Annotated in this window: 48 protein-coding genes and 1 riboswitch; of the genes, 42 read left to right on the top strand and 6 right to left on the bottom strand. The window is 51.2% G+C overall.

The annotated features are described in order from the left end of the window. Positions 1-249 precede the first annotated feature (249 nt). Positions 250-335: riboswitch (cyclic di-GMP riboswitch) on the top strand. A 340-nt stretch (positions 336-675) separates the two neighbouring features. The 3 genes from DCCM_RS14320 to DCCM_RS14310 form a co-directional block, all read right to left on the bottom strand. Continuing rightward, positions 676-918, bottom strand: a complete 243-nt coding sequence (locus tag DCCM_RS14320) for a hypothetical protein (protein ID WP_104373071.1) — start codon at positions 916-918, stop codon at positions 676-678. 165 nt (positions 919-1083) lie between these two features. Next, positions 1084-1341, bottom strand: a complete 258-nt coding sequence (locus DCCM_RS14315) for a DUF3243 domain-containing protein (protein ID WP_104373075.1) — start codon at positions 1339-1341, stop codon at positions 1084-1086. Between the two features lie 245 nt (positions 1342-1586). After that, on the bottom strand, positions 1587-1802 hold the full coding sequence (locus tag DCCM_RS14310) for a biotin/lipoyl-containing protein (protein ID WP_104373070.1): 216 nt from the start codon (positions 1800-1802) through the stop codon (positions 1587-1589). A 709-nt stretch (positions 1803-2511) separates the two neighbouring features. On the opposite strand from DCCM_RS14310, the gene tig reads away from it, so the two are divergent. The 9 genes from tig to yihA all read left to right on the top strand — a co-directional run bounded on the left by tig (position 2512) and on the right by yihA (position 13762). Beyond that, entirely contained in the window at positions 2512-3828 is a 1317-nt protein-coding gene (gene tig, locus DCCM_RS14305; RefSeq protein WP_104373069.1) for a trigger factor, read from the top strand. A 60-nt stretch (positions 3829-3888) separates the two neighbouring features. Continuing rightward, positions 3889-4482 (top strand): ATP-dependent Clp endopeptidase proteolytic subunit ClpP, encoded by a 594-nt coding sequence (gene clpP, locus DCCM_RS14300; RefSeq protein ID WP_104373068.1) that lies wholly within the window; start codon positions 3889-3891, stop codon positions 4480-4482. 14 nt (positions 4483-4496) lie between these two features. Beyond that, the gene (gene clpX / locus DCCM_RS14295; RefSeq protein WP_104373067.1) at positions 4497-5747 is read left to right on the top strand and encodes an ATP-dependent Clp protease ATP-binding subunit ClpX; all 1251 of its coding nucleotides are present in this window, start codon (positions 4497-4499) and stop codon (positions 5745-5747) included. A gap of 303 nt (positions 5748-6050) precedes the next feature. After that, on the top strand, positions 6051-6494 hold the full coding sequence (locus tag DCCM_RS14290) for an RrF2 family transcriptional regulator (RefSeq protein ID WP_104373066.1): 444 nt from the start codon (positions 6051-6053) through the stop codon (positions 6492-6494). 62 nt (positions 6495-6556) lie between these two features. Beyond that, the gene (locus DCCM_RS14285; RefSeq protein WP_104373065.1) at positions 6557-6739 is read left to right on the top strand and encodes a ferredoxin family protein; all 183 of its coding nucleotides are present in this window, start codon (positions 6557-6559) and stop codon (positions 6737-6739) included. 119 nt (positions 6740-6858) lie between these two features. Further along, the gene (hcp, locus tag DCCM_RS14280) at positions 6859-8487 is read left to right on the top strand and encodes a hydroxylamine reductase (RefSeq protein ID WP_104373064.1); all 1629 of its coding nucleotides are present in this window, start codon (positions 6859-6861) and stop codon (positions 8485-8487) included. A gap of 260 nt (positions 8488-8747) precedes the next feature. Further along, positions 8748-10388, top strand: coding sequence for an ATP-dependent protease LonB (gene lonB / locus DCCM_RS14275; protein WP_373855481.1), 1641 nt, complete (start codon positions 8748-8750; stop codon positions 10386-10388). Positions 10389-10733: 345 nt separating this feature from the next. After that, positions 10734-13094: an endopeptidase La gene (gene lon / locus DCCM_RS14270; RefSeq protein ID WP_373855480.1), complete on the top strand. Its 2361-nt coding sequence runs from the start codon at positions 10734-10736 to the stop codon at positions 13092-13094. A 65-nt stretch (positions 13095-13159) separates the two neighbouring features. Next, positions 13160-13762, top strand: a complete 603-nt coding sequence (gene yihA, locus DCCM_RS14265; protein ID WP_104373062.1) for a ribosome biogenesis GTP-binding protein YihA/YsxC — start codon at positions 13160-13162, stop codon at positions 13760-13762. Between the two features lie 118 nt (positions 13763-13880). On the opposite strand, the gene DCCM_RS14260 is transcribed toward yihA, so the two are convergent. After that, the gene (locus DCCM_RS14260; protein ID WP_104373061.1) at positions 13881-14981 is read right to left on the bottom strand and encodes an ABC transporter substrate-binding protein; all 1101 of its coding nucleotides are present in this window, start codon (positions 14979-14981) and stop codon (positions 13881-13883) included. A 195-nt stretch (positions 14982-15176) separates the two neighbouring features. Between DCCM_RS14260 and DCCM_RS14255 the strand changes: the two genes are divergently transcribed. From DCCM_RS14255 to DCCM_RS14165, 19 genes are all read left to right on the top strand, one after another. After that, positions 15177-16700 (top strand): Ppx/GppA phosphatase family protein, encoded by a 1524-nt coding sequence (locus DCCM_RS14255; RefSeq protein WP_104373060.1) that lies wholly within the window; start codon positions 15177-15179, stop codon positions 16698-16700. After that, positions 16697-17416, top strand: coding sequence for a dTMP kinase (locus DCCM_RS14250; protein ID WP_104373059.1), 720 nt, complete (start codon positions 16697-16699; stop codon positions 17414-17416). The genes DCCM_RS14255 and DCCM_RS14250 overlap by 4 nt, the downstream gene beginning before the upstream one ends. A 6-nt stretch (positions 17417-17422) precedes the next feature. Next, complete coding sequence (locus DCCM_RS14245; RefSeq protein WP_104373058.1) at positions 17423-18157, top strand: dTMP kinase; 735 nt, start codon at positions 17423-17425, stop codon at positions 18155-18157. Beyond that, positions 18144-18905 carry an HD domain-containing protein gene (locus DCCM_RS14240; RefSeq protein ID WP_104373057.1) on the top strand — a complete coding sequence of 254 codons (762 nt, stop codon included), beginning with the start codon at positions 18144-18146 and terminating at the stop codon, positions 18903-18905. The genes DCCM_RS14245 and DCCM_RS14240 overlap by 14 nt, the downstream gene beginning before the upstream one ends. A gap of 340 nt (positions 18906-19245) precedes the next feature. Then, complete coding sequence (locus tag DCCM_RS14235) at positions 19246-21906, top strand: valine--tRNA ligase (RefSeq protein WP_104373056.1); 2661 nt, start codon at positions 19246-19248, stop codon at positions 21904-21906. A gap of 5 nt (positions 21907-21911) precedes the next feature. Further along, positions 21912-23198, top strand: coding sequence for a bifunctional folylpolyglutamate synthase/dihydrofolate synthase (locus DCCM_RS14230; protein WP_104373055.1), 1287 nt, complete (start codon positions 21912-21914; stop codon positions 23196-23198). 216 nt (positions 23199-23414) lie between these two features. Then, positions 23415-23672 carry a DUF4321 domain-containing protein gene (locus tag DCCM_RS14225; protein ID WP_104373054.1) on the top strand — a complete coding sequence of 86 codons (258 nt, stop codon included), beginning with the start codon at positions 23415-23417 and terminating at the stop codon, positions 23670-23672. A gap of 20 nt (positions 23673-23692) precedes the next feature. Continuing rightward, the gene (locus DCCM_RS14220) at positions 23693-24283 is read left to right on the top strand and encodes a Maf family protein (protein WP_207655610.1); all 591 of its coding nucleotides are present in this window, start codon (positions 23693-23695) and stop codon (positions 24281-24283) included. A gap of 1 nt (position 24284) precedes the next feature. After that, complete coding sequence (radC, locus tag DCCM_RS14215) at positions 24285-24971, top strand: RadC family protein (RefSeq protein ID WP_174705167.1); 687 nt, start codon at positions 24285-24287, stop codon at positions 24969-24971. Positions 24972-24987: 16 nt separating this feature from the next. Continuing rightward, positions 24988-26019: a rod shape-determining protein gene (locus DCCM_RS14210; RefSeq protein ID WP_104373052.1), complete on the top strand. Its 1032-nt coding sequence runs from the start codon at positions 24988-24990 to the stop codon at positions 26017-26019. Between the two features lie 214 nt (positions 26020-26233). Next, positions 26234-27235 (top strand): rod shape-determining protein MreC, encoded by a 1002-nt coding sequence (mreC, locus tag DCCM_RS14205; RefSeq protein WP_165792175.1) that lies wholly within the window; start codon positions 26234-26236, stop codon positions 27233-27235. A 160-nt stretch (positions 27236-27395) separates the two neighbouring features. Continuing rightward, complete coding sequence (gene mreD, locus DCCM_RS14200) at positions 27396-27887, top strand: rod shape-determining protein MreD (RefSeq protein ID WP_231702781.1); 492 nt, start codon at positions 27396-27398, stop codon at positions 27885-27887. Positions 27888-28060: 173 nt separating this feature from the next. Further along, positions 28061-30382, top strand: a complete 2322-nt coding sequence (gene mrdA / locus DCCM_RS14195; protein WP_104373049.1) for a penicillin-binding protein 2 — start codon at positions 28061-28063, stop codon at positions 30380-30382. Positions 30383-30549: 167 nt separating this feature from the next. Then, positions 30550-30963, top strand: coding sequence for a septum site-determining protein MinC (gene minC / locus DCCM_RS14190; protein WP_104373048.1), 414 nt, complete (start codon positions 30550-30552; stop codon positions 30961-30963). Between the two features lie 38 nt (positions 30964-31001). Next, complete coding sequence (gene minD, locus DCCM_RS14185; RefSeq protein ID WP_104373047.1) at positions 31002-31793, top strand: septum site-determining protein MinD; 792 nt, start codon at positions 31002-31004, stop codon at positions 31791-31793. 19 nt (positions 31794-31812) lie between these two features. Further along, positions 31813-32100 carry a cell division topological specificity factor MinE gene (gene minE / locus DCCM_RS14180; protein WP_104373046.1) on the top strand — a complete coding sequence of 96 codons (288 nt, stop codon included), beginning with the start codon at positions 31813-31815 and terminating at the stop codon, positions 32098-32100. Positions 32101-32275: 175 nt separating this feature from the next. Then, on the top strand, positions 32276-33652 hold the full coding sequence (rodA, locus tag DCCM_RS14175) for a rod shape-determining protein RodA (RefSeq protein ID WP_104373045.1): 1377 nt from the start codon (positions 32276-32278) through the stop codon (positions 33650-33652). Positions 33653-33722: 70 nt separating this feature from the next. Then, positions 33723-34535: a murein hydrolase activator EnvC family protein gene (locus DCCM_RS14170; protein ID WP_165792174.1), complete on the top strand. Its 813-nt coding sequence runs from the start codon at positions 33723-33725 to the stop codon at positions 34533-34535. 13 nt (positions 34536-34548) lie between these two features. Continuing rightward, entirely contained in the window at positions 34549-35424 is an 876-nt protein-coding gene (locus DCCM_RS14165) for a M50 family metallopeptidase (protein ID WP_104373043.1), read from the top strand. A 98-nt stretch (positions 35425-35522) separates the two neighbouring features. On the opposite strand, the gene DCCM_RS14160 is transcribed toward DCCM_RS14165, so the two are convergent. Both DCCM_RS14160 and DCCM_RS14155 read right to left on the bottom strand, forming a co-directional pair. Further along, complete coding sequence (locus DCCM_RS14160; protein WP_104373042.1) at positions 35523-37484, bottom strand: sensor histidine kinase; 1962 nt, start codon at positions 37482-37484, stop codon at positions 35523-35525. Next, on the bottom strand, positions 37459-38145 hold the full coding sequence (locus DCCM_RS14155) for a response regulator transcription factor (RefSeq protein ID WP_507762473.1): 687 nt from the start codon (positions 38143-38145) through the stop codon (positions 37459-37461). Before DCCM_RS14155 ends, DCCM_RS14160 begins: the two co-directional genes overlap by 26 nt. 301 nt (positions 38146-38446) lie before the next feature. On the opposite strand from DCCM_RS14155, the gene DCCM_RS14150 reads away from it, so the two are divergent. The 14 genes from DCCM_RS14150 (at position 38447) to DCCM_RS14085 (ending at position 53109) form a co-directional block, all read left to right on the top strand. Continuing rightward, complete coding sequence (locus DCCM_RS14150) at positions 38447-39202, top strand: NYN domain-containing protein (RefSeq protein WP_104373040.1); 756 nt, start codon at positions 38447-38449, stop codon at positions 39200-39202. A 231-nt stretch (positions 39203-39433) separates the two neighbouring features. Next, positions 39434-41308: a TIGR03960 family B12-binding radical SAM protein gene (locus DCCM_RS14145; RefSeq protein WP_373855479.1), complete on the top strand. Its 1875-nt coding sequence runs from the start codon at positions 39434-39436 to the stop codon at positions 41306-41308. Continuing rightward, positions 41283-41993, top strand: coding sequence for a TIGR03936 family radical SAM-associated protein (locus tag DCCM_RS14140; RefSeq protein ID WP_165792173.1), 711 nt, complete (start codon positions 41283-41285; stop codon positions 41991-41993). Before DCCM_RS14145 ends, DCCM_RS14140 begins: the two co-directional genes overlap by 26 nt. A gap of 55 nt (positions 41994-42048) precedes the next feature. Beyond that, a complete protein-coding gene (locus DCCM_RS14135) occupies positions 42049-43734 on the top strand; it encodes an Rne/Rng family ribonuclease (protein WP_104373038.1) in 1686 nt (561 codons plus the stop codon). 164 nt (positions 43735-43898) lie between these two features. Further along, positions 43899-44210, top strand: coding sequence for a 50S ribosomal protein L21 (gene rplU, locus DCCM_RS14130; RefSeq protein ID WP_104373037.1), 312 nt, complete (start codon positions 43899-43901; stop codon positions 44208-44210). A gap of 20 nt (positions 44211-44230) precedes the next feature. Next, positions 44231-44503, top strand: a complete 273-nt coding sequence (rpmA, locus tag DCCM_RS14125) for a 50S ribosomal protein L27 (protein ID WP_104373036.1) — start codon at positions 44231-44233, stop codon at positions 44501-44503. A gap of 1164 nt (positions 44504-45667) precedes the next feature. Continuing rightward, the gene (locus DCCM_RS14120; protein WP_104373035.1) at positions 45668-46231 is read left to right on the top strand and encodes a Spo0B domain-containing protein; all 564 of its coding nucleotides are present in this window, start codon (positions 45668-45670) and stop codon (positions 46229-46231) included. A gap of 51 nt (positions 46232-46282) precedes the next feature. Further along, positions 46283-47551, top strand: coding sequence for a GTPase ObgE (obgE, locus tag DCCM_RS14115; RefSeq protein ID WP_104373034.1), 1269 nt, complete (start codon positions 46283-46285; stop codon positions 47549-47551). A gap of 237 nt (positions 47552-47788) precedes the next feature. Continuing rightward, a complete protein-coding gene (locus tag DCCM_RS14110) occupies positions 47789-47986 on the top strand; it encodes a type II toxin-antitoxin system HicA family toxin (RefSeq protein WP_104373033.1) in 198 nt (65 codons plus the stop codon). Positions 47987-48017: 31 nt separating this feature from the next. Next, positions 48018-48449, top strand: coding sequence for a type II toxin-antitoxin system HicB family antitoxin (locus DCCM_RS14105; protein ID WP_104373032.1), 432 nt, complete (start codon positions 48018-48020; stop codon positions 48447-48449). A gap of 506 nt (positions 48450-48955) precedes the next feature. Then, on the top strand, positions 48956-49405 hold the full coding sequence (locus DCCM_RS14100) for a DUF2975 domain-containing protein (protein WP_104373031.1): 450 nt from the start codon (positions 48956-48958) through the stop codon (positions 49403-49405). Between the two features lie 18 nt (positions 49406-49423). Next, positions 49424-49633, top strand: a complete 210-nt coding sequence (locus DCCM_RS14095; protein ID WP_104373030.1) for a helix-turn-helix domain-containing protein — start codon at positions 49424-49426, stop codon at positions 49631-49633. Between the two features lie 19 nt (positions 49634-49652). Beyond that, complete coding sequence (locus DCCM_RS14090) at positions 49653-51263, top strand: DUF4153 domain-containing protein (protein WP_104373029.1); 1611 nt, start codon at positions 49653-49655, stop codon at positions 51261-51263. A gap of 283 nt (positions 51264-51546) precedes the next feature. Then, positions 51547-53109: a methyl-accepting chemotaxis protein gene (locus tag DCCM_RS14085; RefSeq protein WP_104373028.1), complete on the top strand. Its 1563-nt coding sequence runs from the start codon at positions 51547-51549 to the stop codon at positions 53107-53109. Positions 53110-53225: the final 116 nt, after the last annotated feature.

Raw genomic sequence — 53225 nt, 5'->3', positions numbered from 1 at the left:
GCCTCTTTATTATTTTTGATAATTAAGCACAGGAGTTAAGGAATTTTGGTTGCCAAGACCTGCCGGGCATGTTGTTCGGCAGGTCTTTCCTTTATTTATCGCATATTGCTTTGACCGCGGCCCCGGAAGAAATTTTTCGACAATATAAGAGTGAATTTTTAAAAAAAATATTGTAATATATGTGAAGAATGATAAAATATGATAAAGAAGTCCTATTGCAATAGGACCAATGTCTTAAAATTTGAACAGGCACGATAAGGGCAAACCTATCGAAAGATAGGGACGCAAAGCTATGGGTCTAAGGCCGATAACGCCATGATTGCCAAGCTGCCGCTTTGAGGATTTTCCCCAAAAGACAGAGTGGCAATACACTGTCTTCTTTTTTTTGTATGATTTATGGATGCTTTACCTGGTTATTATCCCCGTTTATGCCAAGGATGGTTATAATAAAAACATTTCGAAGGGGGTCTGGATGATGCGTAATTTATTCATGTGGTTGGATAATATGGTTGCAATATTGGAAAGGGACGAGCCTGCAATAGTACTTCGAATGGTAAATTTATTCTTTATTACGTGTCTGAGCTACCTCTTTCTCATAACAATATCTTTTTACTGGTGAAAAAAATAAAAGGGCGGCCGCGAATTTCTCGGGCGCCCCTTTTTTTGTTGCGGAAGCTATTTTTTCCCCGCCGTCATGTCGATTGAGCCCACCAGCGAGCCGTCCGACTGCTTTTTAATCTCTATGGTCTCATCGGTCTCAATAAATAATAATCCCGCATACTGGGCGATATTGCCCGCTCCCAGGTCTTGATAAACGCTGTCGGCGTAATCCAGGCAATCATCAAAATCGTCTCTCCTGGGTTCCCCGTGATTAAATATCATTTCGGCTATCTTTTGAATGGCGTACTGGTAGTCCAATATATATCCCCCGCTCCATATAATGTTTTTACCATAGTAACAGATATTTATATTATAATAGTCATTTAAAAGCTTATCAACATTTTATAAGCTTTGCGTTTTCATACCGGCGCCCCTTTGGCCGCCGGAAAAGATGCGCAGATTCCTTAAGGAACCTGCGCATCTTTAGCGTGTTTCTCCGCTGTCAACCATTCTGGACAACATTCCCGCCAGAGTTCTTTTTTCATGATCATCGCCCTGCTCCCATAGTTCCTTTAGCAGCCTTTGCTCCCTGTTACCCGGGTCGAAGTGATTGGCAAAGAACTCGCCAAACCTGTATGCCGCATTGTTGATGGTGTCGTCCGAAAGGCCCACCGCCTTGCCCAGGTTGACCGCCCTTCCCAGGGTGTGCTTCCACTGGTGCCAGGAACTTTCAGTTTCCATATGCAATATAATTCACCTCCGGGATTATTTTTCTCACGGCCGCGCAGCATTTATTCAGACTGCCTTGCAGGGTTCCCATTTCATTGGAGGTAATCAAATACGGGGGGAAAGTTTAAAAAAACGGCCTGCCGGGCAAAAGATAAACCGCCTGGTGACAGGCGGCTGCCGAATAAATATTCATTATTCTCCTGCGAAAGACAGTTTCAAAGGCGTGTGGTTAATTGCGGTAAATACCGGGAGGATGCCTACTCCAGGGTCATAATAACAGTATCGGGATTTACAACCTCTCCTGGTGTTGCCTTTATATCTTTAACCTCGCCATCCCCCGGGGCGAATATTTTGACCATCATTTTCATGGCTTCAATTGTTGCCACGGCGTCATTTTGCTTTACCTTGTCCCCCACTTTAACGTCGATGGAAACCAGTTTGCCCACCATCGGGGCGTTTACAGAAACACTCATGTATGGTACCTCCTCAAATTTTTATACGGATTACACAACCGGGTCCGTGCGGTCCGGAAATAGCTCCGGACGTTGGTATTATGCCCGCAATGCAAGGGCTAAAACTTATTCAATTAGTATTATTGCATATTAGCAAAAAATGGTCAATTCAATAAAATACGGTTTAGGCAATATTGGCGGGGTTAAAAAATAGCTATGCCCGGAATATTCAGCCGGAAAAAACATATGGGTGCCGGATATGAATTATAAAAATATTTTTACGGCCTTAAGAGAAAAATTTCCTGCTTTATTGTTGATGTGAAGCTGTCATTAAGGTAAAATATCATATTGACAAATTTCAAAACTCCGGTGAAAGCCTTTGTATATTATATAGACACGGGCAGCCGGAAACTAATTCCAAATCATTGGAGGAAATAACAGGGGGTCGTAGAATAGATAGGTATCATAAACTAGGATAATATCGCAAAAGTCCAAGAGGCTGTTCAAAAAGCTCCCGATGCAAGGCGATGCAAGGCCTCAAGCGAAAACGTACTCATAGTGCGTTTCCGCTTGAGGCCGCAGCCGCAACGCGGCAGCTGGACTTTTTCAACGGCCTCCCAGCAAGATGAAAATTGCCGGTAATCAGCCCTTATTTTGGAGAAGTTCATTATATCTCTTCAAATAAATGGCAACAATATTTTTATTAAATTCAAGGAGGATTATTGCAATTATGAAGGCCACAGCGGAAAGGATAGAAAAGAACACTGTACTGCTGGAAGTGGAAGTTGGGCAGGAGCAGTTCTCCAATGCCATAGAAAAAGCTTATAGAAAGCTGGTTACAAAGATAAACGTGCCTGGCTTCAGAAAGGGCAAGGCGCCCAAGGTCATTCTGGAGCGTTACATAGGCAAGCAGGCTATTGTGGACGAAGCGATGGAAATAGTGCTTCCCGAGGCATACATGAAAGCCGTGGAGGATACCGGCATTGAACCGGTTTCCCAGCCGGAGCTGGAAATGGTTCAGGCTGAAGAGGGCAAGCCCGTTGTTTTTAAGGCTAAAGTGGTTGTAAAACCTGAGGTTAAGCTTGGACAGTATACAGGTCTCCAGGTGACAAAGCCCAGCGACGCGGTTTCCGAGGAAGACATTCAAAATGAGCTGGACCGCCTTCAAAACCGACATGCCAAATTGCTGACCCTGGAAGAGGGTACCGTGGAAGACAAGGATCTGGTTACCATTGACTTTGAGGGTAAAATTGAAGGTGTGCCCTTTGAAGGGGGCCAGTCCAACGATTATACCCTGGAAATAGGCTCCGGCACCTTCATCCCGGGTTTTGAAGAGCAGCTTGTGGGGATTAAGCTGGGTGAGACAAAGGATATCAGCGTTAAATTCCCGGAGGATTACGGCAGGGAGGATCTCTCCGGCAAGGATGCGGTATTCACGGTGACGGCCAAGGTAATCAAGCGTAAGGAACTGTCGCCCCTGGACGATGAATTTGCCAAGGACGTCAGCGAGTTTGACACCTTGGAGGAATTACGGGCAGACCTGGCGAATAAATTAAAGAAGACCGCCGAGGAAAAAGCCAGCAGCCAGGTGCGCGCGGCAGTACTGGAAAAGGCGGTTGAAGGCGCTGAGATTGATATGCCGCCGGAGATGATTGACGGCCGGGTGGAGGAAATGCTGGGCAACATGGAGCAGCGCCTGATGTCCCAGGGGGTTTCCATGGAGAATTATTTGAAATATACCAATTCAAATGTGGACGACATGAAGGAAAATCTCAGGCCCGACGCCGAGAAGAATTTAAAGCAGACCCTGGTTATAGATGCTGTTGCCAAGGCCGAAGATATTCAGCTCACCGATGAGGATATCGACCGGGAAATTAATAGAATGAGCGAGGAAATGAAACAGGACGCCGAGGTAATCAAAAAAATTATCGAAGGCCAGGGACAGATGGATTATATTAAAAAGAGTATAATAAGAGATAAGACCATTCAGTTCATGCTGGATAAAGCCGTGGTGACAGAGGGCACAATAGAGGCTGCTGGAGAATAGTTTGATAAATAAGCGGGCCAATAAGCGTATTATAAATTTTTTATAGGAGGTACCAATCAAGTGTCCGGACTCGTACCTATTGTTGTTGAACAAACCAATCGCGGTGAGCGCGCTTACGACATTTATTCCAGGCTTTTAAAGGACAGGATTATTTTTATAGGCGGCGCCATTGACGATTACGTAGCCAATCTGGTGATAGCCCAGCTTCTTTTCCTGGAGGCTGAGGATCCTGAAAAGGATATTCACATTTATATCAATTCTCCGGGCGGTGTTGTTACTGCGGGTATGGCCATATACGATACCATGCAGTATGTGAAACCGGATGTTTCCACCATTTGCCTGGGCCAGGCTGCCAGCATGGGGGCATTTCTTCTGGCTGCCGGTGCCAAAGGCAAACGTTTTATCCTTCCCTATGCCAGGGTGATGATCCACCAACCTGCGGGTGGGATGCAGGGCCAGGCTACGGATATTGATATTCATGCCAAGGAAATCCTTCGCACAAAGGATATCCTGAACAGATTATTGTCCGGGCATACCGGCCAGCCTCTGGACAGGATAACCGCGGACACCGAACGCGACTTTTTCATGTCGGCCCAGGAAGCAAAGGAATACGGCATTGTTGACGAGGTGTTTCAAGGTAGGAAGCAAAGGTAAAAAGAGGTGGGAAAATGTTTAACGAAAAGGGTCAGCTGAAATGTTCCTTTTGCGGCAAGCTGCAGGATCAGGTTAAAAAGCTGGTCGCCGGTCCCGGAGTATATATCTGCGACGAGTGTATCGAATTATGCAATGAAATAATAGAAGAGGAGCTTAACGAGGATCTGGGATTGGATCTGGGTGACATTCCGAAGCCGAAGGAAATTAAGGATATTTTAGACCAGTATGTCATCGGCCAGGAAGAAGCGAAGAAATCCCTGTCCGTGGCCGTCTACAACCACTACAAGCGCATCAATCTGGGTGGTAAGATTGACGATGTGGAACTTCAGAAGAGCAACATTGTCATGCTGGGACCCACGGGAAGCGGTAAAACCCTGCTGGCCCAGACTCTGGCCCGTCTCCTGAATGTACCCTTTGCCATTGCCGACGCCACATCCCTGACCGAGGCCGGTTATGTGGGCGAGGATGTTGAGAATATACTTCTAAAGCTTATCCAGGCAGCGGATTACGACGTGGAAAAGGCTGAGAAGGGTATTGTATATATCGACGAAATCGATAAAATTGCCCGCAAATCGGAGAATCCCTCCATTACCAGGGATGTTTCCGGTGAGGGAGTGCAGCAGGCGCTGCTGAAAATACTGGAAGGCACCGTGGCCAGTGTGCCTCCCCAGGGAGGCCGCAAGCACCCGCACCAGGAATTTATACAGTTGGATACCACCAATATATTGTTTATCTGCGGCGGAGCTTTCGACGGTATTGAAAAAATAATTCAAAACCGCACCGGCAAGAAAACCATGGGCTTCGGGGCTGACATCCAGACCGCAAGGGAAATACGCATAGGTGAAATATTAAGCCACATCCTGCCCGAAGACCTTCTTAAATACGGGCTGATCCCGGAGTTTGTGGGCCGTCTGCCCATAATAGTGACTTTGGACGCCCTGGACGAGGACGCCCTGGTGCGCATTCTTACGGAGCCCCGGAACGCCCTGGTGAAGCAGTACGATAAACTGTTTGACCTTGACGGGGTGGCTCTGGAATTTCAGGTCGATGCCCTGAAGGCCGTAGCCCAGGAAGCGTTGAAACGTAAAACCGGGGCCCGGGGCTTAAGGGCCATTCTGGAAGAAATTATGCTGGACATAATGTACGAAATACCTTCCCGGGATGATATAGCCAAGTGCGTCATAACCAAGGAAACAATACTGAATAAAGAAAAGCCTATCATCATCACCATGGATCGTAAAAAGAAAAAGGAAGAAACAGCCTAAAGTAAAGCGCACCTTAGCAGGTGCGCTTTATTTGTTATTCAGGAAATCATGCTCCTGATAAATCTGTGGATAACTTTTCGGAATCGCCCGAAGGGCGATTTTTGTTTCGCCCGGGGAAGAAAATGCGCGGGGTGCCTGTAGGCGGGGTATGGTGGTATAGTAAGGCGCGGCAGGGAAATAATAACCATGTGAGCAAATTTTTTTGTTTTTTTCGTTTTAATACTTGCTTAAAATGAAAATTGCATTTATAATATCAATGTAGACAAAAGACATCCACATTGGAACAAAAGAAGGGCGGTCGAAATGCAAATAACAAGACAAACGGAATATGCCATACGGACTGCCCTGGAACTATCCACAGTCCCCTTCGGGGAATTTATCCAGACCAAAGCAATATCCGAGCGGCATAATATACCGGAAGTATTTTTGAAGAAGACTATTCAGCTTTTAAGCCGCGCCGGTCTGGTGACAACCCAGCGTGGCTCCCAGGGAGGTGTGAGGCTGGCCAGACCCAGTGATAAAATCACCCTGGCCGACATTTTGGTGGCTATTGAAGGACCCCTGGCATTAAATGTGTGCCTGGCTGAAAACTACCAGTGCCACAATCTTCCCAACTGCCGGGTGCACCAGATAATGAAGAGGGCTCAAAAATCCCTGCTCAGGGAGCTGAGCGAAGAAACACTGTCGGACATAGCGGGTGATGCACCCATCAAGGAATATACCCGGGAGTGTGACGCGGTGAATTAAGGATATTTTTTGCGGCAAAGAGGATGAAAAAGGTCAAATATATCAAGAAGGAGGTGCCAATAATGCGTCCGGAGGTAAACATTGAAAGCTGCATCGCCTGTGCCACCTGCCAGGCGGTTTGCCCGGCGGAGCCCAATGTGTTCGAAGTTACTGATGTTTCCAGGGCGGTTAACCCGGAAGCATGTACCGGATGCGGCTCATGCCGGGATAATTGCCCCACCGGCTCAATCAAATTAATTGACTGATTAAAAACCGCCGGAGCTTTTAAATAACTGCCGGACTTATAAACAGCTGGTGGCCCGGCGCCGGCATGATAATTAAAAAATATTTAAAGTGAATTAAAAATAAAAAGGAGGAATTTTAAATGTTTTGCAATCAATGCGAACAAACCGCCAGGGGAACAGGATGCACCGCCATGGGAGTTTGCGGCAAAAAGCCGGAAGTGGCGGCTTTGCAGGATTTGCTGCTGCACGCCCTGAAAGGGCTCTCCCTGTACGCCGTTGAAGGCCGCAGGGTTGGCGTGACCGACGCCGGGATAAACAAATTTTCCTGTGAAGCCCTGTTTTCTACCCTGACCAACGTCAATTTCGATCCGGAACGTTTTCTGCCTCTGATTAACCGCTGCGTTGAATACAGGGAAAGCCTTAAGGCCAAAGTTTCCGCGGCCGGGGGCAAGGTTGATTTCAGCGACCCGTCGGCAAGCTTCAAACCTGCGGCGGATATCGCCGGTCTCATCAAGCAGGGCGAACAAGCCGGCCTGGTGACCGACCATGAAGCGGACCCGGACATTCAATCCCTCCAGCAGATACTGGTTTACGGCATCAAGGGTGTCGCCGCTTACGCCGATCACGCTGCCATCCTGGGGCAGCAGGACGACAGCGTTTACGCCTTTGTTCAGCAGGGAATGGCGGCAATTGCCGACAAAAGCCTCGGTCTCAACGACTGGGTGGGACTGGCGCTGAAATGCGGCGAGGTGAATCTGCGGGTAATGGAACTGCTGGACGCCGGCAACACCGGGACTTATGGCCACCCGGTACCCACCGGGGTGCCCCTGGGCCATAAAAAGGGCAAATGCATACTGGTGTCGGGCCACGATCTGAAAGACCTGGCTGAACTGCTCAAACAGACCGAGGGCAAGGGTATTTACGTTTATACCCACGGTGAAATGCTTCCCACCCACGGTTATCCGGAACTGAAGAAGTACAAACACTTCTACGGGCACTACGGCACCGCCTGGCAGAACCAGAAGAAGGAATTCCCCAATTTCCCCGGGGCTATACTGATGACCACCAACTGCATTCAGGACCCCCAGGCTTACCTGGATAATATATTCACCACCGGGCTGGTGGGCTGGCCCGGCGCCAGGCACGTTAAAAACGGCGACTTCGGTCCGGTGATTGAAAAGGCTCTGTCCATGCCCGGGTTTGAATCGGATGAGGACAAGGGCAGCGTTATGGTGGGATTTGCCCGCAATGCCGTAATGGGCGTGGCCGGCAAGGTTATCGACGCGGTTAAGAGCGGCGACATCAAACATTTCTTCCTGGTGGCCGGCTGTGACGGCGCCAAGCCAGGCCGCAACTACTACACCGAATTTGTGGAGAAGGCTCCCAGGGATACCGTTGTCCTGACCCTGGCCTGCGGCAAGTTCCGCTTCTTCGACAAGCAGCTGGGGGATATCGGCGGCATTCCGCGGCTGCTGGACATCGGCCAGTGCAACGACGCCTACTCGGCCATACAGATTGCCGTGGCCCTGGCCAATGCCTTCAACTGCGGGGTGAACGAGCTACCCCTGTCCATGATACTCTCCTGGTACGAGCAGAAAGCGGTGGCCATCCTGCTTACCCTGCTGCACCTGGGAATTAAGAACATCCGTCTTGGCCCCAGCCTGCCTGCCTTTATCACACCCAACGTGCTGAATGTGCTGGTGCAGAATTTCAACATCATGCCTATCAGCACAGTGGAGCAGGACATGGCTGCCATACTGAACAAATAACCGCCAAGCATATAAATGAATCGCAACGGCATTTACAAAGAAACTCCGGCCCGGCAGCCGGAGTTTCTTTTACGCCGGGGCCTCCATTTTTACCGGCTCTGAAAGTAAGGGTGCATAGCTTCTCCCCGGGGATAAAATATGCAAAAGTTAGCAATAATAGTAGGAAAAAATATGAGGAGGAAATGCCGGTGGGGGAAGCGGTATTGGGAATCGGCAGTTTTCTTACATTCATTCAGGTATTTTTCGCTGTGATAATAGGAATGTATTTCTGGAATTTGTTGAAAGCCCAGCAGGGCAACAAATCCACAGTTGAAAGGGAATCCCGCAAGGAGTTGGAGAAGTTGCAGCGCCTGCGCTCAATCTCACTGACCGAGCCCCTGGCCGAAAAAACCAGGCCCAAAAGTTTTGAGGAAATAATCGGCCAGGAAGAAGGGCTGAAAGCCCTGCGGGCTGCCCTTTGCGGCCCCAATCCCCAGCACGTGATTGTATACGGGCCGCCCGGCGTGGGTAAAACCGCGGCCGCCCGGGTGGTGTTGGAGGAAGCCAAAAAGAATCCCCTGTCGCCCTTTAAAGAGGACGCCAAATTTATAGAAATGGATGCCACCACCGCCCGGTTTGATGAGCGGGGCATTGCGGATCCCCTGATCGGGTCGGTTCATGATCCCATATATCAGGGAGCGGGGCCCCTGGGCATGGCCGGAGTGCCCCAGCCCAAGCCCGGAGCCGTAACCAAGGCCCATGGGGGCATACTTTTCCTGGATGAGATAGGGGAGCTCCACCATATACAGATGAACAAACTGCTGAAGGTGATGGAGGACCGCAAGGTGCTGCTGGAGAGCGCCTATTACAGTTCCGAGGACAACAACATTCCCGGGCATATTCACGACATATTCCAGAATGGGCTGCCCGCCGACTTCAGGCTGGTTGGGGCCACCACCAGAACTTCGGAGGACATCGCCCCGGCCATACGCTCCCGCTGCCTGGAAATATTCTTCAAACCCTTGCTGCCGGAAGAAATTGAGCGTATTGCCGTTAACGCCGCTGAAAAAATCGGTTTTCCAATGGAGCAGGGGTGTCTGTCGGTTATCAGCAAATACGCCACCAGCGGCCGGGAGGCTGTGAATATAATCCAGATTGCCGGCGGTATCGCCCTGACCGAGGGCAGGAAAAGCATCGGCGTTTGTGATGTGGAATGGGTGGTGAACAGCGGGCAGTATTCGCCGCGCCCGGAAAAGAAGGTGCCCCTGCAGCCCCAGGTTGGCCTGGTGAACGGACTTGCGGTGTACGGGCCCAATACCGGCACGCTGCTTGAAATTGAAGCCGGTGCTGTTCCCGCTGCCCGGGGTCAGGGAAAATTGGTTATAACCGGTATTGTGGACGAGGAGGAAATGGGCGGCCGGGGGCGCACCATCCGCAGGAAAAGTATGGCCAGGGGTTCCGTGGAAAATGTCCTCACTTTACTGCGCCGGGTTGCGGATGTGAATCCCGCCGATTATGACATTCATGTCAATTTCCCCGGCGGGGTGCCCATTGACGGGCCCTCGGCGGGCGTGGCCGTCACCACGGCTGTATACTCGGCCATAAAGGGCATTCCTGTGGATAACAGGCTGGCCATGACCGGGGAGGTCTCCATCAGGGGCCTGGTGCTTCCCGTGGGGGGAGTGGTGGCCAAGGTGGAAGCCGCCCGCAGGTCCGGGGCCACCAGGGTGCTGATACCCTCTGAAAATCACCAGGAGATTTTCGAAAGCATGGAAGATATTAAGGTCATTCCGGTTTCCAGGCTGGAGCAGGTGTTGAAGGAAGCCCTGGTCGGGGAGCCCGGATTAAAGGTTCAGGCCACAATTCCCGTGAAAACCGACGTTCTGGCGGCATCCGGCATGCAGGGGGCGAACTGTCATTGAAAGGAGCCCTATTGAGCAAACACGCTGCCGGGTTTTTATGACGGCTTTAAGCCGTTTATTTTTTTGGGGTGGAAATGCGAGGGATAAAATAAAAAATATGGTATTGCCAAGAGAAGCCGCATATAACCCTTTAAGCTGGTTTTAAATGTGATATTTATTGTTTTTTCTGCATTTCTGACAGTTATTACTATAGCAGTTTGCGGAACTGGTGTGATAGAATAATGTATGCGCATATGCCCTGAGTAACTGATTAATTAATACATTGAATAAGGAGGTGCAGCTGTGGAGCCAACCATTAAGGTTTTACCATTGCTGCCTCTCAGGGGTATTCTGGTGTTTCCATACATGGTGATACATTTGGATGTAGGCCGTGATAAATCGGTGCAGGCCATAGAGGAGACCATGGCCCAGGATCGTATGATTTTTCTGGCCACTCAAAAGGAAGCACAAACTGATGACCCCGGTGAGGAGGATATCTTCCAAATCGGAACCGTAGCAGAAGTTAAACAACTGTTGAAATTACCCGGCGGCACCATCCGCATTTTGGTCGAGGGTATGGCCAGGGCCAGAATTAATAGGTATCTGACCGATGATCCCTTCTTTAAAGTGGAGGTTGAGCAGTACTCCGAGGATTTTAAAAAGACTGCCGAGGTGGAAGCCCTCATGCGCAGTCTGGTATATCAGTTTGAGCAGTATGTGAAGCTGTCCAAACGTATCCCCCCGGAAACCGTGGTATCCGTGGTAAACCTGGAGGAACCGGGTCGCCTGGCGGATATAGTGGCGTCCCACCTTTCCCTGCGCATTGAGGATAAACAGTCGGTGCTGGAGACTGTGGATATAGTAAAGCGTATTGAAAAGCTCTGCGCCCTTGTGGCCAAGGAACTGGAAATAGTCGAGCTGGAACGCAAAATCAATATCCGGGTCCGCAAGCAGATGGAAAAGACCCAGAAGGAGTACTATCTCCGGGAGCAAATAAAAGCCATCCAGAAGGAATTGGGGGAAAAGGACGACCGGATGGCCGAGGCCGAGGAATACAGGGAAAAAATAGCCGCCGCCAAACTTCCCAAGGAAGTGGAAGAGAAAGTAAATAAAGAGGTGGAGCGGCTGGAAAAAATGCCTCCCATGGCAGCCGAGTCCGCCGTGGTGCGCAACTACCTGGACTGGATTCTGGCCCTGCCCTGGAGCAAAAGCACCAGGGACCGTCTGGACATCAACGCCGCCGAGATCATTCTGGAAGAGGACCATTACGGGCTTAAAACCGTAAAGGAACGCATATTGGAATACCTGGCCATCCGCAAGCTGGCCAAGAAGATGAAAGGCCCGATTATCTGTTTTGTGGGCCCGCCCGGGGTCGGTAAAACCTCCCTGGGACGTTCCATTGCCAGGGCGCTGGAACGTAAATTTGTGCGTATTTCCCTGGGCGGCGTCAGAGACGAGGCTGAAATTCGCGGTCACCGCCGCACCTATGTTGGCGCCCTGCCGGGAAGGATTATCCAGGGCATGAAAACCGCCGGCTCCAAGAATCCTGTCTTTTTGCTGGATGAAATTGATAAAATGAGCATGGACTTCAGGGGGGACCCGTCCTCGGCGCTGCTTGAGGTGCTGGACCCCGAGCAGAACAATGCTTTCAGCGACCATTACATTGAGGCTCCCTACGATCTCTCCAATGTAATGTTCATTACCACGGCCAATGTTCAGCATAACATACCCAGGCCGCTTCTGGACAGGATGGAACTGATTCACATCTCGGGGTATACCGAGGAAGAAAAAGTGCAGATAGCGCTTCGTCACCTGGCGCCCAAACAAATTAAAGAACACGGTCTGACTGACCAGATGGTCAATATATCCGAAAACACCATACGTAAAGTAATCAGGGAATACACCAGGGAAAGCGGCGTGCGCAGCTTGGAGCGCAACATAGCCTCCCTGTGCCGCAAGGCCGCCAAGCAGATTGTATCCGGCAAGGCCAAAAAGGTGAAAATCACCACGCAAAACCTGGAATCATTCCTGGGCAAGCCGCGTTACCGTTATGGGATGGCCGAGCAGGACGACCAGGTGGGTGTGGCCACCGGAATGGCCTGGACCGAGGTGGGAGGAGATACCCTGGCCATCGAGGTAACCGTATACAAGGGTAACGGCAAGCTGACCCTCACCGGCAAGCTGGGGGATGTGATGAAAGAATCCGCCCAGGCCGGATACAGCTATGTCCGGAGCCGGAGCCTGGAACTGGGCATTGCCGAGGAAGTTTTCGACAAGTACGACATTCACGTGCATATTCCCGAAGGGGCCATCCCCAAAGACGGGCCTTCGGCGGGCATCACCATGGCCTGCGCCATAGCTTCGGCCCTTACCGGCCGCAAAGTGCGCCATGACGTGTCCATGACCGGTGAGATTACCCTGAGGGGCAGGGTGCTGCCGGTGGGCGGAGTTAAAGAAAAGGTCCTGGCGGCCCACCGGGGTGGTATAAAAACAATCATACTGCCCAAAGATAATAGAAAGGATATTGAGGATATCCCCGCCAATGTCAAGAAAAACCTGACTTTTAAACTGGTTGACCACATGGACGATGTACTGGAAATAGCCCTCCTGGAAAAGGAATTTGAACCGGAGACGGCTGAACTGGGCAGCACTCCCGCGGTGGTGGGGCCGGAAGTAACCGGCTACCGGCCGGTGGTCCAGGATGGCGGCGGAAGCATACTTTCTTAGATGACAAATACCGTGCAGGGGCCGGCCATAATTGGGAGCGGCCCCCCAAAAGGGATAGTTGAACCATGAAGATTATTACCGCGGAATTTGAGAAAACAGCAGTGGACTTAAAAAGCTGCCCGGCCGGCGAACGACCTGAAATCGCCCTGGCCGGGCGTTCCAATGTGGGGAAATCCTCTCTTTTGAACAAGCTGGTGAACAGGAAGGGGCTGGCCCGGACCAGCAATACTCCGGGACGCACCCAGGCTATAAATTTCTTCCTGATCAACGGCGGCTTTTATCTGGTGGACCTGCCGGGATACGGTTACGCCAGGGTTCCGGTACAGGTGAAGGCCAAATGGGGGCCCATGGTGGAAAAATATTTAAAGGAGCGTTCACAGCTTAAAGGGGTTCTGCAGCTTGTGGACGTGCGGCACCGGCCCACCGAACAGGACATACAGTTTTACCGGTGGCTTTTACACTTCGGCTTGCCGGCGGCGGTGGCGGTCACCAAATGCGACAAGCTTTCCAGAAACCAGATAAATAAGCAGATAAAAATAATAAAGGATGCCCTGGAGCTAAAACAGGAACATCCCCTGGTTCTTTTCTCCGCCCTGTCCGGCCAGGGCAGGGACGAAATTATAAATATTATTGAAGAAATGATTGGTTTGGATGGCACCGGCCAGTAACGCGCCGGTTGGATCTGTCTTCGTCAGCGGCCGGGGAGTTGTCTCCCCGGCCCTTTATCGTTCGGCGGGCAGTTTGAGTCCCCCCGACCCCATGCTCTCCGCCGGCCCTTGGGGTAAATCAATTTCCCGTTATTTTGTCCAGTATATTCAGGGGGAATTTTCTCTTCGGCACTTTGTCTTCGGGTATATATTCCACCGTGCTTACCGCCCGGCCGGCAAAACTGTTGTCAACCAGCTGTTCAAAGGATACCTCCCTTGGAATCTCCCTGGCCCGGGACATCATTGTTACTGCTAATTGGAAGGAATCTCCGGATATATTGGGATTTTCCGGCCATGTCCTGTCCCTGGCGTATTTTTCCGCCATAATTGCGTTCAGCTCCCTGTCTTTTTTGTTCAGGGACTTTACCCGTAAATCGCGGATTTCCTCCGGGGAGTGGTATTTTATCCAGATCAGGGATTTATATAAGGCATTGGTGAATTTTTGCACTGTTTCAGGGTGTTTCGATAAATATTCCTTATTTACCGCACAAATAACAGTGGGAATTGCTCCTATCTCCCTGCCCGGAGAGGCCACCACCGTGATGGAGCCGTCTTTTTGGGCAATTGAAGCCAGGGGCTCCCGGACCAAAAGGTAATTGCCTATGCCGGCTTTCAGCGCCCCTATCTTCAAATCATCCGGGATATTGGTTATAAGGGTAACGTTTTCGTAGGGAATAAGGTCGTTGCGCCGTAATATTTCTTCCAGGATGATGGTTTCAATACAGTCCGGGGAACCGCAGATGACAGTTTTTCCTTTTAGCCCGGACCACTGGAAATCACCCTTTTGTTCCCTGGCCAGCAGATATGTGTCGCTTGCCGAGGAAACGGCGGCAAAGGCCACGGCATCAAAGTCCCCGTCCAGGGTACGGGAGCCGGCGCGAATAAACTCTTCCAAACCCAGCATCGCCATATCCGCCTGGCCGTTTAACAGGGTGTCCATGGCTTTGGCCTCACTGTCCAGGTTTAAGGATTTAATTGAGATATTCTCCTGCTTTAAAAATTCTTTCTCCAGCACCAGGTGATAGGGAAGGTGGTAAGGTCCGGTGTGACCGTGGACCACCTTTATTGTTATTTGTTTTTCCCTGCGGGCATCATGCAGCAGGTAAAGGGTAAGTGCCAGCGTTCCCAGAATCAGTAGCAGCGTCGCCAGTAAAAAAAGCGGTCTAACCGGATTTCTCATGGGTATGTCCCCCCGTGCCGTATAAATATACCTGTTAATAATAATATTATGGTTCACGGGTTTAATGACTTGGAGATCATCCTTCCGGTGATTATTATTATTGATTTACAGGGCGAATCTTTTTACATGTTTATTACCCAAAGTTAATATTCCTTAACATTGTTGTGTTATAATTTTTCAAAAATGGAGGATATAATGTCCACTACCGTCGGAATTATTGATTTAGGGTCAAATTCCATCCGGCTTACTTTGATGCAAACGGGGGCTGACGGATCGTATAAACTGTTGGATGAAATAAAGGAAACCGCCAGAATAGGGGAAAATATGGGACCCGAAAGGGTTATAAAGCCGCCGGCGGTGGAAAGGGCCGTGCGGACCGTCAGGCTTTTGCACAGATTTTCCCGGGCCAACAATGTGGATACAATGTTCGGGGTGGCAACCGCCGCCGTGCGCAGCGCGGTAAACGGCGTCCAGGTGCTGGAAACCATCAAAAATGAAACCGGTTTGAGCTTTCGTATTTTAAGCGGCCGGGAGGAAGCCCGCTACGCCTACCTGGGGGTGGCGAATACCCTGGATATCAAGGACGGGCTGGTGGTGGATATCGGCGGGGGAAGCACGGAACTCATATTGTGCAGGGACAGGAAAATGGTTTGTTGGGCCAGCCTGCCCTACGGTGCCGTAAACCTTACCGAGAACCACCTCTCCGCCCCGGGTTCCGGAACAGGCGGCCTGGAAAGGCTGGAGAGCTGTCTTTGCTCCGCCTGGCGTGAGCTGTCGTGGCTTGAATCGGCCCGGGGCCTGGAGTTGCTGGGAGTTGGCGGAACCATGCGCAGTCTGGGGAGAATTGACCGCAAGCAGATTAATTACAGCCTTAATATTCTGCACGGCTATTTTCTGCCCTCCGGCAGGGTGAACGCTATATGCGGCCTGCTGCGGGATATGCCGGTGGAGCAGCGCAAACACATTCCCGGGCTTTCCAAGGAAAGGGCTGATATTATTCTGGCCGGCGCCGCGGCTGTCTCCGCGCTGCTTGCTTTTACCGGTTCTCCAGGTATTAGGATAAGCGGCTCCGGCGTGAGGGAAGGGGTGTTTTTCGAGCATTTCCACGGAGGAGGCCCCGGGCCGGTGGTGGATGATGTGGCCGGGCAGAGCGTGCAAAATTTTATGAGTTTGTACCGGGTGAGACGGCAGCATGCCCTGCAGGTGGCAAAACTCTCCCTTTCCCTTTTCGACCAGCTTGTTTCCATTCACGGTTACGGCTCCTGGGAACGCCGGCTGCTGGGCTTTGCCGCCCTGCTGCATGACACGGGAAATGTGGTCAGTAACTTTGCCCACAACAAACACACTCTGTATATTTTGCTGAATGCCAGGCTGGACGGCCTTTCCCACCGGGAGACGGTGCTTGTGGCCCTTATCGCCGCCTGCCACGGGAAAATTGAACTCAAGCCTCTGCTGCAGCAGTACGGGGACATACTTGAGCCCGGTGACGACATTCTGGTGCGCAGGCTGGGGATACTGGTCAAAATGGCTGAGAACCTGGATAGAAGCGAGTCCGGGGTGGTGGAGGAACTGGTATGCTCCATTGGTGAAAAAGAAGTTTTGATGAAGTGCAAAACCAGGGACGATGCCGGTCTGGAAATAAGGGAGCTATATAAAAATGTAACCAATTTCAACAAGGTATACGGAAAAAGATTCAGATTTCCCAAGGAGGACGTATGAATAAGGTCATTAACCTGACGCCCGGGTACAACGGTAAACTGATTATTGTGGAGGGGTGTGACGGTTCGGGAAAAAGCACCCAGTTGTACCTGCTGAAACGCTGGCTGGAGCAGCAGCACTACCCCGTATTTTTCACCGAGTGGAACTCCTCGGAACTGGTTAAAAAATCCACCAAGAAGGCCAAAAAGTCAAATTTGCTTACTCCCACCACGTTCAGCCTTATCCATGCCAGTGATTTTGCCGACCGCTACGAAAAATATATATTGCCCCACCTGAGGGCCGGCTATCTGGTCCTGGCGGACAGGTACGTTTACACGGCCTTCGCCAGGGATATCGCCAGGGGCTGCGACCCGGAATGGGTGCGCAATGTCTACGGATTCGCCCAGCGCCCGGATATCGCCTTTTATTTCAAAGCTCCCCTGGAGGTTTCGGTCAGCCGTATTCTGTCCGGCCGGGCTGAACTGAAATATCACGAGGCCGGCATGGATCTGGGACTTAGCAATGACCCCGTGGAGAGCTTTAAATTGTTTCAGGGCATTATCAAACAGCAGTATGACGATATGACCGGGCCGGAGTGCTTTGTGACTATGGATGCCACCCTTAGTATTGAGGAACAGCAGCAGCAAATGAGGGAAATAGTCAACCAGCGGCTACTGAGGGAGTTTCACCCGCCGGCATACGGAAAATACCTCAGTTGCGGAATACAGGGAGAGTGATGGTTAATGGACAGACAGCTTGAATTTTACGGTCAGGGGTTGCCATACCTGGGGGGCAACAAGTATCCCGGAAAGCTGGTGGTGGTGGAGGGAGCGGATTGCTCCGGCCGCTCCTGGCAGGTCAATTCCCTGCGCAACTGGCTTGAGGAGGAGGGTCACGCCGTGCTGGACACCGGGCTCCGAAGGTCGAACCTGGTGGGAGGAGCCATTCAGGAAGCAAAAAACGGCAACACTCTAGGCAAAACCACTTTCAGCCTGCTTTACGCCACTGATTTCGCCGATCAATTGGAAAACAAAATACTGCCTGCCCTGGCGGCAGGTTTTGTGGTTCTCTCGGACAGGTATATCTTCACCCTTATGGCCAGGGACATTGTGCGGGGGGCGTCCAGGGACTGGCTGCGCAAGCTTTACGGATTTGCCCCGGTGCCGGACATAATCTTTTACCTCCAGGTGGAGCCCCAGGTTCTGCTTTACCGGGCTTTTGAAAAATACGGCACCCTGGATTACTGGGAGTCGGGCATGGATATATGCCTGTCCAGCGATATGTTTGAAAGTTTTCAGATTTATCAAAGCCTGCTGGCCCGCCAGTTTGACCAGATGGCGGAGGAATTCGGGTTCAACGTGCTGGACGGGGAGGAAAGCCCGGAGACCATACAGGAGAAAATTCGCAGGGATATAGAGCGATTTTTTAACGGGGTAAATATAAATGAAAGAAGGTCGACCATAAATGTTTGCGGGTAATGCGGATCATATTGAAATGGTCTTGGCCCTGGGTAACAAATACCGCTATGACCAGCTTCACGCCAAAACCGTGGAACGCCTTTGTGTGGCCATATTCGACCGGCTGGGCAGCCTGCACGGCATGGGAGATAGGGAGCTGAACCTGTTGCGCCACGCTGCCCTGCTGCACGACCTGGGAGCATGTATTTCCATAAGGAAGCACCATATACATTCGGCTTACCTGGTTATGCACGACGAGACCCTGGACAGCTATCCCGGCAAGGATAGGGAAGTGGTGGCGCTTTTGGTCAGAAGCCACCGCAAAAAAGTGAAACTCGACCCGGAGGAGATGTCCCGTTACGGCCGGGAAGTGCTGCCCGGGCTTATCGCCATACTGCGGATTGCGGACATACTGGATTATTTTCACCGGGGCAGCACGGTTATTAAAGACATACGGGTTGACGGCAACACCTGCACCTTTGTGGTGTGGGGCATTGACCTGGAAGCCATCAGGGAGAAGATTAATAAAAAGGCCTCCTACTTTCAGGAGGTGTTTAAACTGAAAGTTGTGATAACCAACGAATCCCCGGAGATTGGCGGAGAGGAAGCCGCCAGTCAATTAACTGAGGAGGATACGGCCGCGCCGGATGGTGGGGAGGCTGCCGAAGAGACTGCCGGGGAGGCCGCCGGCGACCTGGGCGACGGGGCGGAGCAGGCTGCCGCCGCTTTGGACCCGCCCTCCGTTGACAATTGTGACGCAAAGGGATAATATAGATTTGTTATACAAAAGTAAAGCGGTGAAGGGGAGGGCCGGTGCAATGCCAGGTCCCCAGAGAGGGAGGTCCGCCGTTTGACAATAGCGGCAGGCTGAAAGATCTCCCGTCCGGTTAAACCGTGCTGTCGCCCCGGATGCTGCCTGGCCGAAAGGATAATAAGTAGGCCGGGCCGGGAAGAGCCCGTTACAGCCTGCAAAGCGCCGCAACCTGCATTATGGCTCTACGTGCAGTATTTTGTGGAATTAAGGTGGTACCGCGGAGAGATCAACTCCTTCCGTCCTTTTATACGGAAGGAGTTTTTTATTTTTCATGGCTTGCGAGGAGGATGATCAGATGACTGCCGGTTCAAATCCCAAAACGGATATGCCCCCCGCCTACGACCCCGGGGCGGTGGAAGAAAAGTGGTACGGCTACTGGGAGGAAAATAAATTTTTCCATGCCCGGGTGGACCCGGAAAAGGAGCCTTTCTGCATAGTAATGCCGCCTCCCAATGTTACAGGTCAGCTGCACATGGGACATGCCCTGGACAACACCCTGCAGGATATACTCACCCGCTGGCGCAGGATGCAGGGGTATAACGCCCTCTGGCTGCCCGGCACCGACCACGCGGGTATCGCCACCCAGGCAAAGGTGGAAGAGCAACTGGCCAAAGAGGGCCGGTCCAAATATGAGCTGGGCCGGGATAAATTCCTGGAGCGGGTCTGGCAGTGGAAGGAGCAGTACGGCGGCAGGATTACCCACCAGCTTAGGAAGCTCGGTTCATCCTGTGATTGGGACAGGGAAAGGTTCACAATGGACCGGGGCTGCTCCCAGGCGGTGCTGGAGGTCTTTGTCCGCCTTTATGAAAAGGGGCTTATATACCGTGATTATTACATCACCAACTGGTGTCCCAAGTGTCATACCACCATTTCGGACATCGAGGTTGAACACCTGGATAAACCCGGGCATTTTTATTTCATAAAATATCCGGTGAAGGACAGCGATGAATTTTTAGCCATAGCCACCACCAGGCCGGAAACCATGCTGGGGGATGTTGCCGTGGCGGTACACCCGGATGACCGGCGCTATGCCCACCTGGTGGGCAAAACCCTGATTCTGCCCGTGGCTGACAGGGAAATACCCGTGATAGCGGATGAATATGTAGACCCGGAATTCGGCACCGGCGCCGTTAAAATAACTCCGGCCCACGACCCCAACGATTTCGAGGTTGGGCAGCGCCACAGCCTGCCCCAGCTTCAGGTTATCAACAGGGATGCGGTGATGACGGAGGAAGCCGGCAGGTACAGGGGCCTGGACCGCTGGGAATGCCGGCGCCAGCTGGTGAAAGAACTGGACGCCAGGGGCTACCTTATTAAAGTGGACGATCATAACCACGCGGTGGGCCATTGCTACCGCTGCTCCACGGTTATAGAGCCCATGCTTTCCAAGCAGTGGTTCGTGCGTATGAAACCTCTGGCCGAGCCGGCCATACAGGCGGCGAAGGACGGACAAGTGCGTTTCGTGCCCGAACGTTTTACCAAAATATATCTTAACTGGATGGAAAACATCAGGGACTGGTGCATCTCCAGGCAGCTCTGGTGGGGACACAGGATCCCGGTATGGTACTGCGCCGACTGCGGAGAGGTTATTGTAACCAAGACCCCGCCGGATAAATGCGTAAAGTGCGGCGGAACCGGCCTGGAACAGGACCCGGATGTGCTGGACACATGGTTTTCATCCGGCCTGTGGCCTTTTTCCACCCTGGGATGGCCCGACAAGACGGTGGAACTGGCTCACTACTACCCCACTTCGGTGCTGGTTACCGGGAGGGACATAATATTCTTCTGGGTGGCCCGGATGATATTCAGCGGGCTGGCCTTTATGGACCAGGTGCCCTTCAGGGAAGTGTTCATTCACGGCCTGGTGCTGGACGCCCTGGGGCGAAAGATGAGCAAGTCCCTGGGCAACGGGGTGGACCCCATTGATGTTATCGAAAGCCACGGGGCGGACAGTCTCAGGTTTATGCTGGTAACCGGGAACACCCCGGGCAACGATTTGCGCTTCCATTTCGAGAGGCTGGACGGAGCGCGGAATTTTGCCAATAAAATATGGAATGCCTCCCGCTTCACCATTATGAATCTTAGCGACTTTACCCCCGGCCCGGAGCCCCGGGGGGAGGTTTTGACCCTGGCGGACAGATGGATCCGGAGCAGGTTCCAGGAGGTGGCGGAAGAAGTCACCCGTAACCTGGACAGGTACGAGCTGGGTGAGGCCGCCCGGATTCTTTACGAATTCACCTGGAACGAATTCTGCGACTGGTATATAGAGCTGGCTAAACCAAGGCTGTACGGCAGGGACCGGGATGACCGGTATACCGCCCAGTATATACTGGCCGATACCCTGCGGGGAACCCTGGAGTTGCTGCATCCTTTCATGCCCTTTATCACCGAGGATATCTGGCAGCGCCTGCCCCACCGGGGCCAGACCGTCATGAAGGCCCCCTGGCCGGTGCCGGTGGAGGAGTACCGGGACATCCCGGCGGAAGAGCAGATGGATGTCTTAATGGAGATAATCCGGGCGGTGAGGCATATTCGCAGCGAAATGAACGTTCCCCCGGGCAAAAAGGCGGATATAGTGCTGCTGGTTATAGATAACGGAACCAGGTCCCTGGTGGAAAAATGGGTTGGCTACGTGGAAACCCTGACTGCCGGCAGGGTAACCATAGTTCCCTCCCTGGCTGAGGCGCCGGAGCAGGCTGCCCACGCCGTGACCAGGGCAGCCGAGATTTATGTGCCGTTAAAGGGACTCATTGATATTGACAGGGAGTCGGCCCGGCTGGCCAAGGAAGTTTCGGTTCTGGACAGGGATTTGGCCAAAATACGGGGCAAGCTTTCCAATGAGGGCTTTTTGTCCAAGGCCCCGGAGGATGTGGTGGAAAAGGAAAGAGCCAAGGAAGCGGAACTGTCCGGAAAGAAAAAGGCTATCGAAGACCGCCTGAAAATGCTGGGGAGGTGAGTTTTTTGAATTTCCCGGAGGCTATAGAATACATGCAGAATCTCACCAAATTCGGCTTCAATTTCGGACTGGGGAGAATTACCGAGCTGCTTCGCAGGCTCGGCAATCCCCACCTGGATTTAAGGATTATACACATTGGCGGCACCAACGGCAAAGGCTCCACCACCGCCATGGTCAGTTCCATACTGCGGCAGGCGGGCTTTAGGGCGGGGGCGTTTACCTCGCCCCACCTGCATTCCTACACCGAGAGATACAAAATCAACGGAGAGGAAATTGCTGAAAAGGATATGGCCGCGCTGATAACAGAGCTTCGTCCCCACCTGGAGGCCATGGTGCGGGAGGGTTACGAGCATCCCACCGAGTTCGAGGTGGGCACCGCCCTGGCCTTTGTGTATTTTAAAAGGATGAATGTGGATTATCTGGTCCTGGAGGTGGGCCTGGGCGGCGCCATTGATTCCACCAATGTGGCGGTTCCCCTGGTGTCGGTTATAACCAACGTGGCCATGGACCACATGGACTACCTGGGCAATACCGTAAAAGAGATTGCCGCTGTAAAAGCCGGCATCATTAAAAGGGGAGTGCCCCTGGTTACCGCCGCCGGTGGTGAGGCCCTGGAAGTCATACAAGCTGTGAGCCGTGAAAATAATTCCCCCCTGGTTTTGGTGGGCAGGGACGTTACCTGGCGGGAACTGGAGATTGGCCCAAAAGGTCAAATAATAGAAGTATCCGGGAGACTTGGGAAGTATTCCGATATAATTGTTCCGCTAATGGGAAGGCACCAGCAGATCAACGCCGCCACTGCGGTGGCGGTAATCGAGGCGCTGAGGGAAACAGGCGCGGCTGTTGACCGGGATGCCGTGGCAAAGGGTATTGCCGGTACCCGGTGGCCGGCCAGAATGGAAGTGGTCGCCCGCAATCCCTTTGTACTTATCGACGGCGCCCACAATCTGGACGGGGCCATTGCCCTGGGCAGGGCGCTGGATGACTATTTCCCCGGCAGGGGTATAATAATGGTTCTGGGCATGCTGGGAGACAAGGAACGAACCAGGGTGGTGGAGGAACTGGCCCCCAGAGCCAGGGCGGTGGTGATAACCAGACCCAACAGCCCCCGGGCGGGCAACTGGCAGAGCATGGCCGGGGAGGCCGCCCGCTTTGTGGACCGGGTGCTCACCATAGAGGATATTACCGGCGCGGTGGATGCCGCCATGGATTTGGCCGGGCCGGATGACGTGGTTTGCGTTACCGGCTCCCTGTATATGGTGGCGGAAGCCAGGGAAAGATTTGTAAAATAAAATAAAGGCTTTGCTTTTAAAATGACTATAATCCAGAAAATTTAGGCCCGGCAAGACTTTAAGACAGTTTTCCGGGCTTTTATAAGGTTTGGGGCATCCGTCTAAACGATGTAAAAGCTTGTCATAACCGGAGACGGAATGTTAAACTGGACATAATGCGGGTATTGGTTTTTCCTGGCGAGGGAAAGATAATTTTTAGACCCGCGGGGTGAAATAATGGTAAGATCTTTTAAAAGCCCCAAAAGCCCCTGGGTGTTGTTGCTGTTGCTGATAGCCGGGGCATTGGCCGGCGGCGCCGCGGCGGAAGCCCTGGATTCTGTTTTGCCCCTGGTTAAAGCCGCAAAAAGCTTCGGGCTTTCCCCCACTACCCTGGATCTGCATTTTCTGAAAATAACTTTCGGCTTCAATATATCCCTGGGTCCCCTTACAGCCCTGGGTTTAATAGCGGGTTACTGGGTATACAGAAGAATATAACAGTGGGAGATGGGATGCTTTTGCTGCCGATATATCTGGCTTCCTCCTCGCCCCGGCGCAGGGAACTGATGGAGCAGATGGGTCTGCGTTTTTCAGTGGTGTCCCGCCCGGTGGATGAAACCGTGGATGAAAAACTGTCCCCGGAGGAAGTGGTGAAATCACTTTCGGCCAGGAAAGCCCTGGCGGTGTCCCGGGAGATTGACCGGGGGCTGGTGATTGGTTCCGACACAGTGGTGGTGTGGCAGGGGAAAATTATGGGAAAGCCTGTTAGTGATGCTGACGCCCTGGACATGCTGCGCTGTTTGCAGGGAAATGAACATTCTGTTTATTCCGGGCTGGCCGTGATTGACGCTTCAGACGGCAGAATGGTTTGCACTCATGAGCGAACCAGGGTTTTTTTCAGGCCGGCCGGTGACGACGAGCTTAAATTGTACGTTAATACCGGTGAGCCGATGGACAAGGCTGGCGCATACGCCATTCAGGGCCGGGGAGCTGTGTTTGTTTCCGGCATTGAGGGCTGTTATTCCAATGTGGTGGGGCTGCCGCTTTTCCTGCTGGCCTCGGTGCTGAAAGATTTTGGTGTCAATGTTTTAGGGAGCGACATGAACTGAAATGCTGTACCATACCGCCATTAAAGATTTGCCGGAGGGCCAGAGGCCAAGGGAGAAATTATTCAGGGCCGGGGCGGAGTTGCTGACCGACGGGGAACTGTTGGCCATTTTGCTGCGCACCGGCACAGCCGAAGCCAGCGCGCTGGATCTGGCAGCGCATATCATAAGCCGCTTCGGAGGAATTGGCTCCCTGGTTCAGGCCGCCCCGGAAGAGCTATCGGCTATTAAGGGCGTGGGGCCGGCCAAGGCCGCCCAGATTAAGGCCGCCCTGGAATTGGGCCGCAGGCTGGCCGCCGCCCGGATGGGAGACCGGCCATATATAAAGAGCCCGGAGGACGCGGCTTTTCTGGTTATGGAGGAAATGCGCCACCTGGACAGGGAACACTTCGGGGCACTGCTGCTGAATACCAAAAACCAGGTGGTGGCCAGGGAAACTGTGTCCATAGGCACATTGAACTCTTCCTCGGTACATCCCCGGGAACTTTTTAAAAATGCCATCCGGCGCAGCGCGGCGGCAATTATACTGGTCCACAACCATCCCAGCGGCGACCCCACACCCAGCAGGGAAGACATAGAAGTAACCAGGCGTCTTCATGAGGCCGGGGAAATTGTAGGGATTGAAATATTAGATCACATAGTTATAGGAGATAATAAATTTACCAGTTTTAAAGCCAAGGGCATGTTATAAAGAAAGGGGTCGGGAGATGCGCATAGGGCTGTTCTCCAAGGACATGGGAATAGATTTGGGCACCGCCAATTCTCTGGTATACGTGAAAGGCAAGGGAATCGTACTGCGTGAGCCGTCCGTGGTGGCCATTCAAAAGGATTCCGGCCAGGTTCTGGCGGTGGGTGAGGAAGCAAAGCAAATGATCGGCAGAACCCCGGGCAACATTGTGGCCATCAGGCCAATGAAGGACGGGGTAATTGCGGATTTTGACGTTACCCAGAGCATGATTAAATATTTTATCAGCAAGGCCCTCAGGGGAAGAACATTCCTTGTTCACCCCAGGGTGGTGGTGTCGGTTCCCTCCGGCGTTACCGCTGTTGAGGAAAGGGCTGTCAGGGAGGCTGCCATCCAGGCAGGCGCCAGGGAGGCCTATCTTATTGAGGAGCCCATGGCCGCGGCCATAGGGGCCGGGCTGCCGGTCCACGAACCAACCGGCAATATGGTGGTGGACATAGGCGGAGGCACCACCGAGGTGGCGGTAATATCCCTGGGCGGCATAGTAACCAGCCGCTCCATCCGCATAGCGGGGGATGAGATGGATGACGCCATTATACAGCATGTTAAAAAAGCGTATAATCTAATGATTGGTGAGAGGACTTCCGAAGAAATTAAAATTGAAATTGGAACCGCTTACCCCCAGAGTACTACCACGGTGTATGATATCAGGGGGCGGGATTTGATTACCGGCCTTCCCAAAACCGTAAACATCACCTCCGAGGAAATCCATAAAGCCCTTTCCGAACCGGTTTCCGCCATTCTGGAGGCCATCAAGGCCACCCTGGAGCAGACACCCCCGGAGCTTGCAGCCGACATTATGGACCGGGGAATCGTTATGGCGGGGGGCGGGTCTCTGCTAAAGGGGCTGGACCGCCTGGTAAGCGAGCAAACAGGCATGCCCGTGCATCTATCCGACGACCCGTTGCTGGCTGTGGCCTATGGTACCGGAAGGGTTCTTGAGAATATTGAGATCCTGCGCAAGGTGCTGATACAACCTAAAAAGCTGGCCTGAGCGCGATATGGCGGCTTGACCGGTAAATGGGGTATAAGGCAGGGCGTTTAAGCCTTTGGTAATCAGTTATTATGATAAAGCCCTTACTTGAAAATACTAAGGAATGTCCCCAATTATTTACTGGTGCATTCCATTTCCCGGAGTAATACAATATATTTGTAACAGCCTGTTATTGTTTATATCTTGCTTTTCCCGGTATCCGGAGGTGGATATATTGCCCCGCAGGATAGCTTATAAAAGAATATTCCTGTTGGCTGTGCTGGTATTGCTGACACTGGCTCTGGTTAAGTATACCGCCTATGGAAGGCTGTCGGTATCCCCGGTGGAGGCGGCACTCAGGGACGCGCTGTCACCGGTTCAGGGTCTGGCCACACAGGTTGGGCACCGCTTAAAAGGGCTGGTGTCCTTTCCTTTTGACGTGGTGGGGATGACCAGGCGCAATCATGAGCTGTCCGAGAATCTTAAAAAAGCCGAGGGACAGCTCAGGCAGCTGGAGGAATACCGCCTTGAAAACCAGCGCCTGCAAAAACTGCTGGACTTCCATTCCAACACAGCCCAGGCCATGGGATTTGAGCTTACCAACGCCGCCGTAATCAGCCGGGACCCGGGAAACTGGTTCGGCATGCTCAGAATAAATAAAGGCTCAGACCAGGGAATACAAAAAAATATGACCGTCCTCTCACCGGAAGGCCTGGTGGGAAGGATCAGCTCGGTAAGCGCCGATACGGCGGAAGTGCTGCTGATAACCGACCCGCGAAGCGGGGTTGGCGCCCTGATCCAGGAAAACCGCACACCCGGGCTGGTAGAGGGGGTATCCCCCGCCACCGGGCAAATTCGCATGGTGCACATACCAACCGGGGCGCTGGTTAAAAAGAACCAGGTGGTGATTACCGCCGGAATGGGCAGCCTTTACCTGAAAGGCATACCGGTGGGCACCGTTTCCACGGTGGGCCGTGAATCCTCAGGACTGTTTAAAAGCGCCACCCTGGTTCCATTTGTTGATTTTGACAGGCTTGAGGAGGTTATGGTGATAACATCCTCGGGAGCGCCTGGCTCCAAAGTAAGCCTGGCGGATATTCCCCCGCCCTGGGGGCAGGCGGAAAAAAGCGGAGGCTCACCGGGAACCGTACGGGCGGGGGAATCCGCGTCCGACGGAAAGGCTCCCGTTAAGGAAACTTCCGCTGAAAAAAACGGCGGCGGGCAGCCTGCGACATAAAGAGCCACCGCCGGACAGCCGGCGGGGCGGACCCGCTCCACTCCCGCACAGCCCCCGGCGGGAACATCTCCCGAAACTCCGGCCCCTCCGGTGGAAAACGGGGGCGATGTGAACGCAACCCGGGGCTAAGAGTATGGAGGAGGCATGAACCTTGCGCCTGATGGTGCTGCTTATATTTTCCTTTGTGGCCTTGCTGCTGCAGTCGTCAACCTTCAATTCCTTTCAAATATGGGGCATAAAGCCGGACCTGGTGCTGCTGATAATTGTTTTCAACGCTTTTTTAAGGGGCCACAGGGAAGGCGCCTTTGCAGGATTCTGCGTGGGTTTGCTTCAGGATATCATCACCGGCAGCTATATCGGCTTAAACGCCCTGACCTACATGGCCGTGGGCTACCTTGTGGGTATGACACAGTCCAAGCTGTATAAAGACAGTTCCCTGATAATGATGTTTTTAATGCTGGCCGCATCCCTGGTGGAGCAGTTTTTAAAATATTTGTTGATGAGTTATACCGGGGTGCTGATATCTCCCCTGGTGGCTTTAATAAGGGTGATGATACCGACCGCTATTTACACCGCCCTGCTGGTGCCGTTATTATATAAAAAATTCCAGCATTCAAACCAGAATGGCTGGCTAAGCGGGCGGGACGTGTAACAAGGAAAGGTACACACCATCCCGTATTCCTTAAATTTTTTACTTATTAACGTTTTCCGGGAAGGAATGTCCCCAATTATGGCAAGGTGACAAACCTTCCCGTATTGCCTTAGATTCCTTACTTATAAACGATCTGGGGAAGGAATGTCCCTGATTTATGGAAGGGTGCGGCAGTGGAACGAAAATATTTGGAGAAGAAATTAAAAATATTTGTGTATCTGTTGGGATTCTTCTTTATTCTTCTGGTGTTTCGCCTCGGCTATATGCAGGTTTGGGAAGCCGACAGGTACCGCACCCTGGCCACCCAGAATCACCAGCGGCTGATACCTATGGAGGCGCCCAGGGGTGAGATACTGGACAGTAACGGGATTCGCATAGTGTCCAATAAGCCCGTTTATACCGTGTCTCTTATATACCTCGGTATAAAAGACAACGAAGATGTGATTTCCCGCCTGGCGTCCCTGCTGGCCCAGGAGGAATCGTACAAAGGCATGGCCGTGGAACAAATAAGGGAAGACATAAGGGGCAAATTAAAGGAGCACCAGAGGCTTTATGAGCCGGTAAAGCTGGCCACCGGCGTGTCTCAGGGGACGGTTAACCGCATCGAGGAGCTGCGGCTGGAACTGCCCGGCGTCAGTATTGACGTGGAGCCGGTCAGGTATTACCCCTACAAGGACCTGATGGGTGAAGTGCTGGGCTACGTCAGGGAAATAACCGCGGAGGAACTGGAAAAGTTTAGCCTGGAAGAGCAGTCCCAGGAGTACACCGCGGAAAGCCCCCATTATGCCATGGGCGACATGATCGGCAAGGTGGGCATCGAAAAAACCTACGAAGATTATCTCCGGGGCAAGAAGGGAGCCCGGTTGGTGGAAGTTGACGCCCAGGCAAGGCCGGTAAGGGATCTTGGCATTAAGGAGCCCGTACCGGGGAACAATCTGGTACTCACCGTGGATTACCGCCTGCAAAGGGCTGCCCAGGACGCCGTGGTTTCAGGCCTGGCCAGGGCAAAGCAGCTCGGTTACGCAAAGCCCCCCAAGGGAAAGGTGCCCAGCGGCGCCGCGGTGGTTATGGATGTGCGGACGGGTAAAGTTTTAGCCATGGCCTCAATTCCGTCCTATGATTTAAATATTTTTTCAGGGACCCTGACAGGTACAAAATACAACGATTTGATTAGTAGCGGAGCTTTAAGAAACCACGCCATTCAGTCCATATATACCCCCGGTTCCACCTTCAAAATGGCGTCGGCGTCAGCTTTTTTGGAGAAGAATATTGTCAACCTGTCCACGGTTATCAACGATCCGGGTTATTATAAATATAAAAATGACTGGAAGCCCGGCGGCCACGGCAAGGTGACTATGATAAAAGCCCTGAAATATTCCTGCGACACCTTTTTCTACATGTTCGGAGCCAAGACCGGTCCGGAAGCGATGTCCCACTATGCCGGCGAATACGGGCTGGGCCAGCTTACGGGGATCGACCTGCCCGGGGAGGAAAAAGGATATGTGGCCACCCCGGAGGTTAAGAAAGAACATTGGAGCACCTATTCCGACCCCAGGGTAAGGGAATGGGAGTCCCAGTGGCACGAATATGACAGCATGGATATGGCCATAGGGCAGCAGGAGAATAAATTCACCGCCATTCAGCTGGCGAATTACGTGGCATCCATAGCCAATGGCGGTATTTTATATCAGCCCTATGTGGTGGATAAGGCGTTATCTCCCGATGGCAGAGTGCTGATGGAGAACAAGCCCAGGGAGACCCGCAGGGTGAATGTTTCAGCCAAAACCCTGGAAATACTCCGGGAAGGAATGCATGAAGTGGCCATCACCGACGGAACGGCATCCAGCATTTTTACCGGGGCAAAATACAGCGCCGCCGCCAAAACAGGGACGGCGGAGGTGGGGAACGGAAACAACCACGCGTTGTTTGTGGCTTTTGCTCCCTACGAAAATCCGGAAATAGCGGTGTCGGTTATTATAGAATACGGCGGCAAGGGCTCCGGTATAGCCGGCCCTGTGGCCAGGCAGATATTGGATGCCTACTTTAATCTAAAAAAACTTCCGAAGCCTGATGCCTACGGTCAAGAGCAAAATGGCGGCGAAACCCCGGAAACAGGAGATAGCGGCGCTGCCGCCGGCGGGAGTGCCGGCGGGACTGCCGGCCGGGTCGGTCAGCCGGGTACTGTTTCAGGTCAGGGTTCTGTTCCGGCCAGACAAAACCAGTCAGGCGGCGGCGGGAATGCCAGTGTGCCTCAAGGCGGTGCCGGGCAAGGCAATGCGCCTCCGGATGGCGGAACCGGGACAGGGACGGAGACGCCCGCCACGACAGGCGGAAGCGGTCAGGAAGGCGGGGTTCCCCCACCGGCCGGTACCGGGGGAGGGATACTGCCCCCGGACAATGGCGGCAACAACGCAGGGACCGGAACAAACAGTGGCGGCAGCCCGCCGGAAGGGAATAACGAGCCTTCCGGGGACGGGCAGACAGACCGGCAGTAGAAGGTTGAGAAAGTATATAATGGAGCTTTTAAAATATCATTTTGTGAAAAGAAAAAGCTGGATGCGCATTCCAGCTTTTTCTATTTTTTTCTTTTTTCTATTAGCAGGATTTGGTTATTGGCCTGTAGAAAAGTTAAACCTTAGTTGCATGGGAGGGAGAGCGTTCCTTGGACAGCTTGATTAAAAACCCCGATCGTCAGGCAAATGGCGGGGAGGATACCATTGGCGACGAAAACACCATATTGATAAAACGGACCCTGCGCTCCGGCCAGAGGCTGCATTATGACGGAAATGTGGTTGTTATGGGAGATGTCAACCCGGGGGCGGAAATAGTGGCCTCGGGCAACGTTATTATCATGGGGCAGCTCAGGGGTGTGGTGCATGCCGGGGCCTCGGGCAACGAAAAGGCTATTGTCATGTCTTTTCGTTTGGCGCCCACGCAATTGAGAATCGCCAATCATATTACCAGGCCGCCGGACGGCGATTCCCCCGAAACAGGCCATCCGGAAATCGCCAGCATAAAAAACGGTGTGGTTACCATTGAACCGTTTCATGCCAGTGCCGACCGGCAGCACAGGTAGATTTAAGCGTTACAGCAACAAAAGGGAGGACAAAAGTAATGAGCGAGGTAATCGTTGTTACTTCAGGAAAGGGCGGCGTGGGTAAAACCACAACCACCGCCAATTTAGGAACGGGCTTGGCTGCCGCCGGGCACAAGGTGGTGCTGGTGGACGCCGACATAGGGCTGCGCAATCTTGACGTGGTTATGGGGCTGGAAAACAGGATTGTTTATGATATCACCAATGTCACAGACGGGCAGATTCCCTATAAAAAGGCTCTTATCAAGGACAAACGTTATGACGGCCTCTACCTGCTTCCGGCTGCCCAGACCAAGGATAAAACCGCGGTCAGCCCTGAGCAGATGAGGGAGCTGTGCGACGAATTAAGGCAGGAGTTTGAGTATGTAATCATCGACTGTCCCGCGGGCATCGAGCAGGGATTTAAAAATGCCATAGCCGGGGCTGACAGGGCCGTGGTGGTAACGACCCCGGAAGTGTCGGCGGTACGGGACGCCGACAGGATTATAGGACTGCTGGAAGCAAACGAGTTGAGGGAACCAAAACTGATTGTAAATCGTCTACGTTACAACATGGTAAAAGCCGGGGACATGATGAGCATAGACGACATCATCGATATACTGGCCATTGAGCTTCTGGGCGTGGTACCCGAGGATGAAATGGTGGTTATAACCACGAACCGTGGGGAGACCGTGGTACAGGACGATAAGTCCCGCTCCGGCCAGGCCTACCGCAATATAGTGCGAAGGATAAAGGGCGAGCAGGTACCCCTGATGGATCTTCAGGAAGGCGGGTTTTTAACCAGGCTGCGCAAATTTATGGGCTTGAAATAAGCAAAGGGGGGGGAACAAGATGCTGGAATTTATATCACGTATATTCGGCAAAGACAGCTCTCCCAGTAAAAACGTGGCCAGGGAGAGGCTGCGCCTGGTACTGGTGCATGACCGGACGGATATATCGCCTCAGATCATGGAAGCGCTGAAGTCGGATTTAATTAAAGTCATTACCAATTACATGGAGATAGACGAGGCCGCCCTGGAGGTAAGCCTGGACAGCAACGAAAATCAAATAGCCCTGGTGGCCAACATACCGGTCAAGGGCATGAAACGGTCCGGCAGCATGGCTCCCACCGGAGCATAACCCTTTGAACTGTAAATGTTAATTTTTACGGCTCCCCCGGGAGCTTATTTTTATTCCGGAGGAGTTTTTTGCTTCCTGTGGGATAAGTCTCCCCTCGAAATAGCCTCAAAAGAATTATATAATGTATATTATATGGTTTTTGGGACAAAAAAGGTTTTAGACAGGTGATAGCGGCATGATAAAACGTATTATTAAAAATATTGACTATACACTGGCCATAACAACATTATTGATTATTATTTTCAGCCTGATTGTAATCGGCAGCGCCACCCTGGAATTCACCGACGCTTCCTTTACGAAGCTTAAGGATCTGAATTTTTTTGTTAAATTATTAAAACTGGACTACGAATACGTCATAAGACAGTTTGTCTGGGTGCTGATCGGGATCGTAGCCATGGTGGCCGTGCTTTACATTGATTACGAGGACCTGGGCAAATACACCAGATCACTGTATATATTAAACCTGGTAATGCTGCTGGCGGTGCGGTTCATGGGAGAAACCGCCCTGGGAGCCCAGCGCTGGATACCCATAGGACCTTTTCAGTTCCAGCCCTCGGAGTTTGCTAAAATAATTATAATTATCACCTTTGCCGATTTTCTGGTTAAAAGGGAGGGGCGCCTGAACCGTTTCCGGGACCTGATCCCCTGTTTTATCTTTGTGGGCATACCGATGCTGTTGATACTGGCGCAGCCGGATTTAGGAACCTCGCTGGTATTTATAGCCATTACCTTCGGCATGCTATTCGCGGCGGGGGCGCGCCCCGCGTTGCTGGTCGGCATTATCGGCATAGGACTGCTGGCCGGAGTTACCCTGTATAACGTCCACGCCTATTATCACAGCGCGGACATGGTTCTGGAAGAACGCCTGGTGGAAGTTAAAAAGGCCATTGGCGGGAACAGTTTGTACGTGGATAGTGACCAGGGAGTGCAGAACGACCTGAAAAAAAATCATCTTACCGGCAGTAAAAAGGATCTCCAGACATATTACGATATTTTGGTGAAAGAGCACGAGAAAGCCCACCAGCGACATGAAAAATTCCATAAATATACCCTTAAGGAGTACCAGATGACCCGCCTGACCATATTTATGGACCCGGAAAGCGATCTGCTGGGGGCGGGCTACCACGTCTGGCAGTCCAGGATTGCCCTGGGCTCCGGGGGACTGTCCGGTAAAGGCCTGCTGGGAGGCACCCAGAGTCATTATACCTTCCTGCCCATTCGCCATACCGACTTCATATACTCAGTGGTGGGTGAGGAATTCGGATTTATAGGCGCGGTGACCTTGCTGGCCCTGTATTTTGTTCTGCTGTACAGGGGCGTCCAGATAGCGATGATGGCCAGGGACACCTACGGAAGTCTTTTGGCCGTGGGAGTTGTGTCCAAATTTGCCTTCCATATTATGGTTAATATTGGGATGACCGCGGGCGTCATGCCGGTCACCGGTATACCGTTGCCCCTTTTTAGCTACGGGGGCAGCAATATGCTGGCCAACCTTATTTCCATTGGAATATTAATGAATATATATGTAAGAAGGCAAAAATTGATATTTTAATTGTCTGTCATAATTATCCCTCTCTTCCCATATATTGTAACGACACTGTATGGGAACAGGAGGGATGATTTTGTTTTGGGACAAGCCGTGGAAAAGGAAAAAAACATACAAATATGATTTGGACTCAGCGAAAACCAGGGGTTACAATTTTGACTGGAACAATTACGGCCGCCCCGCCGGCCGTAAATGGTCCGACCCCTGGGAGCAGGGTTTTCCGGCTAAAAAAAGAAGCCCGTACAGCAAAATAATGGTGGCGGTGTGCATACTGGCTGTGCTGGTGGTGGTGAGGCATTGGCCGAGCCCCTTTGGAGAGGATGTCCGGGCGGGACTGAAATATGTCCTCACCACCGACTGGAACTTCCAGCCGGTGGTGGAAAAGGTGGTGCAGCTGGGCCTGCAGCTGGCAGGTGAAGAGAATCGTTTTGAAAGTGTCATTCCCAGGGAAATGGCTTACAAGGAAACCATGGGTAAAGCCGGCGGGGACGCCGGGCTGCCCCTGCCGGTGTCCGGCAGGCTGGTGAGGGCATACGGCTGGAGCAAGGACAGCCTTGACAACATGGAAAGATTTCATCCGGGAATTGACATAGCCGCCCCGCCGGGCAGCCCGGTGAAGGCGGTGCTGCAGGGGGAAGTCGCCAAGATTGGTGATGATCAAGCGCTGAGGCGTTTTATTCTGCTGGATCATGGCGAGGGAACCTATACCCTTTACGCCGGCCTGGCGAACATAAAGGTTATACAGGGGCAGGCTGTGGCGGCGGGAGATATAATCGGTGAAGTTTCCGGTGACGGGGATGCTCAGGGAAAGGGCTTTCACTTTGAATTGAGGGAAAAAAACACCCTGGTGGATCCCTTAAGCAGGCTGGAAGCTCCTCCGGTCCAATAGGAGGCCGGAGCAGATGAAATTAGGCAAAATTTTCGGGGTTGGTATATACGTCAACCCTTTTTTTCTGGCGTTAATAGCACTTTTTTTTGTGGCCGGAGTGCTGGACAGGGGACTTGTGGCCTTCCTGGTGGTGCTCATACATGAATTTGCCCATTCCGCGGCTGCCAAAAGAATGGGCGTGCAGGTAACCGAGGTGGAACTGCTTCCCTTCGGCGGCGTTACCAGGATGGGCAGCGAGCCGGCGCTGGACCCGCTGAAGGAATTATATATTGCCGCCGCGGGTCCTTTTAGCAATATGCTAATGGTGCTGGCAGCCATTGCCTGTAAAAATTACGGCATATGGGATGACAACATCGGGCCTTTCTTCCTGCAGAGCAACATACTCATAGCGGCTTTCAACATTCTCCCGGCCTTGCCTCTGGACGGGGGAAGGGTCTACCGGGCTTTTCTGGCGGGCAGCATGGGCTTAAAGAAGGCGACTTACAGGGCCGCCTCTTTTGGACAGGCCTGGGCGGTGTTGATTGTGGCGGTGGGGCTGGCCGGGCTGTTGCTCGGGTTCACCGGCCTGGACGTGATGATAACGGGAATGTTTCTTTATTATGCCGCCACCAGGGAAAAACTGGCCGCTCCTTATTTGTTCATGAAGCATGTTATCAGAAAGAAAGACGAATTAAACGAAGACGGAATATTGCCCGCCGAAACGCTGGTGGCTCTGGAGCACGTTTCCCTGGGGGACATAACCAGGCTTTTTGTGCCCCGGAGGTTTCACCTGGTGATAGTATTGGACAGCCAATTGAAATTCAAGGGAGTGGCCACAGAGGACATAATTGTGGAGAGGCTAATGGCCGAAGGTTTGGATTTACCGATTGGAAAAGTAATCGATGATTAGCGGATTGTGTACCACGTTGAAAAGGAATATAAAAGGCAGCAGATTTCAGGCTGCTTCCGCCGCCTTTTATATTTTACGGCGTTATGATTTAAAGGATATCACTCCCGGCCTTCTAGAAATAAAGGTATTTCAACCATTACTTTGAATAAATCGCCATCAATTTTTACATTAAATCTGCCTCCCTGCAAATTGGTTAAACTTTCTGCGATGGAAAGCCCCAACCCCGATCCTTCCGTGGTTCTGGACGAATCCCCCCGGACGAAACGCTCTGTCAGCTGTTCGGGGGAAATATCCAGGGGAATAGAGGATATATTTTTTATAATCAGCATCCCATAGGGATCATTTCGGGTAATGGCAATATATACCCTTGAACGCGGCATTGAATATTTTAATACATTTGACAATAAATTTTCGACTATACGCCACATATGTTTTCCGTCGGCAAATATCAGGGTTTTTTTATCATCAGCATTAACGTGAATATCCAGCTCCGCCTCTGTAAATTTTTCCTGGTATTCGCCGCAGGCTTGCATTACAAGTTCGTGTAAATCAATTTTTTCCGCCCTGACGGCAAGATTACCGCTGGAGGCCTTGCTGGCCTCAATTAAATCCTCAATAAGCTGCTTTAATCTTGCTGACTTTTCTTCCAAAACACATACGTAATTCACCGCGTTTTCATTGTTTAAATGTTCCTTTTTTAACAAGTCCACATAATTTACAATTGAAGTCAGGGGTGTTTTCAAGTCATGCGATACATTGGTAATCAGGTCCGCTTTCATGCGCTCTCCCTTGACCGCCTCGGCCACCGCCCGTTTCAGTCCCCCCTGGATGCTTTGTATGTCTCCGGCGAATCCCGAGAAGGCGGCGGATATTTGAGAGATATTCAATGCATAGTCCACATTGCCCGTTGATATTTCTTTAACAGCCTCCATGATTTGCCACAGGGATGAAAGAGACCTGGCCGCAAAATAAATGGCGGCGATATTAAAGGCGGCTATTAAAAATACTGAAATCAGAAATAGTGAAAAATCACCGGAAAAAGCTATCATAAACAGAATGCCGTTTACCGCCCCGTACGCCAGAAGCAGCAGCAGGGTCCAGGGTTTGAAAGTTCTTCCATTAAAGCATAAATAAAAAATTTTATATATCAAGGTGTTTTTAATTATCAGCCCGCTTTTTATCTGTCTTATCATGGATAATATATAGGATAGACCTATCAATACATCAATCCCAAAGACCAGAAATACTATAAACAATTCCACTGAATTGTGAAATGTGATATTGGATACAATAGCCAGGGAGATAATTGCCGCAATAAATACCATCAGGGAGTGTACATCCGGGTAAATTCTGTCCACCAGTGAGAGAACAATTTCCCCTCCCTGCTCCCGGTGCCCGGTGGCCCAAACAAGATAAATAAAGGATAAAATCATTAATATTATGGATGCAATCATCAAGAATATAACATAGGTTGATATTGTTTTTGTTTTATTATAGGCGGTAAAACCATCGTAAAACACATCACCCTGTTTTAACGGTTCGATAACCGCGGCATAAATCTCATAGGGGGTTCCCGACAGCAGTTGCTTGATTTCTTCATCCAGTGGATGCTCCCAATCAGATGTCCACTGATTAAAATATTCAACAGTAGGCTGCTTTTGCAATAAAGCCACAGGGTCTTCCGCCGTTACATTGGTAATGGTTTCTCCTTTTTGGGAATTCCTTATACAATAAGCAAAATTAACTGTGTTGGAAAATCTCTTTTGGATGGTATTTATACGGTCTAGGTTATCTTTGTCGGTATATTCCCCGTTACCAGTATTTTTAACGTCCTCTTCGCTTTTAAGGTTGCTATTTAATTTAACAACGTCATAAACCAGGCGGTCAAATTCATATTTAAAACCGCTGCTTTGAAAATAACTCTTGCTGTTAATAACTTCCTGATTAAATATTAGATACAAGCCGCTGCCGGCAATGCTTATTAAACAAAGCCAGGCAATGATAAAAGCAGTAATTTTTGTCCCCGTGGAATATTTAATATTTTTCAATTTTGTATCCAATTCCCCATACCACCTTTAAATATTTGGGCTCCCTAGGGTTTATTTCTATTTTTTCCCTAATGCGTCTTATATGTACCGGAACGGTATTTTCCGCGGAATAAGACGGTTCATTCCAGACGTGCTCATATATTTGTTCGGTTGAAAAAACATGGCCCATATTCTTCATAAGAAACAGCATAATGCCGTATTCAGTGGCGGTCAGCTTGATGGCTTCCCCGTCCACCCGCAGTTCTTTGGCTTCCGTATCAAGTTCCAGGCTGCCCGATTTTAGAAGGCCGCTTTTAGAGACCAAACTGCCCAGCGCCGTATAACGGCGCATTTGTGATTTGACTCTTGCCATTAATTCCAGAGGATTAAAGGGCTTTGTCACATAATCGTCAGCACCAAAGTTCAGTCCGGTAATTTTATCCGTATCCTCTGATTTTGCGGATAATATTATAATAGGAATATTTAGTTCTTCACGAATTTTAATTGTCGTTGAAAGTCCATCCAGCTCAGGCATCATTATATCCAACAGCACCAGGTGAATTTTCTGCTCGGACAATGCCTTCAGTGCCTGTGTCCCTGTATGGGCTTTTACTACACCATAGTTCTCCTGCTTTAAATATATTTCTAAAGCCTCAACTATAGCCGTATCATCGTCGCAAACCAGCACATTCAGTTTTTCCATTAAGCTCCTCCCGCTAAATTTTTTCTCATTACAATTAAATCACCCGCCTTTTAAATAATTCTGGCAGGTTGTTTTTACAAAATACTTGATAAAAATTTTAAGATTTTCTTAAGATTAAAGAACTGACTGGTTGGAGGCTGTGGCCTATCCCCTGTGGGTGACAGGGCCGAACACGAATACCCCCTGCAATCCTATATCTCATTTTATGTCATCCTTGCAAATGGTTACTAATGTTCCGGCACGTATAATTATAACGGATAAACAACAATACTTTAGGTAGGAGGTGAAATAGTTGGACCTTAAACCTAAAGTGGCGCTGTTCGTGGATTATGAGAATCTTTTTTACAGTATGCACAACAAATTTCAGTGTCAGCCGGACCCCATGGAATTGATAAATATAGCCCTGGATTACGGCCAGATAACCTTTGCCAGGGCTTACGGAGATTTTGAAAAAAACGTATATATCAAGGGAGAAGTACCCAAACTCAGAGCCGCCAGCTTCGAGGCGGTGCATACCAGGACCGAGCTGGTGGGAGGTAAGGAAAAATCCTTTACCGACTTTAAGATTCTGGAGGACTTATTCGTTTTCAAGGAAGAAAACAGGGATGTGCAGACAGTGGTGCTGGCTACCGGAGACGGCCATTTTTCAAATATTGTGGCCAGGATGAAGATCAGGGACGGCAAAAAGGTAGTGGTGGCGGGCGTCAGGGGCTCCATCAGCCGGGAGTTGCAGATGGCCGCGGGGAAAGAGGATGTTATAGAAATATCAGGTTTTGAATATGAAGTGGATCTGGTGCATTTGAAAAAGTTTATTTCCGCCCAGGAGGAGCGTTACAGGTATTTGACCTTTATCAGGACGGCCCACGCCTATGTTGAAAATTTAAATGTTCCCGTGGAACACAGGGATTTCTACCAGAAGAAAATAATTGGGGCGATGAACAAGCTGATAGACTCCGGAGAACTGGAACAGCTTAAGATTGTCAGGAATGACATTCCGGTTAATATTATTCGCAGCTGCGGTTCTGACCGGCTGAAAAAGTCGGGATAAAATGACAGTGCAATAAATGTTTCAGGGTTTGATAAATGTACCGGCAGGGTGGCCCGTATAATGAATGGGCCGCCCTTTATAATTAAAGGAAAGAGCAATTTAACACAGGTTTTTCCCATTTCCCGTAGAATATAATGCATAGGAATAATTTACCGGTTGTCCTTTAGGTTATAATATATATATAAGCGCTATAAAGGAGGCGAACACTCCCGGTTTTTAACAACCGGGAAAATGATGCAGCGTACCCTGGAAAAAATACTTCCCCATGTTCAAAAGCCCGCCCGTTATACGGGCGGGGAATGGAATGCCGTTGTTAAGGAATGGCACGACATTGATGTAAAAATAGCCTTCGCCTTTCCCGATGTTTACGAGGTTGGCATGTCCCACCTGGGCTTGCAGATATTGTACCACGTGGTGAACACCCGCGGGGACGCGTTGATGGAACGGGTTTTCGCGCCCTGGGTTGATATGGAGAAGGTGCTTAGAAAAGGCGGCATACCTCTCTTCAGCCTGGAATCCCGCCGGCCTCTGGGGGATTTCGATATTATCGCCTTTACTTTGCAATATGAGATGACCTTTACGAATCTGTTAAATATGCTGGATCTTGCCGGTCTGCCCCTGAGGTCCTCCCGGCGGAACCGGAACCATCCGCTGGTTATAGCCGGCGGTCCCTGCGCTTTTAACCCGGAACCCCTGGCTGATTTTGCGGACGCCTTCATTATAGGAGAAGGGGAAGAAATCATCGGTGAAATAATTGATTTGTATAAAGTCTCAAAAGGCAAGAGCCGGCTGGATTTGTTAAAGGCTATGGCAGGTATAAGGGGAGTTTACGTGCCCTCCCTGTACCATATTCAATATTTTTCCGATGGTTCCGTTTCCTCCCTGGCTGTGGAGCCCGGCGCCCCGGAAAAGGTGGTAAAAAGGGTGGTGTCCGATTTTGACGGCGCCCCTTTCCCGCAAAAACCGGTGGTGCCTTATATGGGTGTGGTACACGACCGGATAATGCTGGAGGTGTTGAGAGGGTGTACCAGGGGCTGCCGTTTTTGCCAGGCCGGAGTGATATATCGCCCTGTAAGGGAAAAAACTCCGGAAACCCTGGTCCGCCAGGCGGAGGACATGGTCGGCAGTACCGGGCACGATGAAATATCTCTTACTTCTTTGAGTACCGCCGATTACACCAGGATAAAGCCCCTGGTCACGGAGCTGTTAAACCGCCTGGAGCATAAAGGGGTTGGCATTTCCTTGCCCTCCCTGAGGGTGGACGCCTTCTCCGTGGATCTGGCCAAAGAGGTGCAGAGAGTGAGGCGCTCAAGCCTGACCTTTGCTCCTGAAGCAGGTACCCAGCGTATGAGGGATGTTATCAACAAGGGGGTAACCGAGGAAAATTTGCTGGATGCCGTGTCCGCGTCATTTCAAGCCGGATGGCACGCCGTAAAGCTTTATTTTATGATAGGTCTGCCTGGCGAAAGGGATGAGGATCTGGACGGTATTGCCCATTTGGCCGTGAAGGTATTGCAGGCGGGTTTAAAATGCAATGTATCCAAGGGCAGGCTGAAAGTTACGGTCAGCGCCTCCTCCTACGTTCCCAAGGCCCATACGGCTTTTCAGTGGGAGCCCCAGGACAGTCTGGGAGAACTGAAAAGAAAGCAGTCATATCTCAAGGAGAAGTTGAAAAAGGAACGCAAAATATCATTCAACTGGCATGACCCGGAAACAAGTTTTATAGAAGCCGTGCTGGCCCGGGGAGACCGCAGGCTGGTACCGGTGGTGGAACGGGCCTGGAAGCTGGGAGCCAGATTTGACGGCTGGTCGGAGCTGTTTAATTACGACCTGTGGCATCAGGCCTTTCGGGAAAACGGGATGGATCCCGCTGAATACGCCTACAGGCGCTTTTCTTATGAGGATGTTCTGCCCTGGGACCATATAGAGACAGGGGTGGATAAAAAGTATCTGATCCGGGAGCATAAAAAGGCCATGCAGGGTACGGCGACTCCCGACTGCAGGGCCGGCAGGTGCCCGGGATGCGGGCTTTGCCCGGCGCTGGAGATAAAGCCTGAATTGCCGGGAGGTGACCATAACTTTGACCCATTACGGAATTTGCTATAGCAAGGAAGGTCCGGCCCGTTTCATATCCCATCTGGACATGGTAAGAACCTTTGAGCGGGCAATACGGCGGGCCGGATTGCCGGTGGCCTTTTCCCAGGGCTTTAACCCCCACCCCAAATTCAGCTTCGGCTGTCCGCTTCCGGTGGGGATTCCCGGCAGGGAGGAATACATGGAAATTGAACTGGTTTCGGAACTCAGCCCGGCTGAAATTGAGGAGAAATTAAACCTCGCCCTGCCCGGGGGTATTGCTGTGCTCCGTTCTTTCAGAATGGTGGACAATGCCCCGGCAATTATGGCCCTGATTGACAGCGCCAGATATAAAGTGCAAATTGATTTCCAGCCGGAGATTGATTTTGGGCGGATTGCTTCATGCATATCCCACTTCCTGTCCTTGCCCGGGGTATCCGTGGTCAGAAAGTCCAAGGATGGAAAAGAAAAATACTGCGATATACGTAAGGGGATATTCCGTTTGGAATTGGAGAGTTTGCAGGAAAACAGCGCGGTGTTGGAAATGGTTATTAAAACCGGCAGTACGGGCAACATAAGGCCGGACGAGGTGGTATCGGCCTTCACAGGCCACTGCGGACTCCCGGTGGCTGAATACGGTGTTTATATTTCCCGGGAAGCTCTTTACGGCCCGGGAGGAAGTTCCCTTGAATCAGTTTTGCAAAAAAAGGAAGAATAATATTGCATTCTTTATTATAATTAATTATATGTATTTATTTGAGGCAGGTTAGTTTATGTTTAGAGAAATAGTAATTAATGTGGGCGATGAGGAAACCAGGGCGGCAATGCTGGAGGACAGGGTGCCGGTGGAAATATTCATCGAACGTTCGGTAAATCAGCGCCTGGTGGGGAACATATACAAGGGCAGGGTGGAAAATGTGCTTCCCGGCATGCAGGCTGCCTTCGTGGATATCGGCCTGGAGAAAAACGCTTTCTTATATGTTGAGGACGCCATGCCCGCCCGCTCGCCTGACGGCCAGGGCTCAAGCTCAGCCCTGGGCGCCAATATATGCGACATTTTAAAACACGGCCAGGAGATTATTGTTCAGATAGTGAAGGAACCCATTGGGACCAAGGGGCCAAGGGTGACCACTCATATAACCCTGCCCGGCCGGTACCTGGTATTGATGCCCACGGTGGACTATATCGGCATATCCCGCCGGATAGAGAACGAAAAGGAAAGGGAAAGGCTTAAAGAGCTGGCGGGGCGGGTGAAGCCCGAGGGCATGGGGGTAATTGTCAGGACTGTGGCCGAAGGCGTCGACGGGGAGGATCTGGCCCAGGATATAGCTCTGCTTAATAAGCTTTGGAAAAAAATTGTACAGAGGGCGGGACACGGACCTGTGCCAAATCTGTTGCACAGGGACCTGGAGCTTATTCAGCGCATATTAAGAGACGTTTTTACCGAGGATGTGGACCGGCTGACCATTGACTCCCGCTACGAGTATGAAAAAATATTGGATCTGCTGGATATTACCGGATCAAGACTGAAATTCAAAGTTGTGCTTGAAGAACGGGACGATATTTTTCGTGATTACGGAATAGACCAGGAACTGGACAAGGCCCTTAAACGAAAGGTATGGCTTAAGTGCGGCGGCTATATCGTTATTGACCAGGCTGAAGCCCTGTCGGCCATAGACGTGAACACCGGCAAGTTTGTGGGTTCCACCAACCTGGAAGACACCGTGCTGCGAACCAATCTGGACGCGGCGGTGGAGATTGCCCGGCAGCTCCGGCTGCGCAACATCGGCGGCATAATTATAGTGGACTTTATAGATATGCTGAAAGAGGAACACCGCCAGCAGGTGCTGCAGGTGCTGGAAGAGGAGATTAAAAAGGATAAAACAAAAACCAATATACTGGGCATAACCCAGTTGGGGCTGGTGGAGATGACCCGGAAAAAGGTCCGCCCCAGCCTGGGTGAAGTAATGCAGCGGCCATGCCCTTATTGCGAGGGAAGGGGCAAGGTGCTGTCCGAGGAAACAGTGGGCATCCATTTTAAAAACCAGATTTACCAGATGGCCCGCCAGACCACGGCGGAAACCATTCTGGTGGAGGCCAATCCCCTGGTGGCGGCCCGTCTTATCGGCAGCGGCGGGGCAAATTTAAGGGAACTGGAGCAGCGCACAGGTAAAAACGTATACATTCGCGGGTCCCAGGGGCAGCATATTGAGTCCGTTTCTGTGCGGCCGTCCTATGATAAGTCCGATATCCAGGCCCAGACCCTGGCGGTCCAGCCCGGACAGGTGCTGGAGGTCAGGGTGGAGGAACCCCACGTGACTAATATTCATGACGGCATAGCCCGGGTTGACGGTTTTATACTGGACATAGAAGGGGCCGGTTCACTGGTGGGGGAATCAGTGCCGGTGGAGGTAACCAAGGTTTATAGAACCTATGCCAAGGCGAGATTGATAAAATAACATTATAATACCTCTTTCTTGACAAAAATGGTTGTTGTGTTAAAATACTATATTGTAGGTATTATTGCCTGATACCACCGCTCGGAACGGGTCGCCCAAAAACGGATGCTTTTTTCCGTACCTGAATTCCGGCGAGTCCTAATTATGGGGGAGGTTAATTTTTAGTGTACGCCATTATTGAAACAGGCGGTAAACAGTTCCGCGTCCAGGAGGGGGACACCCTCTACATTGAGAAACTGCACAACGAACCTGGTGAAACCGTAGCCATCGACCGGGTTCTGGCGGTGCAAAAAGACGGCGACTTAAAGCTGGGCAGCCCCGTGGTGGAAGGCGCCACCGTGCAGCTCAAGGTGGTTCGCCACGGCAGGGGCAAGAAAATAATAGTTTTCAAGTACAAGGCCAAGAAAAATTACCGGCGTAAAAAAGGCCACCGCCAGTCCTTTACCCAGGTGACGGTGGAAAAAATAAACGCCTGATATTTGGAGGTGGGAATAACATGGCTCATAAGAAAGGTGTAGGTAGCTCCAGGAACGGCAGGGACTCAAAGCCCAAAATGCTTGGTGTTAAAAGGGCGGACGGCCAGTTTGTAACAGCCGGCTCCATCCTGGTGCGCCAGCGCGGCACCAGGATATATCCCGGCGCCAACGTTGGCATCGGTTCAGACGACACCTTGTTTGCCAAGGTGGATGGAGTTGTATCTTTTAGAACCAAGGGCAAGGATAAAAAAGAAGTTGCGGTTAACCCCGGAGCCGCTGAAGCTGTAATGTAACAAAAAAAACCGGCCTGTAAATCCAGGCCGGTTTTTTATATAAAGAAGAATTTTAAAAAGCAACCCCTTCGAGTTGCTTTGGTTTAGTGACAGCCTCCCGGGTAAATGTTGCGGCTTAGGTCCGGTTGGTTTTCCCAGATGATTACCCCACGTTGCCGTATGGGCGGTTTCCCTTTAAAATCACTCCGTGTTGCCACGGTACCGGATTGCCACTTAGTCCGCACTGTAATCCCCGGGCCGCCCCGTTTCTCAAACGGACAGCCTAGAAGTTTTCCTTGGCGGCAAACTCTCCCCTAGCCTCTTTTGCAGCGGCGGTTTCAAGAATGACCATCCCCCGCAGCCACCTCAAGGCAGGCTACTCTGCACCCAGCGTCTACCACATGCAGGTTCACACCCCGGCCGCAAACTTTTGGCCTGCAAACCGGGTCTCCCCGGAGACAGGGACGTCATTCGCCCGAGGGATAGCCCTTTGGACAAATGAGTATCATACATGCCTTTGTATTTAGCCCTGAATCCTTAACTCCCAGCACCAGCCCCCGATGGCGTCGAAAGCCGGCACAAGGAACTTCATCGATGTGCCCTTGACGGATTTTTAGCCCCGCCTTCGTGAAAGAGTTTTCCCGACTAGGATACTGCATCACCGTTATTAAGTTGATATAAGGAATTATAACAGCATTCCCGGCATACTGTAAAAGCCGCTACGCGGCCGGCCGCGGCCGCTATTAATCCGGCGGACTTTAGCCTGTGGAATGGCTCCGCGCAGCTTAGTTTTTGTGGAGTATACTTGTTAATGCTCGGCAATGCGAATAAACCGGCATGTCCCCAATTTTTGGACTCAGCAGGCGGCTGGCAGAAAATAGATAGACAGGCAGGAATTATCCGGTAAGTGGTTAATTATAAGAAAGCGGGAATTATCGCCGGGGTAATATATGGGGTAATATATAATGTAGCGGCGCCGCATGGATTGTTAAGCATTTCCTGTGGATAAGCTGTTGATAAAAATAGACCTGGGTCTTGAGTACTACTGATATAAGTACTTTTTACTTTGGTTACCCTGTGGATAATTTTTTTAACAGGCAATGTTTTAAAACCATATCCATGGGTCCCCGGTCCTTAACGGGATGATAAAAACATGACTTTTTTTGCAAGTTTGGGAGGATAATTGTGGATTTATTAACCATGCTGGAATTTATTTCTGTGCAAAGGCACGATTTTCTTAATCATTTACAGGTTATATCCGGGTTGGTTCAGTTGAATAAAAGTGACAGGGTTATAGACTATATCCGTCAGGTGTGCATTGATGTGGAGAGATTGAGCAAAGTTATTCACCTGAAGAATCCCTATGTGGCGGCTGCGTTGTTGTTGGGCAACCACCAGGCGGAAATGCATCAGGTGGTGATAGATTTTAATATACAGACCGACTTTGAGGAATGCGCGGTTCCCGCCGGGGAAATGGGCAGTGTATTGTACGAAGCTCTTTCCCGGGCGGTTAATTACCTGGCTTCACCGGAGATATCCGGCCGCCGGATTGCTTTATCCCTGGCGGAATCGGATAAGAAATATCTATGTCGCATATCCTTTCCCGAATCCCCGGCCTCAGGAACGAGAATTACCAGGGATGTACTGACGGATATGGAAAAGCTGCTGTCGCCCTTCGGCGGCAAGGTGGGTCTGGCCGTCTCAGGGGGGGAAGGCGAAATTCATATTATTTGTCCCAGAATGCCTTAAATCAATATAATTGAAACATAATATAGGTAATACCAATTTAGAGGAGACTTTATGTTCTACGACAAGGCTAAAATTTTTGTGAAGGCCGGCGACGGTGGCAACGGTTGCGTGGCATTTAGACGTGAAAAATATGTTCCCGACGGGGGACCCTGGGGAGGCGACGGCGGCAGGGGCGGCAGTGTTGTGCTGATTGCCGACGAAGGCTTGAGAACCCTGGTGGATTTTCGCTATCATAGCCATTACAAGGCCGGGAGAGGCCAGCACGGTATGGGCAAAAACATGCACGGCCGCTCCGGTGAGGATTTGCGGCTCAGGGTTCCCGTGGGCACATTGGTGCGGGATGCCGATACCGGCAGAAAAATTGCCGATCTGGTTCAAAACGGCCAGGAGGCGGTGGTGGCCGGAGGGGGCCGGGGAGGCCGGGGCAACGTCCGTTTTGTCACCCTTAACAACAAGGCTCCTAAAATGGCCGAAAAGGGGGAACCCGGAGAGGAATGCTGGCTGCAGCTGGAGCTTAAGCTGCTGGCTGATGTGGGGCTGGTGGGATTTCCCAATGCCGGCAAGTCCACCATAATATCCAGGGTTTCCGCGGCCAGGCCCAAAATTGCCGATTATCCCTTTACCACCTTGGTGCCCAATTTGGGCGTGGTAAGGATTGACGGGGACAGGAGTTTCGTGATGGCGGATATCCCCGGACTGATAGAGGGCGCACATGCCGGGGCCGGACTGGGACATGAGTTTTTACGCCACACGGAAAGAACCAGGATACTGGTCCACGTGCTGGATATGGCCGGAACTGAGGGAAGGGACCCCCTCCAGGATTTTGAAATTATCAACCGGGAAATTAAACTTTATGATCCCAGGCTGGCCGCCAGGCCAATGGTGGTGGCGGCCAATAAAACAGACCTGCCGGAAGCCCGGGCAAACCTTGAGCGGCTGGAGCGCGAGCTTGCAGGGAAATTCGAGATATATCCGGTTTCCGCGATAACAGGACAGGGGCTGGACAAGCTTTTGTTCAGACTGGCGGACATGCTGGAGCAAATACCTCCGGATACCGGTGAGGAGGTAGAGGAGGAGCCTGAAGTGTTGCATCAGGCCGCCCCCCGCTTTACCATCCAGAGGGACGGCGGAGCGTTTATGGTGGAGGGCAGGGAAATAGAGCGCCACCTGGCCATGACCGATGTCCAAAACGAGGAGGCCATGGAAAGGCTGCAGAGGATAATGGCCGTAATGGGCATAGACAACGCCCTTCGCCGGGCAGGGGCCAGGGAAGGGGATACCGTGCGCATAAAGAATTATGAGTTTGAATTTGTAGAATAAGTATTGCAAACAGAAGGCGGGGAATAAAACAAGCACCCTGGAGAGACTTCCGTTCCGGTTTATTCCGACGGTGGGTTTGACTCCCCTCGCCTCCGCTAAAATATCAGCAAAGAACCACCTTTGGGGTGGTTTTTGTTTTGCCCGTGTATCCCTCCACCCATGGAGTGCATATTCTGCTTCATGGTATTTACACGTATTATTTATACGTGTAAAATCTAACTATAAGGAGGGGTGTGCTTGAAAAGCTTCTCATCAAGAGAAATATTGAAGATACTAACCGAAGACGGCTGGTATCACGTAGCTACGGTCGGTGACCACCATCAATTCAAACACCCCACTAAAAAAGGTAAGGTAACAGTAACGCACCCGGTAAAGGGCATACCAGCCAAAACGGTCAAGAGTATATTAAAACAGGCGGGAATCACAATCGAGTGATCCATTCCCATAAACTAAGGAGATGGTTAGAGTGACAAAAGATAGATACATCTATCCTGCAATCTTCGATTATGCCGATGATGGTATTTCCATCGAGTTTCCGGACCTGCCCGGCTGCTTACCCTGTGCCGCTACTTCTGAAGAAGCATTTAAGAACGCCAAGGAGGCTCTGGGCCTCCACCTTTGGAGCATGGAGCAGGACGGTGATCCCATTCCCGAACCTACACCAATAGAAAAGCTACATCCGGTTCCAAACCAGGTAGTAGGACTTATTGAAGTCTGGATGCCCGCTTTTAGGGAATCTATTGAAAGCAAGGCTGTAAAAAAGACTCTCACCATTCCCAAATGGCTTAACGACCTGGCCGAAAAGGAGAATATTAACTTTTCTCACCTGCTACAATCAGCAATTAAGAATCATCTTGGCATTGAGGTTTATAAGCCTCTTGGAAGAAAGCAGCCTTAGAGCCCGCCTGACTCGCGATTTATAATATAACCCTGATCAGGCAAAAGTGGACACCAGTACGGCTTCTTTTATCCCCAAGGCTTTGAGATTGCCGTTTATGATTGGAACCCTGGGATTAATCTATGGTGAAAAGTAATTATTGCAACTATCGGATTAAAGCCAAATCCCTGCCACCTATATTTACCCAACTTTCCATAACCTGTCTAAAAACCCGCTGTTCATGCGGGTTTTATTATTAGACTAAAAGATGTAAGCATGAATTTAACGCCATATCTACCCTGAAAACCATTTGCTGTAAGCCGCAAACCGCGGTGGCGAAAGGATGACCACTTTTCCTTCCATCGCACCGAAAAATCTCCAGGCCTTTACAATACGCCTGTGTTTAGCGTAAAACGAATAAAATATATCGATAAACAATAAAATATTATTGCATATCAATAAATGTTCTGTTATACTGCGATCACCATGAGGGTGTTTGCCACCCGGTTGAGGAGAGGATGAATTCTATGTGGAATGGGAAGAAATCCATCGGTCTGAGCAAGCTATGCATTTTATTTTTCATGTGTGTGCTGATTGCCACGGTGGTGTCCGCCCCCTGGCTGACGCGCTGGTTTCTGGATTTTTCGCAGGCCGGTCTGAAGGGAACCGAGACCTTCTTTCTTGCCACCATCTACGTGGGATTTGTTCCCGCGGCGTATCTGCTCAACAACCTGTTGCGCCTGCTCCGCCGCATCGAGGCGGGGCAAGTGTTTATAGCCGAGAATGTAGAACGGCTGAGACGGATTTCCTGGAGTTGCTTTATTGGAGCGGGGATTGCTTTGGTCTCTGTATTTTACTATTTCCCGTGGTTTTTTGTGGTGGTGTCCGCCGCCTTCATGGGCCTGATCGTGCGTGTTGTGAAAAATGTGGTGGCTCAGGCGGTGGCTCTGCAGAACGAGGTGGATTACACCATATAAAGGAAAGGGAACGGTGGCATGCCAATCATAGTGAATCTGGATGTAATGATGGCAAAGAGAAAAATATCCTCCGGTGAACTGGCCGAAAAGGTGGGCATCAGCCAAGCCAATCTCTCCATCCTTAAAACCGGCAAGGCCAAAGCAATGCGTTTCTCCACCATGGAGGCTATCTGCAAGGCGCTGGACTGTCAGCCCGGAGACATACTGGAATATAAAGAGCAAGACTAAACACAGGGAGGCAAGTCATATGAACGGGTATTCTCCAGATAAAAACCGCCCGGCTTTGGCTGCGGAACAAGCGGCACCGGGCACCTCCGGGGTGTCGGCCCGGCTGGAAAAACCATTGCGGCCGGGTGCAAAAGAACCTTTTGAGGCGGACCGCAGGGACGGTATTTTTGCTCTGTTTACCTTTATACTGGGGTTTTATTTCGCGCGCTGGGTGCTGTTTTCCTGGCAGGGCTGGGGGGTAACGCTGTTTACCCTTGGCTTTTGCGGCGCAGTCACCGTGTATCTGCTGAAAAAAGGGGTGCTCATTCCACGGGCCGGGTGGTTCTGGCTGACCGTGGTGGCTCTTACCGGAATCAGCTTCTCCCTCTGGACCAACAACGGCTTGGAGCCATGGCGCAGCCTGTTGTTATTCTGCGGCGCCGTATACTGGATTATTTGCGCCACCGGTCTGCCCATACTTGGCAAAACCAGCAACTTGATTATGCTGGACGGTTTAAACGGCCTGTTTGTGATTCCCTTCAGAAATTTCGGCTGCCAGTATAAAAGCCTGTCTTTTCTGGGCAGAAATAAACGGGCCGAGGGAAGGCAAATCTTTTCCATAGGGCTGGGTCTGTTATTGACCTTCATAGTGGCAGGCATTGTTTTACCCCTGCTGCTGGAGGCGGACAGCGGCGGTTTTTCCAAAATTACAAAGGGCGTTTTAACCTACCTTCAGGGGATGAGGAAGGAGATTGGGGAACTTTTTATGAATGCCGTTCTGGCCATTCCCATAGCGGCTTATCTCTTTGGCCTTGTGGCAGGCAGCGCCCATGGAAGAGGCTGTGACCTGTTTAAAAAGGACAGTATCCTAAAGGCCATTTCCGACTTGCGGGTGCTGCCCGCGGCTACCGTTTACACCCTGCTGGGGTTGCTGGACAGTCTGTATGTGGTATTCATCGGCAGCCAGCTGCCTTATTTTTTCTCCGCCTTTGTTGGGGAGCGGCCAGAGGGTTGGCAGGTCTATTCCGAATATGCCCGCAGCGGATTTTTTGAGCTATGCGGCATTGCGGCCATTAACCTGACTGTGTTGACCGCGGCAAATCTTCTGGGCAAAAAGCTGTGCAGGGACAGTATGGTCCTGAAGATTCTCAACTCATTACTGGCAATCCTCACTTTAGTGCTCATTGCCACCGCCTTTAGTAAAATGGCTATGTATATTGGGGCTTATGGACTATCCATGCGCCGGCTGCTCCCCTGCTTCTTTATGGTCTTGCTGGCGGTCATATGCGGTGGTGTGGTAGCCCTGCAGAAATGGTCATTTTCCGTTGGGCGATTGGCGGTCGGGGTGGGTGTAGTGATGCTCTGCACACTCTGCCTGTTGAATCCGGACGGTTTTGTTGCCCGCTATAACGCCGAACGCTATCTTTCCGGAACGCTTGGAGGCTTTGATGTGGAGATTTTATATCGCTCAGGGCCGGCCGGAGTTGATTCCGCATTGAAGGTATATGCGCAAACCGATGATCAATTTTTGCAGGCCGAACTAAAGGAGTATCTTCTTGTCCAGCAGCAGGCGGCGCAGTCTTTGGGACAGCCGGAAGACAATTTACAGAAAGCTCGTGCCAGGCAAAAAATTACGCAATACTTCCCATAATAGCGGCAGAGGGGTAAAATGTTACCGCGCCGGTTTTATTTTGCCGGCCATTCCGTGCGGCCGTCAATCCGGATAAAGTGGTTTTATGCTTCTTTCGAAAACGCAAGGCGGGCGTATTGCCGGTTAATGATAAAATGTTATGCCGGCACTACTCAGGTACTCCGCGGCCTGCGAATTTATGTGAAAAAACATACATGGTCGGCAGGAAAAATGTGTTCCCCGAAGAAATATGTAGAATGTTTAACAATCCCGGTATTATTATTAAAGATAAGGGGTGAGGTGTATGTTTACAGGAATCCGTGCCAGGCTTGTTTTGATGTGCTCTTTTCTGCTTCTTTTTACTCTGGGTATCGGTCTGTTTACCCTCCAGGAGATCAAAACCCTTAACAGTTCTTATCAGTATCTAATACAGACACGCTCTGAAATTTCAGGCACTTCAAAAATTTTGGTGGCAGATTTTGAGTATTCAGCCCTCTATTTAAGGTCTTATCTTCTGGCCGGCAATGATGATTATCTGAATAAATTTGAGACCGCCCTGGCAAAATCCCGCCAGGATGTGGACAAACTCGGTAAAATAGCAACCGATGAAAAAAGCAGTAAAATGGTTGCCCAGATGGTCACCGCGCTGGACGGCTTTTCCGCCTATTCCAAAGAGGTTATAGCCATCAGGCAGACCGGGGATATTGATAAAGTGGTGGATTATACGCTGAATAAAAAGGGGACCATTAACACCATTATAACCACCGGCCTTGAACTCAGCAAATATCAGGAAGATTTAATGCACCGGGAAGGCGCGGCCAATGCGGAAAATGTTAAAAAAGTAATTAATCTGGTAATTTTGGTGATCGTGGCCCTGGTGCTGGCAGGGTTTGCAATATCGGTATTTTTGGCCAATATTATAAGCAAACCACTGACCAGGCTGGATGCCGACGCCGTGGTGATTGCCGGGGGCGACCTGACGGGCAGCGAAATTAAGGTTAAAACCAGGGACGAGGTGGGTAACCTAGCCCGCTCCTTCAACCAGATGAGGGAGGGGTTAAAGAATCTGGTCAGGGAGGTTTCCTCCGCCACCATTCAGCTATCCAAGGCTGTGCAGCATTTATCCGCCACCGCCGATCAGGTCAGCGACAATGCCGTTCAGTTTTCGGGTACGGTTTCACAGATGGGGGACGCGGTGGAGCAGGTGGCGCATAACGCCAACAATGTCGCCACATCCGCCAGGGAGACAGCGGAACTGGCCGAGTCCGGAGGACAGGGGCTGGACAAGGTGGTAAGTTCCATTGCAAGCCTGGGCGAGGTAACGGAACAGGTGGCGGCGGTTATCGGCAGCCTGGACAGATCCTCCGGTGAAATTAACAGAATTGTTGATATAATAAGGGGTATTGCCGATCAGACCAACCTGCTGGCACTGAACGCCGCCATTGAAGCCGCCAGGGCCGGGGAGCAGGGCCGTGGTTTCGCGGTGGTGGCCGAGGAGGTTAGAAAACTGGCCGAACAGTCCGCGGAGGCAACCCAGGAAATATATAAACTGATTAACGAAGTCCAGGGTGAATCCGGAAAGGCTGTGCTTGTAATGGATCAGAGCAGGCAGGAGTACACCCGGGTACACTCCGTTATAGATGAAGTTGGCAGTTATTTCAGGACCATAATTGAAAAGGTTCAAAGCCTGGGAACGCAAATTCAGGATGTTGCCGCAGCCGCCCAGCAAATGTCGGCCAGCGTGCAGAATGTCACTTCCATCACCATGGAGCAGTCCGCTTCGGTGGAAGAGGTTTCTGCGCTGGCGGAGGAACTTGCGCGCATGGGGCTGGTCCTGGAGGATATGACCAAAAAATTCAAGCACTAGGAGGCCGTTGAAAAAGTCCATCTGCTGCGTTGCGGCTGCGGCCTCAATGCTCGACGTACTATGAGTACGTTTCCGCTTGAGGCCTTGCCGCGCCTTGCATCTGGAGCTTTTTGAAC

It is taken from the genome of Desulfocucumis palustris (assembly GCF_002933875.1).
GTDB classification, from domain to species: Bacteria; Bacillota; Desulfotomaculia; order Desulfotomaculales; family Desulfocucumaceae; genus Desulfocucumis; species Desulfocucumis palustris.
This window is presented reverse-complemented; position numbering and strand designations above follow the sequence as displayed.

What these genes read in the sequence shown, in the direction of transcription:
- DCCM_RS14315 (WP_104373075.1), bottom strand. Translation starts at nt 1,341, where the DNA reads ATGGAAACTGAAAGTTCCTGGCACCAGTGGAAGCACACCCTGGGAAGG.
- DCCM_RS14310 (WP_104373070.1), bottom strand. Translation starts at nt 1,802, where the DNA reads ATGAGTGTTTCTGTAAACGCCCCGATGGTGGGCAAACTGGTTTCCATC.
- tig (WP_104373069.1), top strand. Translation starts at nt 2,512, where the DNA reads ATGAAGGCCACAGCGGAAAGGATAGAAAAGAACACTGTACTGCTGGAA.
- clpX (WP_104373067.1), top strand. Translation starts at nt 4,497, where the DNA reads ATGTTTAACGAAAAGGGTCAGCTGAAATGTTCCTTTTGCGGCAAGCTG.
- DCCM_RS14290 (WP_104373066.1), top strand. Translation starts at nt 6,051, where the DNA reads ATGCAAATAACAAGACAAACGGAATATGCCATACGGACTGCCCTGGAA.
- DCCM_RS14285 (WP_104373065.1), top strand. Translation starts at nt 6,557, where the DNA reads ATGCGTCCGGAGGTAAACATTGAAAGCTGCATCGCCTGTGCCACCTGC.
- hcp (WP_104373064.1), top strand. Translation starts at nt 6,859, where the DNA reads ATGTTTTGCAATCAATGCGAACAAACCGCCAGGGGAACAGGATGCACC.
- lonB (WP_373855481.1), top strand. Translation starts at nt 8,748, where the DNA reads ATGTATTTCTGGAATTTGTTGAAAGCCCAGCAGGGCAACAAATCCACA.
- lon (WP_373855480.1), top strand. Translation starts at nt 10,734, where the DNA reads ATGGTGATACATTTGGATGTAGGCCGTGATAAATCGGTGCAGGCCATA.
- yihA (WP_104373062.1), top strand. Translation starts at nt 13,160, where the DNA reads ATGAAGATTATTACCGCGGAATTTGAGAAAACAGCAGTGGACTTAAAA.
- DCCM_RS14260 (WP_104373061.1), bottom strand. Translation starts at nt 14,981, where the DNA reads ATGAGAAATCCGGTTAGACCGCTTTTTTTACTGGCGACGCTGCTACTG.
- DCCM_RS14255 (WP_104373060.1), top strand. Translation starts at nt 15,177, where the DNA reads ATGTCCACTACCGTCGGAATTATTGATTTAGGGTCAAATTCCATCCGG.
- DCCM_RS14250 (WP_104373059.1), top strand. Translation starts at nt 16,697, where the DNA reads ATGAATAAGGTCATTAACCTGACGCCCGGGTACAACGGTAAACTGATT.
- DCCM_RS14245 (WP_104373058.1), top strand. Translation starts at nt 17,423, where the DNA reads ATGGACAGACAGCTTGAATTTTACGGTCAGGGGTTGCCATACCTGGGG.
- DCCM_RS14240 (WP_104373057.1), top strand. Translation starts at nt 18,144, where the DNA reads ATGTTTGCGGGTAATGCGGATCATATTGAAATGGTCTTGGCCCTGGGT.
- DCCM_RS14235 (WP_104373056.1), top strand. Translation starts at nt 19,246, where the DNA reads ATGACTGCCGGTTCAAATCCCAAAACGGATATGCCCCCCGCCTACGAC.
- DCCM_RS14225 (WP_104373054.1), top strand. Translation starts at nt 23,415, where the DNA reads ATGGTAAGATCTTTTAAAAGCCCCAAAAGCCCCTGGGTGTTGTTGCTG.
- radC (WP_174705167.1), top strand. Translation starts at nt 24,285, where the DNA reads ATGCTGTACCATACCGCCATTAAAGATTTGCCGGAGGGCCAGAGGCCA.
- DCCM_RS14210 (WP_104373052.1), top strand. Translation starts at nt 24,988, where the DNA reads ATGCGCATAGGGCTGTTCTCCAAGGACATGGGAATAGATTTGGGCACC.
- mreD (WP_231702781.1), top strand. Translation starts at nt 27,396, where the DNA reads ATGGTGCTGCTTATATTTTCCTTTGTGGCCTTGCTGCTGCAGTCGTCA.
- minD (WP_104373047.1), top strand. Translation starts at nt 31,002, where the DNA reads ATGAGCGAGGTAATCGTTGTTACTTCAGGAAAGGGCGGCGTGGGTAAA.
- minE (WP_104373046.1), top strand. Translation starts at nt 31,813, where the DNA reads ATGCTGGAATTTATATCACGTATATTCGGCAAAGACAGCTCTCCCAGT.
- rodA (WP_104373045.1), top strand. Translation starts at nt 32,276, where the DNA reads ATGATAAAACGTATTATTAAAAATATTGACTATACACTGGCCATAACA.
- DCCM_RS14165 (WP_104373043.1), top strand. Translation starts at nt 34,549, where the DNA reads ATGAAATTAGGCAAAATTTTCGGGGTTGGTATATACGTCAACCCTTTT.
- DCCM_RS14145 (WP_373855479.1), top strand. Translation starts at nt 39,434, where the DNA reads ATGATGCAGCGTACCCTGGAAAAAATACTTCCCCATGTTCAAAAGCCC.
- DCCM_RS14135 (WP_104373038.1), top strand. Translation starts at nt 42,049, where the DNA reads ATGTTTAGAGAAATAGTAATTAATGTGGGCGATGAGGAAACCAGGGCG.
- rpmA (WP_104373036.1), top strand. Translation starts at nt 44,231, where the DNA reads ATGGCTCATAAGAAAGGTGTAGGTAGCTCCAGGAACGGCAGGGACTCA.
- obgE (WP_104373034.1), top strand. Translation starts at nt 46,283, where the DNA reads ATGTTCTACGACAAGGCTAAAATTTTTGTGAAGGCCGGCGACGGTGGC.
- DCCM_RS14100 (WP_104373031.1), top strand. Translation starts at nt 48,956, where the DNA reads ATGTGGAATGGGAAGAAATCCATCGGTCTGAGCAAGCTATGCATTTTA.
- DCCM_RS14095 (WP_104373030.1), top strand. Translation starts at nt 49,424, where the DNA reads ATGCCAATCATAGTGAATCTGGATGTAATGATGGCAAAGAGAAAAATA.
- DCCM_RS14090 (WP_104373029.1), top strand. Translation starts at nt 49,653, where the DNA reads ATGAACGGGTATTCTCCAGATAAAAACCGCCCGGCTTTGGCTGCGGAA.
- DCCM_RS14085 (WP_104373028.1), top strand. Translation starts at nt 51,547, where the DNA reads ATGTTTACAGGAATCCGTGCCAGGCTTGTTTTGATGTGCTCTTTTCTG.